Raw genomic sequence first — 55,445 nt, 5'->3', positions numbered from 1 at the left:
GCGGGAGCTGGACCCCGGACATCTGAGCCAGGTTCTGGCCGCTGTCGCCTTCGGTCTGTCCTATCTGATCGCCAAGCAACTCTCGGATCGCGTGCCCGCGGCGGTGGTCGTGGCGATGATGTCGCTGACGGTATCGGTCGGTCTGGCGCCGCTGGCCATCGCGCAGTGGGTGCCGCCGACGATGGGTCAGCTGGGCTGGCTGGCGCTGGTCGCGGTCTTTGCGACGCTTGGCCATTACACGATGACGCGGGCCTTTGCGGCGGCGCCGCTGACGGTCACGCAGCCGGTGACGTTCCTGCAGCTGATCTGGGCCAGCCTGGTCGGCGTGCTGGTCTTTCATGAGCCGCTGGACCCGTGGGTGATCCTGGGCGGCGGTCTGATGATCGGGGCGATCAGCTATATCACCTGGCGCGAGGCGCGCATCCGCGCCCGCACCGTCACGCCACCGGTCAGCGCCACCAAGGTTTGAGCTAGGCCGCGCGCAGTCGGCCCATCCCCCATAGCAGCCGTTCGGCCAGCCAGTCGGCGGGCCGCCTGAGCCGCGTCAGCGTGGTCGCCACCATCGTCGAGCGGCGCGCGGCGCGGTCGAAACCAAGGCTCATCACGCAAAGCGCGACCAGCAGGGCGGCGGTCCATGCCAGTGCCCCGGTCACGTTGGTGGGCTGCGGGGCGACCAGATACAGCAGGACATTGCCCCATGCGAAGGTGAACATGCTGGTGCGGCCAAAGAAGGTGGCGCGGGACCATGCCCCGATGCTTCCGACCTTGCGGATGTCGATCAGCCAGACGAAGGACAGCGTCATCAGCGTCGCCGACAGGATGCCAGTTGCAAAATACAGCGGATTGCTGTCCCGGCGCAGGCTGCCATCCGCCAGGCCGTCGATCACGTCGACGCTGACGAACAGCCCACCGATCAGCGCGACCCCCGCGCCCCCGACCAGCAGCGCACGCACCCGGCGGCCAAAGCTTGGATCGGCCAAGGGGTCTGTCGATCCCGCCGGCGACCGGCCGGTCAGATAGCGGCCCAGGCATTGTCCGGCGATGACCAGCGTCAGTCCGTGCAGCACGGACGGACCTGCAAGCGGCAGGTCGCCGAGACCGGTCAGAAACTGCACGAGGCTGGCCACGGGGGTGGGCGCGCCCAGATCGTTCTGGACGTCCGGAAGGCCGCTGAGCAGGGGCCACGCCGCGTGACAGGCCAGCGCGGCGACCGCCAGCGGCAGCAGCCCGGTCCGCGCCCGGATCCACAACAGGATCGGCGCGATGGCGAGGACGATGGCATAGAACTTCAGGATTTCCGTATAGGGTGAATTTCCCATGAACAGGATCGTCGCGGTGCTGTAGGGCACCGAGTAGCCGTCATCGGTCAAGGTCAGGGTCAGGATGGTCAGCGCATAGAGAACCCAGCACTGGAACGCCCGTGACAAAAGCCGCATGGCAACCCCATGGCGCGCCTGACGCGTGGTCCAGCGTGGGCGATAGACCACCTCCAGCATCGTGCCGAACAGCAGGATGAAGGTCGGTGTGGCGATCTGGAAGGCAAATCCCGCAACGCGGGTCAGCGGTTCGGACATGTGGGCGTAAAGGCCCACATCCGCAAAGACATGCGACGACATCGCCAGCACGATCGCCAGGCTTCGCGCCGCATCAAGGCCAATGATCCGCATCTGTTTACCACGTTATTAATTTGCATTCTGTGCAACGCGGGGTCATAGCAGAATGCCGCCCGATTGGAACCGCGCATTGGCGCCAGGAGTTTTTCCGCCGATCGCAGGAGGATTCAATGGCATCGCATGAACAGGTTTGGGACGACTGGCAGAAGCTGGTGAACATGACGCCGTCCCAGCTGAAGGATTGGCTGGACACTGACGACAGCAAGTCGGTGGGCGACACCGGCGGGCAGGGCGAAAGCACCGGCCACAAGTCAGGCCGCCACATCCTGCGCATCAAGGACAAGAAGAAGGCCGACCTGACCGACGACGACTGGTCGCACATGGCCAAGGTCGCGGGCTACATCAAGCGCCACTTGGCACAGGGTGGCCCCGAAAAGGACAAGGAACACAGCGACTGGCGCTATTCCCTGATGAACTGGGGCCACGATCCGCTGAAGTGATCGCGGCCCCGGCGAATTAGCGGTTCGGCCACAGCGTCGCGTGGCGGTTGACGTCCTTGTACAGCAGATAACGGAACGGCCCCGGACCGCCGGCGTAGCAGGCTTGTGGGCAGAAGGCGCGCAGCCACATGTAATCGCCCGGACCGACCTCGACCCAGTCCCGGTTCAGGCGATAGACAGCCTTTCCTTCCAGCACGAACAGGCCGTGTTCCATCACGTGCGTTTCCGCGAAGGGGATCGAGCCGCCGGGTTTGAACGTCACGACGGTGATGTGCATGTCATGGCGCAGATCGGCCGGGTCCATGAAGCGCGTCGTGCCCCATGCCCCGTCCGTGTCGGGCATCATGGACGGGGCGATGTCTTGTTCCTGCACCACGATGGGGTCGGGCTTGTCCGTGCCGGCAAAGGGCTGCCAGCGCTTGCGCCACCAGTGAAAGCCTGCGGGGCCAGCGGTGCGGTTCCTGACCCGCCACGGCGTACCCGCCGGAATATAGGCAAAGCCGCCAGGTGACAGCAGATGCTCGGTCCCGTCGATCACCACCTGCATGTCGCCACCGGTGACGAAAATCGCGTGCTGGACCTCGGGGTCGTCGTCAGGCGTGTCGCTGCCGCCGCCTTCGGCCAGTTCGACGATGTACTGGCTGAAGGTTTCGGCGAATCCGGTCAGCGGGCGGGCCAGCATCCAGAACCGCATCCCCTGCCAGCCGGGCAGATAGCTGGTGACGATGTCGCGCATCACGGTGCGGGGGATGACGGCATAGGCCTCGGTGAAGATCGCCGTGTCGGTGGTCATCCCCGTCTGGGGCGGCAGGCCCGCCACTGGCCCGGCATAGCGGATGCGCGGCGCGGTGGCATCATCGGTGGGAAGCTGGGCTATGTCGCCGGTGGGGGCGCCCGCGGGGCCGGTCTGGGTCATTTCAGGATCTCTTTCAGGCGAAGGGTGGCGATGCGGGTGACCTGCGCCTCGGCTGTGGCGCGTTCGGTGGCGGTGTCGTTGTCGACGCGGGCCTGCATGGCGGACAGGATGCCCGCCTTGTCGTGGTCACGGACCGCGATGATGAACGGAAAGCCGTGCTTGGCGACATAGGCGTCGTTCAGGCGCGTGAATTCGGCCCGTTCCGCATCGGTCAGCGCGTCCAGCCCGGCGCTGGCCTGTTCGGCGGTGCTGTCGGCGGTCAGACGCTTTGCCAGCGCCAGCTTGCCCGCCAGATCGGGGTGGGCCTGCAGCACGCCAAGTCGTTCGTCGTCGCCTGACGCGCGGAACATCTGTGCCATGCGTCCGGCAAGGCCGCCAGGCGTGTCGTGGACGGCACCCATCTCGGCATCCCAGACGCGTTCGGCGATGAAGGGCGAATGTTCATAGACGCCGCCGAACCGTGCGACAAAGGCGTCGCGGTCCATCTGCGACGGGCGCGTGCGGGGCTGGAACGGATGTTCGGCCGCCCAATGGCGGGCGATGTCCAGGCGGCTGGCGAACCAGACGCCCTCGTGGCTGCGGGCGTGGTCCAGGAACCGCTGGATCGCCATGGCCCGACCGGGGCGCCCGGCCAAGCGGCAATGCAGGCCGATGGACATCATCTTGGGCGCGCCGGCGGCCCCTTCGGCATAGAGGATGTCGAAGCTGTCGCGCAGATAGTCGAAGAAGTCGGTCCCCGTTCCGAACCCTTGTCCGCTGGAAAATCGCATGTCGTTGGCGTCCATCGTATAGGGCACCATCAGCTGCGGCCGGCCGTTGTGGACGTGCCAATAGGGCAGTTCGTCCGCGATGGTGTCGGCCAGATAGGCGAACCCGCCTTCCTCGCAGCCCAAGGCCACCGTGTTCATCGACGTGCGCCCCTGATAAAAACCGTGCGGGCGTTCGCCGGTGATGGCGGTGTGCAGGGCCACGGCCTGGGCGATGTGGTCGGCCTCGACCTCGCGCGGGACGTTGCGATAGTCGATCCATTTCAGGCCATGGGTCGCGATCTCCCACCCGGCCTCCTGCATGGCGGCAACCTGTTCCGGGCTGCGCTCTAGCGCGGTGGCGACGCCATAGACGGTGATCGGCAGGTCGCAAAGCATGCGGTGCATCCGCCAGAAGCCCGACCGCGCGCCATAGTCATAGATCGATTCCATGTTCCAGTGCCGCTGGCCGGGCCAGGGCTGGGCGCCGATGATCTCGGACAGGAACGCCTCCGAGGCGGGATCGCCATGCTCGATGCTGTTCTCTCCGCCTTCCTCATAGTTGAGGACGATCTGGACCGCGATGCGGGCACCGCCCGGCCAGCGGGGATTGGGGGTGGTCCGGCCATATCCGGTCAGGTCTCGGCTGTAGCGCATCTCTCTCCCCTTGTGCCTGTCGTTGCGTCAGCAAAGCGCGGCGGCCGCGTAAGGACAAGCGGTCAGGGGCGGAATTCTGTATCAAGGAATGCGCGACAATGGTCGGGTCTTTCAAAATCGCGTTGAAAGACTTACGCGCCGGGGACAATTGCGGCATGAGGCCGCGCCGCCCACTGTCCGGCCCAACGGCGGACGGGGGGTCCGCCAAGGGGGGACGCATGGAACGCTATTTTGGACTTGCCGAAAAAGGCAGCAGCGCCAGGACGGAGGTGATCGCCGGGATCACCACCTTCCTGACGATGGCATATATCATCTTCGTCAATCCGGACATCCTGTCCACAACCGGCATGGACCGCGACGCGGTCTTCGTCGCGACCTGCCTTGCCGCGGCGCTGGGCTCGCTGATCATGGGGATGTGGGCCAACTGGCCCATCGGCATGGCGCCGGGCATGGGGCTGAACGCCTTCTTCGCCTTCACCGTCGTGGGCGTCATGGGCTTTACCTGGCAGCAAGCGCTGGGCGCGGTGTTCATCAGCGGGATGATCTTCCTGTTCCTGTCGCTGACGGGCATCCGGCGCTGGCTGATCGCGGGCATCCCCGCATCGATGCGCAGCGCCATCGCGGCGGGCATCGGGCTGTTCCTGGCGATCATCGCGCTGCAGTCGTCGGGCATCGTGGTGGGCAACCCCGCGACGCTGGTCGCGCTGGGCGATCTGACAGCCACCGGCACCCTGCTGACGATCTGCGGGTTCTTCCTGATCGTGACGCTGGATGCGCTGCGCGTCACGGGGGCGATCCTGATCGGCATTCTGGTGGTGACGGTCGCGGCGATCGTTCTTGGCGTCAGCCAGTTTTCGGGCGTCATGTCCATGCCGCCGTCGATCGCGCCGACCTTCCTGCAGATGGACCTGATGGGCGCGCTGACCTTCGGCATCTTCCAGGTTGTTCTGGTCATGGTCCTGGTCGAGGTCTTCGACGCCACCGGCACGCTGATCGGCGTGGCCAAGCGCGCGGGCCTGCTGACCGAGGGGCCGACCCACAAGAACAAGAACTTGGGCCGCGCGCTGATGGCGGATTCGACCGCGATCACGGCCGGTGCGCTGCTGGGCACGTCCTCGACGACCGCCTATGTGGAAAGCGCGTCAGGCGTGCAGGCGGGGGGCCGGACCGGCCTGACCGCCGTGGTCGTGGGCCTGCTGTTCCTGGCCGCGATGTTCTTCGCGCCGCTGGCCGGGTCGGTGCCCGCCTATGCGACCGCGCCCGCGCTCCTGTATGTCGCGACGCTGATGGTGCGCGAGCTGGCCGAGGTCAGCTGGGACGACGTGACCGAGGCCGCGCCTTCGGTGCTGACCGCCATCGCCATGCCGCTGACTTATTCCATCGCCAACGGCCTGGCCTTCGGCTTCATCAGCTATGCCGTGATCAAGCTGCTGACCGGCCGCGCGCGCGAGGTGCATGCCGCGACCTGGATCATCGCGGCCCTGTTCGTGGCAAAGTTCGCGCTGTTCGGCGCGCACTGACCCCCGGTCAGCGGGTCGGGCCACCCAGGGCATCGGACAGGTTGGCCGCCGCGGCGGCCACCACCGCGCCCAGGGTCTTGACGTGTTCGGCCCCGATGCGGTGCGTGGGGCCGCTGACGCTTATCCCGGCGATCGCCTCTCCGGACAGATCGAAGACGGGGGCCGCGATGCAGCGCATGCCCCGGCTGCGTTCCTCGTCGTCGAAGGAAAAGCCGCGGTGCCGGATGCGGGCCAGGTCCGCCTCCAGCGCCGCGGGGTCGGTCAGCGTTGTGTCGGTGAACCGCGCCAGGGGACCCAGTGCCGCGACGCTGTCGGGCCGGAACGCCAGCAGCGCCTTGCCGATCCCCGATGCGTGCAGGGGCGACCGGGTGCCGGGGGGAAAGAACGCGCGGATCGTCTCGGAGGTCTCGACCTGGGACAGGAACAGCACGCTGTCGCCCTGCAGGATGCCCAGGTTCGCGGTTTCGCCGGTATGTTCCATCAGCGCGCGCATGATCGGACGGGCGCGTTCCACAAGGCCCGACCGGCGCATGAAGGCCGACCCCAGGCGGAACGCCTGCGGCCCGATGTTCCAGGCCTGCGTCGCGGGGTCGCTTTCGGCCATGCCGCGCGCGGCCAGCGTGTGCAGCACCCGGTGCACGGTCGAGGGCGGCTGTGCCGACCGGTCCGCCACCTCGGACAGGGTCAGGCCGGGATGGGCCGCCAGCAGGTCCAGAAGGTCCAGCGCCCGGTCCAGCGACTGCACGGTGCCCGGCGCGTCGGGCAGGGTCTTGCGGGGGCGCCCCCGCTTGCGGGTCGGGTCGGCCATTATGCGTCCCTTGTTAATGCTGCCTTTAGATGCGGGCGAAAATGACGCCTCGCAAGCCAAAAAGCCAACGCTCAGAAAACATTTCCATTTTCGGCCGCCACGGGTTCCTGGCACGGGCTGGGCAGGGGCGGATTTGGTGCCGGGATTTCGGGCAGCCGGGGGGACGGTCCCGACGTCGCCCTGAAAATCCGTTTCGGGAAAATGACGGGCCAAGCTAGGTCTGGGTCAGTCGCGCAACCACGACGCGACATCAGAAGGGGAGCCCGCCATGACAGACAGCCTTTCCCGGACCCAGGTCCATCCCGTCGACCAGATGCTGCCCACGGGGCGATTGATCACGTTGGGGTTCCAGCACGTGCTGGTCATGTATGCGGGCGCCATCGCGGTGCCGCTGATCGTGGGCCGCGCCCTGCAGCTGCCGCCCGAGGAGGTGGCCTTCCTGATCTCGGCCGACCTGTTCGTCTGCGGACTGGCGACCCTGATCCAAAGCCTGGGCATGACCCAGTATTTCGGCATCCGCCTGCCGGTGATGATGGGCGTGACCTTTGCGGCCGTGGGGCCGATGGTCGCCATCGCGGGCCAGACGCCGGGCACCGACGGGGCGCGCGCGCTGTTCGGGGCGATCATCGCGGCGGGCCTGATCGCCATCCTGCTGGCGCCGTTGATCGGGCGGGTCCTGCGGTTCTTTCCGCCCGTCGTCACCGGCACGGTTATCCTGGCCATCGGCATCAGCCTGATGCCCATCGGGATCAACTGGATCTTCGGCCTGCCGGTCGGTCCGACCGCGCCGATGCTGGTCGATCCCGTGCAGCAGGCCTGGCTGGACGGCGCCATCGCCGCGGGCGGCGTGCCCGAGGGGCTGCGCCTGGCGCCCGCCATGCCGAACCCCGCCTATGCTTCGGGGACGAACATCCTGATCGCGGTGCTGGTGCTGGGCACGATCCTGCTGGTGTCGCGCTTTGCCCGCGGCTTCATGGCCAACATCGCCGTGCTGCTGGGCATCGCCGTGGGCGGCGTCGCCGCGGCGGCGATGGGGCTGATGCAGTTCGACAAGGTCGGAGAGGCCGCCTGGTTCGCCGTCATCAAGCCGTTCCATTTCGGTCTGCCGACCTTTGACCCGGTGATGATCGTCACGATGGTCCTGGTGATGATCGTGGTGATGATCGAATCGACGGGCATGTTCCTGGCGCTGTCGGATATGTGCCGCCGTCCGATCAATTCGCGCGGCCTGGCCGCGGGCCTGCGTGCCGACGGTCTGGGCACGATGCTGGGCGGCATCTTCAACACCTTCCCCTATACCTCGTTCTCGCAGAACGTCGGGCTGGTGGGGGTCACGGGCATCCGGTCGCGGTTCGTCTGCGTGGCGGGCGGCATCATCATGATCGTGCTGGGCCTGATCCCCAAGATGGGCGCCCTGGTCGAAAGCCTGCCGACCACCGTGCTGGGCGGGGCCGGGCTGGTGATGTTCGGGATGGTCGCCGCCACCGGCATCCGCATCCTGAGCCGTGTCGACTTCACCGCCAACCGCCACAATCTGTTCGTCGTGGCCATCAGCATCGGCATGGCGATGATCCCGCTGGTCGCCCCGAACTTCAAGCAGTGGCTGCCCCATGCGATCCATCCGCTGATCCATTCGGGCATCCTTCTGGCCGCGGTCAGCGCGGTGGCGCTGAACTGGTTCTACAACGGTGCGGCCCCCGCGGACGAGGCTGAACTGGCCCAGGCCGGTCGGCTGGCCGATCACTGAGGATCGATTATGCACGGTTTCTTAAGACTGCCTTGTCCATCAAGCCCCTGCCGCCCTAGGGCAAATCGGGTATCACGGCGCAGGAACGATCAAGACGGGGGGGATTTCATGTCGGGTTTTCTGACAACGCATGTTCTGGACACGGCGCGCGGGCTGCCCGCGCGCGGGATGCAGGTGGTGCTGTTCCGGCTGTCGCCCGCGCGCGAGGAGATCGCGCGCATGGTGACCAATGACGACGGGCGCACCGATGCGCATATCCTGCCGGCGGGTGATTTCGCCACCGGCACCTACGAGCTGGAATTCCATGCCGGCGCCTGGATGGACGCGTCGGGCGTGGCGCCGGAAAGCCCCCGCTTTCTGGACGTGATCCCGATCCGCTTCGGCATGTCGCAGAACGACCATTACCACGTGCCGCTGCTGGTCTCTCCGTTCGGCTATTCCACCTATCGGGGCAGCTGAGATGATCCCGGAAATCGCCATCCTGTGGGAGTTCCTCTCCTTTGCCGTCCGCTGGCTGCACGTGATCACCGCCATCGCGTGGATCGGGTCGTCGTTCTACTTCATCGCGCTGGACCTGGGCCTGCAGAAGGCACCCGACCTTCCCAAGGGCGCGCATGGCGAGGAATGGCAGGTCCACGGCGGGGGATTCTATCACATCCGCAAGTACCTGGTCGCGCCCGAGCGCATGCCCGAGCATCTGACCTGGTTCAAATGGGAAAGCTATGCGACCTGGCTGTCTGGGGCCGCGCTGCTGATGGTCACCTATTGGGCCGGCGCCAACCTGTACCTGATCGAGCCCGCCAAGGCCGACCTGGCGATCTGGCAGGCGATCCTGATCTCGGGCGGGTCGCTGGCGGTGGGCTGGCTGATCTATGACGGGCTGTGCAAGTCGCCCCTGGGCAACCGTCCCACGGTGCTGATGCTGCTGCTGTTCGCGGCGCTGGTGGCGATGGGCTGGGCCTATGACCAGATCTTCACGGGCCGCGCGGCGCTGCTGCATCTGGGCGCCTTCACCGCGACGATCATGACCGCGAACGTGTTCCTGATCATCATGCCGAACCAGCGCATCGTGGTCGCCGACCTGAAGGCCGGGCGCCCCGCCGACCCGAAATACGGCAAGATCGCCAAGCTGCGGTCGACGCACAACAACTACCTGACGCTGCCGGTCATCTTCCTGATGCTGTCGAACCACTACCCGCTGGCATTCGCCAGCCAGTACAACTGGCTGATCGCTGCGCTGATCTTCCTGATGGGTGTGACCATCCGGCACTTCTTCAACACCATGCACGCCCGCAAGGGATACCAGTGGTGGACATGGGCGGTCACGACGATGCTGTTCATCGGGGTGATGTGGCTGGCGTCGATCGGCGTGAACCAGGACAGCTATGATGAGGCGATGGCCCGGCCCCTGACCCCGGTCGAGACGCGCTTCGCCGAGGCCGAGGGGTTCGAGGATGCCAGCCAGGCCGTCATCGGCCGCTGTTCGATGTGCCATGCGCGCGAACCGGTCTGGGACGGCATCCGCACCGCGCCCAAGGGCGTCCTGCTGGAGACGCCCGCCGACATCGCCCGCGCCGCGCATCAGGTCTATGTCCAGGCGGGACTGACCGATGCGATGCCCCCTGCGAACATTACCGGGATGGAGGACGCGGAACGTGACGCGATCCTGCGCTGGTTCCGCGAGGTCGGACCCCTGGGGGTCGCGGGCCTGTAGGGCCGTTCCCCACTGAGTGACAACGGCCCGCGCAACGGCGGGACACGGGGGCGCAGTCCCCCGGGCGCGGCGGTCCCCCTCGATGGGGGGCCGCCGCGCCTTTCTGCGCCCCCGGCAAGGTCCGGCCGCCGCTTGAAAGGGCTGCCAAAGATTATTGCAGATGGCGCGGCTTTCGCGCCCGACGCCATGTGACGGTGGCCCGCTTTCAACGGAACGTGTAAAGTCTTCTAGATCACAGCCGATTTCGAAACGCACCGCCAGGCCGTAGACTTGGACCAAGGCAAGGAAAGGCTATCATGACCCAGCTGCGGTTTCTTCTGAACGACACCGAGATCGCCCTGACAGAGGTCGGCGCTTCGGACACGCTGCTGGATCATCTGCGCCTTGCGCGCCGGATGACCGGCACCAAGGAGGGCTGCGCCGAGGGCGATTGCGGCGCCTGCACCGTGCTTGCGGGTCGCCTGACCGCCACGGGGCTGGTCTATGAGCCGGTGAACGCCTGCATCCGGCTGCTGGCCTCGTGCCATGCCACCCATATCGTCACGATCGAGCATCTGCGCGGCCCCGATGGCGGTCTGCATCCGGTCCAGGCCGCAATGGTCGACCATCACGGCAGCCAGTGCGGCTTCTGCACGCCGGGCATCGTGATGGCGCTCTACGGGCTGTGGATGACCAATCCCGATGCCGATGCCACCGAGATCGAGACCGCGCTGCAGGGCAACATCTGCCGCTGCACGGGCTATGCGCCGATCATCCGCGCGGCCCTGGCCGCGGGCGCGGCCGGAGGACAGGCCCAGGACGCGCTGTCCCGCGAACGCGACGCGGTGGCCGCGCGCCTGGCCGGGATGCGTGGCGCGCGGGTGTCGCTTGCGCGCGGCGCGGACCGGGCACTGGTCCCCGCCGATACCGACGATCTGGCCCAGCTGTTGCTGGACGAACCCAAGGCGACGCTGGTCGCGGGCGCGACCGATGTCGGGTTATGGGTCACCAAATTCATGCGCGACATCAGCCCGGCCATCTTTATCGGTCACCTGATGAAAGACATCACGGTCGAGGACGGCATGATCCGTCTGGGTGCCGGCGTGACCTACAGCGAGGCCGCCCCCCTGATCGCCCGCCATGTTCCGCAGGCCGCCGAATACTGGTCGCGCATCGGCGGCTGGCAGGTGCGCAATGCCGGCACCATCGGGGCGAACATCGCCAACGGCTCTCCGATCGGGGATACGCCGCCCTTGCTGATCGCGCTGGACGCGCGGATCGTCCTGCGTCGGGGCGACACGCGCCGCGAGCTGCCGCTGGAGGATTTCTTCATCGACTACGGCAAGCAGGACCGCCAGCAAGGCGAGTTCGTCGAGGAGGTCCTGATCCCCACGCAGCCCCAGGCGCGCATCGCCGCCTACAAGGTCAGCAAGCGGCGCGATAGCGATATCACCTCTGTCGCGGCGGGGTTCTGCATCGACGTGGCGGACGGCATGATCACCCGTGCGCGGCTGGCCTTCGGCGGCATGGCCGGAACGCCCAAGCGCGCCCGCCGTGCCGAGGCCGCGCTGCAGGGGCAGCCCTTCGCGGCGGCAAGCTTCGATGCCGCCGCCCGCGCGATCGCGGAGGATTTCCAGCCGCTGTCCGACATGCGCGCCAGCGCGGAATACCGCGCGACCGTCGCACGCAACCTGATCCGGCGGTTCTGGCTGGAGCAATCCGAACCCGGCCTGCCCGTGCGGCTGCGCCAGAGCGAAGGAGTCTAGGCCATGAAGGACGACACCGCGACCATCACGGGCCAGGCCCATCAGGACACCGCCCATGACAGCGCCGCCAAGCATGTCACCGGCCGTGCCGAATACACCGACGATCTGGTCGAGCCCACAGGCACGATCCACGCCTATCTGGGCCTGTCGACCTGCGCGCATGGCCGCATCACGGGCATGGATTTCACCGAAACGCTGGCGCAGCCGGGCGTGCTGGGCATCCTGACGGCGGCCGATTTGCCGGGCGTCAACGACGTGTCGCCCAACGGCAAGAACGACGACCCGATCTTTGCCGAAGGCGTGGTGCAGTTCTGGGGCCAGCCGGTCTTTGCGGTCATCGCCGAAACGCGCGATCAGGCGCGCCGCGCGGCGCACAAGGCGCGGATCGACTATGACGTGCTGCCCCATGCGCTGGACCCGATCGCGGCGCGCGACGCGGGCATGGGCTATGTGACCGACCCCCTGACACTCAAGCGCGGCGATGCGCCTGCGGCGATGGCCGCCGCGCCGCGCCGGATCGAGGGTCGTTTTGCCATCGGCGGGCAGGACCATTTCTATCTGGAGGGCCAGATCGCGATGGCCGTGCCGGGCGAGGATGACGAGGTCGTCCTGCACGTCTCGACCCAGCACCCGTCCGAGGTGCAGCACATGGTGGCCCACGTCCTGGGCGTGCCCAGCAACGCGGTCGTTGTGAACGTGCGGCGCATGGGCGGCGGTTTCGGCGGCAAGGAAACGCAGATGAACCTGTTCGCCTGCGTCGCGGCCGTCGCGGCCAAGCGCTGGAACCGGACGGTCAAGATCCGCCCAGACCGGGACGACGACATGATCGCCACGGGCAAGCGGCACGATTTCGTGGTGGATTACGCCGTGGGCTTTGACGATTACGGCCGCATCCGGTCGGTGGAGGGCGATTTCTATGCCCGTTGCGGCTTTTCGGCTGACCTGTCGGGGCCGGTGACCGACCGGGCGCTGTTTCACGCCGACAACGCCTATTTCTATCCCGACGTGCGCATCAGCAGCCACCCGATGAAGACGAACACCGTCAGCAACACCGCCTTTCGCGGCTTTGGCGGTCCCCAGGGTGCCATCGTGGCCGAACGCATGGTCGAGGAGATCGCCTATGCCTTGGGCATGGACCCGCTGGAGGTGCGCAAGCGCAACCTTTACCAGAACGGCCAGCTGACACCCTATCACCAGACGGTGCAGGACCAGATCCTGCCGCGCATCTTCGATGAGCTGGAGGCCAGCAGCGATTATCACGCACGCCGGCAGGCGGTGCTGGACTGGAACGCCAAGGGTGGGGTGATCCGCAAGGGCATCGCGCTGACCCCGGTCAAGTTCGGCATCAGCTTTACCGCGACCTGGTTCAACCAAGCAGGGGCGTTGATCCATGTCTATTCCGATGGCTCGATCCACCTGAATCACGGCGGGACCGAGATGGGGCAGGGTCTGAACACCAAGGTGGCCCAAGTGGTCGCCGAGGCGTTCCAGTGCGACCTGAGCCGCATCAAGATCACCAAGACCACCACGGAAAAGGTGCCGAACACCTCGGCCACGGCGGCATCGTCGGGGACCGACCTGAACGGCATGGCGGCGCTGGATGCGGCGGAACAGATCAAGGCGCGCCTGGTGACCTTCGTGGCCGAGAAATGGCAGGTCGCCCCCGACCAGGTGGCCTTCGTGCCGGGTCACGTGCGGGCGGGCGATCAGATGATCCCCTTTGCCCAGGTGATCCGCGCGGCCTACATGGCGCGCATCCAGCTGTCGGCGGCAGGCTTCTACAAGACGCCCAAGATCCACTGGGACCGGACGACAGGGCAGGGGCGGCCGTTCTACTATTTCGCCTATGGCGCTGCGGTGGCCGAGGTGTCGGTGGACACGCTGACCGGCGAATACGTCATCGACCGCGCCGACGTCCTGCACGACGTGGGCCGCAGCCTGAACCCGGTGCTGGATCGCGGTCAGGTCGAGGGCGCGTTCGTCCAGGGTGCCGGCTGGCTGACGACCGAGGAATTGTGGTGGGATGCCAAGGGCCGCCTGCGCACCCATGCGCCGTCGACCTACAAGGTGCCCCTTGCCAGCGACAGCCCGCGCATCTTCAACGTCGCGCTGGCCGACTGGTCCGAGGCCAGCGAGCGGACCATCAAGCGGTCCAAGGCCGTCGGAGAACCGCCCTTCGTCCTGGGCATCAGCGTGTTCGAGGCGATCAACATGGCCGTGGCCTCGGTCGCCGACTATCGCACGCCCGCGCGTCTTGATGCGCCCGCCACGCCCGAACGCGTGCTGATGGCGGTCGAGCGGCTGCGCGGATGATCCGCGTCCGCGTCACCCGGGCCATGGGCTCGAGCCCGCGAGAGGCGGGTGCCGAGATGTTCGTGACCCCCGACCGGGTCACCGGCACCATCGGCGGTGGACAGCTGGAATACATGGCGATCGACCGCGCGCGGCAGATGCTGGCGCGGGACGAGGCCGATGCCACCATGGACGTGCCGTTGGGCCCCCAGATCGGCCAGTGCTGCGGCGGGCGGGTGGTGCTGACGCTGGACCGGCACGGCCCCGCGCCACAGGAATACGCCGACGCGCTGATCTTTGGCGCGGGCCATGTCGGGCGCGCGCTGGCCCGGGCGCTGGAACCGCTGCCGGTCAACGCCCTGCTGATCGACAGCCGGGCAGAGGAGCTGGCGCAGGCCAGCGGCCCGACCCTGCTGACCCCCTTGCCCGAGGCGCAGATCCGCGCAGCCCGGCCCGGCACGTCCGTGGTGATCGTGACCCACGATCACGCGCTGGATTTCCTGCTGGCGACCGAGGCGCTTGCCCGCACCGACCTGGCCTATGTCGGGATGATCGGCAGCGCCACCAAGCGGGCCCAGTTCGAACGCTTCGCTGCCTGGCGCGGGGTCGACGCCGCCGGCCTGACCTGTCCCATCGGGGCGGGCTTCTCGCGCGACAAGCGCCCCGAAATCATCGCCGCCTTCACCGCCGCCGAACTGATGGCGCGCCTCACCTCTTCTTTTTTGAAAAAATACCCATGCAACAGCTGATCCGGGGCCGCGTCCTCGACTTTCATGCCGATCCCCAGGACACGGCCGACAATCATCGCTTCTGGGAAGACGGGGCCATCCTGGTCGATGACGGGCGCATCGTCGCCGTCGGCGATCATGCCGAACTGACCCGCGACGGGTTGGAGGAGATCGACCACCGCCCACATCTGATCCTGGCGGGCTTCATCGACCCGCATATCCATTTTCCCCAGTTGCAGGTCATTGCCAGCTGGGGTGCGCAGCTGCTGGACTGGCTGAACACCTATACCTTCCCGGCCGAGGCGGAATTCGCCGACCCCGCGCATGCCACCCGCATGGCGGGGCTGTTCCTGGACCAGCTGACCGCGCATGGCACGACGACCGCCGTTGCCTTCTGCTCCAGCCACAAGGCCAGCGCCGAGGCGCTGTTCTCTGCCGCCCATGATCGCGACATGGCCATGATCGCGGGCAAGGTGATGATGGACCGCAATGCTCCGGCCGCCGTGCTGGACACGCCGCAGCAGGGCCATGACGACAGCGCGGCACTTATCCAGGCGTGGCACGGCAAGGGCCGGCAGCGCTATGCGATCACGCCGCGCTTTGCGATCACGTCCTCCCCTGAACAGATGGAAGCGGCCGGCGCGCTGGCCCGCGCCCATCCCGACTGCCACGTCCAGACGCATCTGTCGGAAAACGTCGACGAAATCGAATACACCCTGTCGCTCTATCCTAAGGCGCGCGACTATCTGGACATCTACGAGGGCTACGGCCTGCTGTCCGACAAGCTGCTGCTGGGCCATTCTATCCATCTGGAACCCCGCGAAATCGCCCGGATGGCAGAGACCGGCAGCCATGCGGTGTTCTGCCCGACCTCGAACCTGTTCCTCGGGTCGGGGCTGTTCGACGCCGACGGGCTGCGCGCCGCGGGCATCGTCAGCGGCATCGCGACGGATGTGGGCGGCGGCACCAGCTGGTCGATGCTGCAGACCCTGGCTGAGGGCTACAAGATCCTGCAGATGCGCGGGCAGAAGCTGCATCCGCTGGCGGCATTCCACTGGGCCACGCGCGGCAATGCGCTGACCCTGGACATGGAGGCCGAGATCGGCACCCTGGCCCCCGGCAGCGCCGCCGACCTGGTGGTCCTCGACGCCCGTGCCACCCCCGCCATGGCGCTGCGGATGGAAAAGGCCGAGACCCTGGCGCAGGAGCTGTTCATCCTGCAGATCATGGGCGACGACCGCGCGGTGGCCCAGACCTATGTCGCCGGTCGCCCGCAGAAGGCGGGTTGATGCAGCTCTGGCAGCCGGGCGACGTCCGGCTCCGCCTGCACGCGTCGCGCCGGGGACAGGCGTGATTCGGCCCCTAACGATGTGACCCAACGACAGATCGAACCTGCCACCCGATCCGGCTTGGCAGAATCGTGCCGTTCTGATTGAACGATGGGCAGGCGGCACGCATGGTGCCGGTCTTGCCGGGCTAGGGTTTGACGTGATCGCCTTCGTGGATGTCAGATGAACGCGGGCCGTTCTTCTCAATGCGACGCGTGCCTGCTAGACGCGGCAGCGCCTGCAGGCCACGGCGCTGCCAAGAGAGTTGTCGACACATGAGCGATCACGTCACCCCCGACGGTCCGGCGCAACCTGCCACCGCATCGGCGCACCTGTCCGATCTTCCCACCGCGGGGCAGCATGGTTCCAGCAACCTGGGCGGGCTGGTCCTGGGGGCGATCGGGGTCGTCTATGGCGACATCGGAACCTCTCCGATCTATGCGATGCGCGAATCGCTGCATGCCGCGTCGCGCGACGGGCTCTCGCCCGATGACGTGGTGGGGGTGATCTCGCTGCTGATCTGGACGCTGATCTCGATCGTCAGCTTCAAATACGTGGCGCTGATCATGCGCGCCGACAACCGGGGCGAGGGCGGCACGCTGAGCCTAGTGACCCTGATCCAGCAGGCACTGGGCAAGCGGCCCGTCTGGCTAATGGTGCTGGGGATGATCGGCATATCGCTGTTCTTCGGGGACGCGATCATCACGCCGGCCATGTCGGTCCTGTCCGCGGTCGAGGGGCTGACCATCGTGGCCCCCGCCTTCGGCCCCTACGTGGTGCCCGTCACGCTGGCCATCATCACCGGGCTGTTCATCGTCCAGCGGTGGGGCACGGGGGCGGTGTCGATCCTGTTTGGGCCCATCATGGTCACCTGGTTCGTCGTCATGGCGGTGATGGGGCTGTCCCATATCGGCGACGACTGGTCGATCCTGCGCGCGCTCAGCCCCGTGCATGCCGGGGCGTTCCTGGTCACGAACAAGCTGGCCTCGTTGATCGTCTTGGGATCGGTCTTCTTGGCCGTCACCGGAGGAGAGGCGCTTTATGCCGACATGGGCCATTTCGGGCGTCGCCCGATCCGCATGGCCTGGGTGCTGCTGGTCTGGCCCGCCCTGACGCTCAGCTATCTGGGGCAGGGGGCGATGATCCTGGCCCATCCCGACCGGGTGACGAATCCATTCTTTCTGATGGCGCCGCCCTGGGCGCTGCTGCCCCTGGTGATCCTGGCGACGATGGCCACGGTCATCGCCAGCCAGGCGGTCATCTCGGGCGCGTTTTCGATGATCAAGCAGGCGGTGCGCATGAACCTGCTGCCCCGGCTAGAGATCCTGCACACCTCCGAGACCCAGGAAGGGCAGATCTACCTGCCCAAGATCAACGCGATCCTGGCCATCGGCGTGGTCGTGCTGGTGGTGGTGTTCGGGTCGTCCTCGGACCTGGCCGCGGCCTACGGCATCGCGGTGACGGGGGACATGGTCATCACCACCATCCTGGCCTCGGTCGTGTTCCTGCGGGTCTGGCGCTGGCCCCTGATGGTGGTCGCCGTGGTGGTCACGCCGCTGCTGGCGCTGGAACTGCTGTTCCTGGGATCGAACGCGATCAAGATCCCGAACGGGGGCTGGGTGCCGATCATGATGGCCGCCGTGATGATCGTGCTGATGTGGACCTGGATCCGCGGCACCCGCCACGTCCAGGCCCAGGCCCGGCGCAGTGCCACCCCGACGGCCGCGCTGATCGAGATGCTGGCCCGCTCTGACCGGCTGGTCGAGGTGCCCGGCACCGCCGTCTTTCTGACCGCGGAACCCGACATCGCGCCGGCCGCGCTGCTGCACAACCTCAAGCACAACCATGTCCTGCACGAGACGAACATCATCGTCTGCGTGACCATGGCGACGCGCCCCTATGTCGCCGACAACGATCGCCTGACGGTGACGCGCCTGTCCGACCGCTTCATCCGCATTGACATGTGTTTCGGCTACATGGAGGAGACGAACCTGCCCAAGGCGCTGACCCTGGCCCGCAAGGAAGGCGTGCGCTTCGACATCATGTCGACGTCCTTCTTTCTCAGCCGCCGCACGTTCCGCCCCGGCAAGACGCGCGAACTGCCCGCCTGGCAGGAGACGCTGTTCGTGTCCTTGTCCAAATCCGCTGCGAACGCCACCGACTTCTATCATCTGCCCAGCAGCCGCGTGATCGTCCTGGGTCAGCAACTGCTGATCTGACGCGGCGCCGGGTCTGGATCGCCCGGCATCGACATCGCGCGGAGGCTGGTGGATGGTGGGCCCCGGCAGGACGCGGAGCGTTTGAGGAGAGGACTGACATGATCGATTTCACCCTGGACCCCCGGTTGGAGGACATCCGGCGCCGTACCCGTGATTTCGTCGACACCCATATCCTGCCGGTCGAGGCCGACCGCGCCAACTGGGACGATCATGACAACATCGCCGATGCGCCCCTGCAGGCGCTGCGCGCGCGTGCGCGGGCGGCGGGGCTGTGGTGCCCGCAGGTGCCGCAGGCCCTGGGCGGCATGGGCCTGACCGTCACTGGCCGCGCGGTGATGTACGAGGAGGCGAACCGCTCGATCTTCGGCCCTGCGGTCTTCAACTGCGCGGCCCCCGATGACGGGAACATGGACATCCTGGCCCGCGTGGGCACCCCCGATCAGCAGGCGCGCTGGCTGGCGCCGCTGGTCGCGGGCGCGGTGCGATCATCCTTTGTGATGACCGAACCTGCGCCGGGTGGCGGGTCCGACCCCGGCATGATCGGCACGACCGCCGTGCGGCATGGCGATGTCTGGCGCGTCACGGGCCGCAAGTGGTTCATCACCGGGGCCGAGGGGGCGGCACATTTCATTCTGATCGCGCGCACCGACCCCAACCCCGACGAACGCCGCCGCCATCTGACGGCGTTCCTGTTCCATCGCGACCAGCCTGGCTGGAAGATCCTGCGCCGCATCGCCATCATGGGCCCCGAGGAGCATGGCGGCCATTGCGAACTGGAGTTCGACGGGCTGGAGATCCCCGACGAGAACCGCCTGATGGGCGTGGGCGACGGGCTGAAGGTCACGCAGATCCGGCTTGGCACCGCGCGGCTGACCCACTGCATGCGCTGGCTGGGCTTGGCCAAGCGCGCGATGGCCGAGGCGCAGGCCTATGTCGATGCGCGCGAGGGCTTCGGCATCCGGCTGGCCGACCGAGAATCGGTGCGGCTGATGCTGGGCGGCGTGGCGCTGAACATTCAGATCGGGCGGCTGCTGACGATGAATGCGGCTTGGGCGCTGGACCAGGGCAGCCATGCCCGCAAGGAGGTTTCGATGGCCAAGCTGCATGTCGCCGACACGCTGCATCAGGCCGCCGACGTGGCGATCCAGCTGAACGGCGCGCGGGGATACAGCCGCGACACGGTGCTGGAATGGATCTATCGCTATGCCCGGCAGGCGCGGCTGGTCGATGGCGCCTCCGAGGTGCACCGGATGGTGCTGGCCGATGCCTATGCACGCGAGGGGGACGACTTCTGGGGCTGGGGCGCATGAGCCTGACGGATAACGCCGCACTTGACGCCTGGCTGGCGACGACGCTGGACCTGCCCGGCGCGCGGGTCACCGCCGCGGACAAGCTGTCTGGCGGCGCGATCCAGGAGAATTGGGCGGTGACGGTCACGGCGGACGGGATGTCGCGCCGCCTGGTGATCCGGCGCGACGCCCCCGCGACCATCGCCGCCAGCCGGTCTCGGGCAGAGGAATATGCGATCATCGCCGCGGCCCACCGCGCGGGTGTGCGCGTGCCCGAACCCCTGGGCTTCTGCGATGACCCGACGGTCATCGGCGCGCCCTTCGCGGCGATGGCCTGGGTGGGCGGCACCGGCTATGGCCCCAAGGTCGTGCGCGACACGACGCTTGGCGGCGATCGCGAGGCCTTGGGCCGCGACCTGGGCCGCCAGCTGGCGCTGATCCACAGGATCGATCCGGACCAGGCGCTGGCAAGGGTCCTGGGGCCGCGCCCCGCCGATCCGGCCCTGCAGGCGGTGGCGGGGCTGCGCGGCTGGCTGGATGCGCGGCCCGCGCCGCGACCGGGCCTGGAATGGGCGCTGCGTTGGGCCGAACGCCACGCGCCGGCGCCCGACAGGGTGACCCTGACACATCAGGATTTCCGCACCGGCAATTTCCTGGTCGATGCCGATGGGCTGACGGCCGTTCTGGACTGGGAATTCGCCGCCTGGTCGGACCCGGCCTGCGATCTGGGGTGGTTCTGCGCGGAATGCTGGCGGTTTTCGCGCCCCGATCTGGAGGGTGGCGGCATCGCCAGCCGCGCGGCCGTCCTGTCGGGCTATGCCGCCGCCGGGGGCGTTGTTCCCGACCCCGGCCGCGTGCGGTGGTGGGAGGTCATGGCCCATATCCGATGGGCCGTGATCGCCCTGCAGCAGGGCGACCGCCACGACAGCGGGGCCGAACGCTCGCTGCATCTGGCGCTGACGGGGCGCATCGCCGACACGCTGGAATACCGCCTGCTGCAGATGACCGCGCCGGAGGCCGCATGAGCGACGCACTGGACCTGATCGTCGAGGCCGAGGCGACCCTGCGCCGGGACATCGCCCCTGGCGGGCCGGATGCCCGATACCACGCGCTGCTGGCCGCCAATGCGCTGGCCATGGCGCGGCGAGAGCTGGCCCGCCCGTCGCAGGACGTGACCGCCGATGTGGCCGCGATCCGGGCGGGGGCGCATGACCATGACGCCGACCTGCATGCCCGCCTGCTGGCGGCCGCCCGGCTGCGCGCCTGGATCGCCGACCCCACCACCGCCGAGGAGCCCGCATGAGCATGGATCGTTTCCGCCTGGACGGGCGCGTGGCGCTGGTGACCGGGGCATCGGGCGCGCTTGGCGCGGAATTCGCGCGAACGCTGGCCGGTGCGGGGGCGCGCGTCGTGCTGGCCGCGCGGCGCGTCGATGCGATGCGGGCCCTGGCCGACAGCCTGTCTGACGCCCATTCCATCGCGCTGGACGTAACCGACCCGGGCAACGTCGCCCGCGCCGTGGCCGATGCCGAGGCCTGGGCCGGCGCTCCGGTAGACCTGCTGGTCAACAACAGCGGCATCGCCATTCCCGGTGCGTCGCTGGAACAGTCCGACCAGGACTGGGCGCGGGTGATGGGCGTCAACCTGGACGGGGCACGGCGGATGTCGGTGGCGGTGGCCGCAAGGCTGGTCGAGGCGGGGCGGCCCGGCGCTATCGTCAATGTCGCCTCGATCCTGGGGCTGCGGCAGGGGGCGGGGGTCTCCGCCTATGCCACGTCCAAGGCCGCACTGATCCAGCTGACCAAACAGCACGCCCTGGAATGGGCGCGCCACGGCATCCGCGTGAACGCATTGGCCCCCGGCTATGTCGAGACCGACATCAACCGCGATTTCTTTGCCACCGACCATGGCCAGGCCCAGATCCGCCGCATTCCGCAGCGGCGATTGGGGCAGGCCGGCGATCTGGCCGGGCCGCTGCTGCTGCTTGCCTCTGACGCGGGAGCGTTCATGACCGGATCGGTCCTGGTGGCCGATGGCGGCCACCTGCTGTCCCCGCTGTAGACGCGATCCCCACGGCCACTGGCGCAAGAGGCGCGGGATGGGCTAGCGGCCAGTCGGGGGCACAAAGCCCGCCTCGGCCTCGATCCGTTCGGCGACCAGGTGCTGCAACGTCCAGATGTAATCGTCCTCGATGCCCCATTCGGCCAGTCCGCGCGCGGTGCGCAGCAGATACTCGGCGCCCGATCCCGCAGCGCCCGCAGCGGTCGCCAGCAGCCGCGCCTGCTCCTCGACCGGAAGGCGCGCGACGGGGGCGTCGACCGGATCGGCATAGAAGGTCAGCGCGGATTCGACCCCGCGATCGGTGCGCACCTGGATCCAGCAGGCATTCGCGGCCAGCTCGTGCGCGACCAGTTCGCGGCGCAGGATGGCGCGCATGGATTCGACCTCGGTCCCTTCGGCGATGTCCAGCACCAGCCCCTCGCAGGTTCCGCCCGATGCCAGCGCGAGCATCAGGCCAGGCCGTTCGGGCGTTCCGCGGAAATGGTCCAGCGTCAGCGAAAAATCGCGGTGCCAGCCGATCGCCGTGGCGCGGCGGCGATCCTGCACCGCAAAGCCCGGATTCCAGATCAACGACCCATAGGCGAAGATCGGTATCGGGCCCGTCCGCCCCTGCGTCAGCCGCAGGGCCAGCGCGTCCAGGTCGCCATCCTCCAGCATCCGCCAGGCGGGGTTGTAAAGCAGCCCCTCGGCGGGGGCGACGCTGGCGACGTGGTGATCGCTCAGCGACAGGGTGCGGGCCTTGGGCATCATCCCTCCGGTGTGGCGTGTCGGGCGCAGGTTTTGACCGTCATCCGCCGGGCGTCAACCGCCAAACCTGTCCGCGTCACGACGTCGCGCGCAAATCGGGCGGTTTCGCGGGCCGCCTGCCTGCACGGGCTTCACCCTGCGCGCGATGGCGGCTAGAACGGGGGCAAGGGGCATTCCGGTTGCCCAGACACGCAAATAACCCAAAGGCGCATCCCATGGCCGACGATCTGCTGAACAGCTTTACCTCCGGCCCCGACGATCAGGGGCGCTTTGGCATCTATGGCGGCCGCTTCGTGTCCGAGACGCTGATGCCGCTGATCCTGGACCTGGAGGCGGAATACGAACGCGCCAAGACCGACCCGTCCTTCTGGGCGCAGATGGACGACCTGTGGACGCATTACGTCGGCCGGCCCAGCCCGCTCTATTTCGCGGAACGCATGACCCAGCACCTGGGCGGCGCCAAGATCTACATGAAGCGCGACGAGCTGAACCACACCGGCGCGCACAAGATCAACAACGTGCTGGGCCAGATTCTGCTGGCGATCCGCATGGGCAAGACGCGCATCATCGCGGAAACCGGCGCGGGCCAGCACGGGGTCGCGACGGCCACCGTCTGCGCGCGGTTCGGCCTGAAATGCGTGGTCTACATGGGCGCGCATGACGTGGAACGCCAGTCACCCAACGTCTTCCGCATGCGCCTGCTGGGGGCCGAGGTGATCCCTGTCACGTCGGGGCGCGGCACGCTGAAGGACGCGATGAACGACGCGCTGCGCGATTGGGTGACCAACGTGCGGGACACGTTCTATTGCATCGGCACGGTCGCAGGGCCACACCCCTATCCGGCGATGGTGCGCGATTTCCAGTCGATCATCGGCAAGGAGGTCCGCGAGCAGATCATGCCGCGCGAGGGGCGCTTCCCCGACACGATCATCGCGGCCATCGGCGGCGGGTCGAACGCGATGGGCCTGTTCTATCCGTTCCTGAACGACAAGGACGTGCGCATCATCGGCGTCGAGGCCGGGGGCAAGGGCGTGGACGACCGGATGGAGCATTGCGCCAGCCTGTCGGGCGGCCGCGCCGGCGTCCTGCACGGGAACCGCACCTATCTGCTGCAGGACGATGACGGCCAGATCCTGGAGGGTCATTCGATCAGCGCGGGCTTGGACTATCCGGGCATCGGGCCGGAACACGCCTGGCTGAAGGATATCGGCCGCGCCGAATATGTCAGCATCACGGACGACGAGGCGCTTCGCGCGTTCCAGCTGTGCTGCGCGCTGGAAGGCATCATTCCCGCGCTGGAGCCCAGCCATGCGCTGGCGCATGTCATCAAGATCGCGCCGGACCTGCCCGCCGACCACATCATCGTGATGAACATGTGCGGCCGCGGCGACAAGGACATCTTCACCGTCGCCAAGCATCTGGGCCAGGACCTGAAGACCTGATCAGCGCTTCAGCAGCAGGATGTTCAGGTCCGCTTCCAGCATCGGCAGGGGCATCAGGATGCGCGCCTGCGTCGGGCTGACGACCTCGACCATGCCGACCTCGGGGACGCGCTGCGGCGTGGCCGCGGGGTCGATGCTGTCGGGCAGGTTGGCATAGGGCGGGGCGGTATCGCCGGCGATGTAGCCTGTGCCCAGATAGGCCTGTGCCCCGTCCAGATCGCCGATCATGCCCTGCATCCGCTGTGAGCCGGTCAGTTTCACGAACCCGCCGTCGGTGTCGATGCGACAGCGGAACGGCTGATAGACGACCAGAGGCAACCCGCCGCCCAGCTTCAGCATCCGGCACGACCAGTCGCCGGGCAGCAGGGCCGCGGCCTGATCGGCGGGCAGGGGGCGGCCTGCCAGACCCTGCATCAGCACGGCCAGATCGTCCGGCGTTCCCTGCGCAAGGGCGCCCCTCAGCGTGCGTCCGGCCACCGTATCGACGTGTTCCAGCCGGATGCGGTCTTCGGCGCGGATGATGGGTGCAAGGTCGGGGCCGAAGGCCGCGGCGGGTGTCGCGGCCAGCGCCGCGATCAGGATCGCCGTCCTAGTCCGCATCGGTCCCGGCATGGCGCTTCAACAACTCCAGCGGCACGATCTCCAGCGCGCGTTTGTGCGTGGATTCCAGCACCACGGTCGGCGCGGCGAATTCCTGCGCCGCCTGCAGAAAGCGGCTGGCGCACAGGCACCAGCGCTGACCGGCCTTCAGCCCCGCAAAGCCGTATTCCGGCCGCGGGGTCGTCAGGTCATTGCCCAGATAGCGCGACATCGCCAGGAATTCGTCGGTCAGGATCACGCAGACCGTGTGACTGCCCTGGTCCTCGGGCCCGGTGTCGCAGCAGCCGTTGCGAAAAAATCCGGTCATCGGCTTGGTCGAACAGGGCTGCAAGACGCCGCCCAGCACGTTGATCGAAGCGTCCATGGGGTCTCCTTTGCGCCCAGCCTAGGCGCAGCCGGGCGCCGGGGAAAGTCACAACTGTTTCGGCTGCCAGTCGATCCAGCGCCCGTGAAAATCCGCGCGGCCAAGCGACCAGTCGCGCCGGGTGCCGTCCCACAGCGTCAGGTCCAGCGCCGCGCCCTCGCCACCATCGGCCTCCATCCGCAGATGGGCCACGGGGGCCGACGGGGTCGCGGTCCGGCCTGCTTGGGACAGTGCGTCAGTGCAGGCCTGCGCCGTCGCGGGCGGAAAATACTGGGCCGCGACGGTGTGATAGACCAGCGTCAGCCGGTCCGGCACCGGCTTGGCCAACCGGTCGGCCAGCCAAGCACCCGCATCGCCACGGTCGACCTGCGGCGGGTCCCGCCGGGCCAGGTCCAGCGCCGCCCGCAGGCGCGCCATGCGGTCATGCTGATCGGCCCAGCAATAGGCCATCAGTCGCAGCCCGTCGCGATCCGGGTCCAGCGGGTTCAGGTCGACCCCGCGACGGCTGGCAACCGTTACCGACCCCTGCGGCATCGCGCCCCGCCATTCGGGTGTCAGCACCACGCCGGTTTCCCCCGTACCCAGGTGATAGCGGTCGAAATTCAGGTTCAATCCGGCCGACGCCCCCAGCTCCAGCAGCCGCAGCGGCAGGGGTGACAGCGCACTGAGGAACCGTGCCGCGGCGATCAGGGCCGCGGACCGGGCGACCTCGTTCGTCTGCGGGGGGCTGTCCAGCCATGACAGGATGGTTTCCGCATGATCGTCCAGCACGCGGCGCAGCAGGGCCGGGTCCACAACGCCGCCGTCATAGGCGCGTGCAAGGTCAGGGGCCTGCCCGGTCAACACCAGCGCATGCAGCGCCCCGCACAGGCGCAGGGGCAGCGAATCCGCCGCGGTGGACGGATCGCCCGTCCAGCCCAGCACGCGGTCAGCGACGGGTCCGTCGGCCAGAACCTGGGGCAGGGTCCGGCACAGCTGTGCCGTCAGCGGTGAGCCAAGCGCGGCACAGGCGCGGGCCTGATGGGCAAAGGCCGCGGCGACCGTCACTTGAACCGGTCGCTCAGCGCGCGCAGGCGGTCGGTCAGGGTGACGGGCTGGAGCGCGGGGTCCGGTTTCGGCGCGGGCGGTCGTGCGGGTTTCGGGGCCGGGGCCGGGGCCTCGGTCCCGCTGTTGCGTGCCGGGGCGGTGCGGTTCGCCACCGCGTTCTGGAACCGGCCGCCATCGCCGGCCGCCAGCGCCGGGGCGCCGTCCGAGATGCCACGCAACAGGTCGTCCAGCCAATCCTGCTCTGCCTTGGCAAAGTCGGACAGCACATAGGACGCGACCTTGTCCTTGTGCCCCGGATGCCCGATGCCAAGCCGCACCCGTCCGTACTCCGTGCCGATATGCTGGTGGATCGAGCGAAGACCGTTATGGCCCGCATGCCCGCCGCCCTGCTTAACGCGGCACTTGCCGGGCGCCAGGTCCAGTTCGTCATGCAGCACGATGACGTCGGCGGGCGTCAGCTTCAGATAGCGCGCGGCCTCTCCGACGGACTGGCCGGACAGGTTCATGAAGGTCTGCGGTTTCAGCAGCGTGACGCGCATGTCGCCAAGGCGGCCATCGGCGGCCATGCCCTGAAACCGGGCGCGCCACGGGGTGAAATCGTGGTCCGCGGCGATCCGGTCCAAGGCCAGAAACCCGATGTTGTGACGATTGGCCGCATATTTCGCGCCGGGATTGCCCAGCCCCACGATCAGCTTCACGGCTGCCTCCTGCCCGCCCGCCGGGGGCGATTTGCGTTCCATCCCTTGCGGCTGTCCTTGCCCGTTACTAAGACTCTGTCAACACTTCGCGGGTAAGACAGGGACAAGTGCCCGGTCGAATCGCGGGGACAGGGGCGAACAGGCAAGGACAGAAGATGAGCGATCCGGCAGAATTCTACATGAACACCCTGGTGCCGATGGTGGTCGAACAGACCTCGCGCGGGGAACGGGCCTATGACATCTTCTCGCGTCTGCTGAAGGAGCGCATCATCTTCGTCTCGGGTCCCGTCCATGACGGGATGTCGACGCTGATCTGCGCGCAGTTGCTGTTCCTCGAGGCGGAGAACCCGTCCAAGGATATCAGCATGTATATCAACAGTCCCGGCGGTGTCGTGACCTCGGGTCTGTCGATCTATGACACCATGCAGTACATCAAGCCGCGCGTCTCGACGCTGGTGGTGGGGCAGGCGGCGAGCATGGGCTCGCTGCTTCTGGCGGCCGGAGAGCCGGGGCTGCGCTATTCGCTGCCGAACAGCCGCGTGATGGTCCACCAGCCGTCGGGCGGATACCAGGGCCAGGCCACCGACATCCTGATCCACGCGCGCGAAACCGAAAAGCTGAAGCGTCGCCTGAACGAGATCTATGTCCATCACACCGGCAAATCCCTGACCGAGGTGGAGGAAGCGCTGGAGCGCGACCGCTTCATGACCGCGGACGAGGCGAAGGACTGGGGCCTGATCGACGAGGTAGTGGCTCCGCGCGGCAAGGCCGTCCCGGAGAAGAAATAGCTTTGATGGGGATTGTGACGGGCCGGACTGGCCCGTAACATAGCGTGAATGACCCGCGGCGGCCGATCCGCCGCGGAAACCCGAAGATGCGGCGCGCGGAAACCCGATCCCGCCGTCGCCCGCCCCGCGTCCTTGCGGGACGGCAGTCAAGGAAATGGACGATGGCGAACCAGTCCGGCAGCGACAGCAAGAACACGCTCTATTGCAGCTTCTGCGGCAAGAGCCAGCACGAGGTCCGCAAGCTGATTGCGGGACCGACCGTGTTCATCTGCGACGAATGCGTCGAACTGTGCATGGACATCATCCGCGAAGAGACCAAGACCAGCGGTCTGAAGTCCGGCGACGGCGTGCCCACCCCGCGGGAGATTTGCGGTGTGCTGGATGATTACGTCATCGGGCAGGAGCATGCCAAGCGCGTGCTGTCCGTGGCCGTGCACAACCATTACAAGCGTCTGAACCACGGCTCCAAGACCGACATCGAGCTGGCCAAGTCGAACATCCTGCTGATCGGGCCGACCGGCTGCGGCAAGACGCTGCTGGCGCAGACCTTGGCGCGCATTCTGGACGTGCCCTTCACGATGGCGGACGCGACCACGCTGACCGAGGCGGGCTATGTCGGCGAGGATGTCGAGAACATCATCCTGAAGCTGCTGCAGTCGTCCGAATACAACGTCGAACGGGCACAGCGCGGCATCGTCTATATCGACGAGGTCGACAAGATCACCCGCAAGTCGGACAACCCGTCCATCACTCGTGACGTGTCCGGCGAGGGCGTGCAGCAGGCCTTGCTGAAGATCATGGAGGGTACGGTCGCCTCGGTTCCCCCGCAGGGCGGGCGCAAGCATCCCCAGCAGGAGTTCCTGCAGGTCGACACGACCAACATCCTGTTCATCTGCGGCGGCGCCTTTGCCGGTCTGGACCGCATCATCGCACAGCGCAACAAGGGCACGGCGATGGGCTTTGGCGCCTCGGTCAAGGAAACGGGTGATCAGGGCGTCGGCGAGCTGTTCAAGGAACTGGAGCCCGAGGATCTGCTGAAGTTCGGCCTGATCCCGGAATTCGTCGGCCGTCTGCCGGTCATCGCGACCCTGACCGACCTGGACGAAGAGGCGCTGATCATCATCCTGACCAAGCCGAAGAACGCCCTGGTCAAGCAGTACCAGCGCCTGTTCGACCTGGAGGGCGTCCAGCTGACCTTCACCGACGACGCGTTGACCGCCATCGCCAAGCGCGCGATCAAGCGCAAGACCGGTGCCCGCGGCCTGCGGTCGATCATGGAGGAGATCCTGCTGGACACCATGTTCGAACTGCCCGGACTGGACAGCGTTCAGGAGGTCGTGGTCAACGACGAGGCCGTAGACAACCCCACCGCCAAGCCCCTGCTGATCCATGTCGATCCCAAGAAGGAAACCGCCTCGGCCGGGTAATCGGGGCATCCGCGCAAGGCTGGACCTTGCGCGGAAACTGGGGCATATCCCAAGGGCAAAACTGATCGTTGAGGGTCCTGCCGATGTCGTTCCTGCTGCGCTTTCTGACCTGGTGGAACAGCCAGACGCTGAACACTCAGTTCTGGACCTGGCGCAACGGCGTCAAGGTTGGTGAGGATGCGGCCGGAAACATCTTCTACAAGACCAAGGACGGCAAGCGCCGTTGGGTCATCTATAAATCCGAATCCGAGGCCAGTCAGATTTCGCCCGAATGGCACGGCTGGCTGCACCACACCTGGAACGAGGCGCCGACCGAACTGGCCGTCCCGCGCAAGGCGTGGGAACAGCCGCACCAGGCCAACCTGACCGGCACGCCTGGCGCCTATGTGCCGGCCGGGTCGCTGTATCGCGCGGCACCCGCGGTGCGCAGCGATTATGACGCGTGGCGCCCGGAATAGGATGTCGACCGACATCGCCCATGGGACCGAGGCGCGGGCCGAACTGATCGCCGGTGGCATCGTCCTTGCGGTCGCCGCGGGCTTTCTTGCTTGGGCGGCGCAGGGCCAATGGGGCGGCGGATCGGGTTATCCGCTGATCGCATCTTTTCCGGATGTCGACGGGGTCGCGGTCGGGACAGAGGTCCGTTTGGCCGGTGTTCGTATCGGCCGCGTCAGTGAGGTTCGGTTGAACCCGCAGACCTATCTGGCCGATGCGGTCCTGACGATCCCAGACGACATTGCGCTGCCCACGGACAGCGCGGCACTTATCCAGTCCGACGGCCTGTTGGGCGGCGCGTACATCCAGCTGCAGCCTGGCGGAGCGATGGACAATCTTGCCCCAGGGGACGAGATCGAGGATGTGCAGGGCGCGGTCAGTTTACTGCAGCTGATGCTGAAATTCGTCGACAGCCAATCGGCCGATGAGGCTGTGCCATGATTCGCGCCGCGCTTTGCCTGATGCTGATGGCAACACCCTTGGCCGCGCAGGACACCGTGCGCGCACAGGGCGCGATGCTGCGGGGTCTGGACAAGGTGTCGGGGCGGACGACGGACCTGCCGCTTCAGATCGGTCAGGCCGTCCGTTACGGGCGGTTGGAGATCAGGCTGGGCGAATGCCGCTATCCTGCAGGCGATCCCAGCTCTGACGCCTTCGCGCAGCTGACCATCACCGACCTGCGGCAGAACGCGACGGTCTTCAGCGGCTGGATGATCGCCAGCTCGCCCGCGCTGTCGGCGCTGGATGACGCGCGCTACGATGTCTGGGTCATGTCCTGTCAGGGCTGAGCGGCCAGCATCTCGGCTGAGGGCAGTGGCGCCGCACGGATGTCGGCCTTGCGGCGGAGGGCCGCGGTCAGCCGAGTGTGATAGGTCTTGCGCGGAATTTCGATCCCACCCATCCGGGCGAGATGCGGCGTCAGGAACTGCGTGTCGAACAAGGTGAAGCCGCATCGCTTCAGGTGCGTCGACAGCCACCACAGCGCCATCCGCGATCCGTTCTCGCGGGCCGAAACCATGGATTCGCCGAAAAACGCCCCCCCAAGGGTCACGCCGAACAGACCGCCCGCGAAGGCCCCGTCATGGCGGATCTCGATGGCGTGCGCGTGGCCCGCGCCGTGCAGCGCCTGGTACAGGTCGGCCAGCGGAGCGTTGATCCACGTCGTTTCGCGGTCGGCACAGGCGGCGACCACGGTTGCGAAATCGCCGTCCAGATGCGCGGACCATCCACCACGCCGCAGGTCTCGCCGCAAAGAGCGCGCGACATGGACGCCCCCCACCGGCAGGACCCCCCGCATCGGGGGGTCGAACCAGTACAGGCGGTCGTCATCCGCGCTTTCGGCCATCGGAAAGACGCCGCGCGCATAACCGGTCAGCAGCTGCGCAGGCGTCAGCATCGGGCCCTTACGCGTAATGCCGGGCCAGCCAGCGTTCCAGCCAGTGGATCGAATAGTTCCCCGACTGGATGTCCGGTTCCGCCAGCAGATCACGGAACAGCGGCACTGTCGTGTCGACCCCGTCCACGATCAGTTCGCCCAAGGCGCGCGACAGACGGGCCAGCGCCTCGTCCCGGTCCCGACCGTGAACGATCAGCTTGCCGATCAGGCTGTCGTAATAGGGCGGGATCGAATAGCCCTGATACAGCGCCGAATCCATCCGCACGCCCAGACCGCCAGGGGCGTGATACTGGGTGATCTTGCCGGGGCAGGGAGAGAAGCTGGGCACCTTCTCGGCGTTGATCCGCACCTCGATCGAATGGCCGTTGATCACCAGGTCCTCCTGGTGGAACTCCATCGGCAGGCCGGCGGCGACGCGGATCTGCTGGCGCACCAGATCGACCCCGAAGATCGCCTCGGTCACCGGATGTTCCACCTGCAGGCGGGTGTTCATCTCGATGAAGTAGAACTCTCCGTCCTCGAACAGGAATTCGATCGTGCCGGCGCCGGAATAGCCGATCTTTGCGACGGCATCGGCGCAGACCTTTCCGATCCGGGCGCGCTGTTCGGCGGTGATGGCGGGGCCGGGGGCCTCCTCCAGCACCTTCTGGTGGCGGCGCTGCAGCGAGCAGTCGCGTTCGCCCAGATGCACGGCGCGGCCCTTGCCGTCGCCGAAGACCTGGATCTCGATGTGGCGCGGGCGCTGGAGGTATTTCTCCAGATAGACGTCGGGGTTGCCGAAGGCTGCCTTGGCCTCGGACCGCGCGGTGCGGAAGGCGACCTCAAGGCCCGCCTCGTTCTCGGCGACCTTCATGCCGCGACCGCCGCCGCCTGCCGTGGCCTTGATGATGACCGGATAGCCGATCTGGGCCGCGACCGCCTTGGCCTGTTCCACGTCGTTCACGCCACCGTCGCTGCCGGGCACGCAGGGCACGCCAAGCGCCTTCATCGTGTCCTTGGCGGTGATCTTGTCGCCCATGATGCGGATGTGTTCGGCACGCGGACCGATGAAGGTGATGCCGTGATCTTCCAGCATCTGCACGAAACCCGCATTCTCGGACAGGAAGCCGTAGCCCGGGTGGATCGCCTGCGCGCCCGTGATCTCGCAGGCCGAAATCAGGGCTGGCATCGACAGATAGGATTGCGCCGAGGACGGCGGACCGATGCAGACCGATTCGTCTGCCATGCGGACATGCATCGCGTCGGCGTCGGCGGTCGAATGGACCGCGACCGATGCGATGCCCATCTCGCGGCAGGCGCGGATCACGCGCAGCGCGATCTCGCCCCGGTTGGCGATGAGGATCTTGTCGAACATGGGCTTACTCGACGATCATCAGGGGGGTGCCGAATTCGACCGGGTTGCCGTCATCGACCAGGATGCGGCGCACCGTGCCCGCGCGGGGCGCGGGAATGTGGTTCATCGTCTTCATGGCCTCGACGATCATCAGCGTGTCGCCCTCGGCCACGGTCTGACCGACGGTGACGAAGGCCGCGGCGCCGGGTTCAGCCGACAGATAGGCGGTACCCACCATGGGCGATGTCACGGCGCCGGGCAGGCTGGCCGGATCGGCGCTGGCCGCGGCAGAGGCGGGCGCAGTGGCCGCGGCGGGCGCCGGGGCGGATGCCTGCGGTGCCGGGGCGGAGGGCGCCGCGGGGCTCTGGGCATAGACGACCTGCTTGCCCTGCTTGGTCAGGCTGACCGTCAGGCGGTCATGCTCGCCGTATTCGCGCTTGACCTGGATCTCGTTCAGCTCGCTGGAGTTCAGCAGCTCGGCCAGCGAGCGGATGAAGGCCACGTCGCCCTCGTGATGCTTGTCGTGGTGGGAATCGTTGCTCATGCCATCCTCTGACGTGTTCTGGTCGGGCCGCGTCCACGCGCGGCGATTGCAGGGCTTATAGCCCCTGTGCCTGCCCGAGGGGAAGGGTCCCGTCGCGCTTTGCGCGCTCAGGCGCCGGGGCGCGCGGCCTTTTCTGCCAAGCCAGAGGTGCCTTCGCGCCGCGTCAGCTCCGCCTCGACGTCCTCCAGCGTGATGTCGCGCGCGGCCAGCATGACCAGCAGGTGGAACATCACGTCGGCGGCCTCGGCGGTCAGGCGGGCGCGGTCGCCCTTGACCGCCTCGATGATCGCCTCGACGGCCTCCTCGCCGAACTTCTCGGCGCATTTCTCGGGGCCCTTGGCCAGCAGTCTGGCGGTCCAGCTGCTGTCGGGGTCGGCGGTCTTGCGGTCCTGGACGGTCGCGGCCAGGCGGTGCAGGGCAGTCATGTCAGCCTCATGGGAATGCCGGCGGCGGCCATGTGGGCCTTGGCCTCGGCGATGGTATGCATACCGAAATGGAAGATGCTGGCGGCCAGAACGGCGCTGGCATGACCTTCGGTCACGCCCTCGACCAGGTGGTCCAGCGTGCCGACGCCGCCGGATGCGATGACCGGAACGTTCACCGCATCGGCGATGGCCCGCGTCAGCGGCAGGTTGAACCCCGACCGCGTCCCGTCCCGGTCCATCGAGGTCAGCAGGATCTCTCCCGCGCCCTTGGCTTCGACCAGTCGCGCGAACTCCACCGCGTCGATACCGGTGGGCTTGCGGCCGCCATGGGTGAAGATCTCCCACCGGCCGTCTTCCACGGTCTTTGCGTCGATCGCCACGACGATGCACTGGCTGCCGAACCGGTCGGCGGCAGCGGCCACCACATCCGGGTCGGCCACGGCCGCGGAGTTGAAGCTGACCTTGTCGGCCCCAGCCAGCAGCAGCGCCCGTACGTCGTTGTGCGTGCGCACGCCACCGCCCACGGTCAGCGGGACAAAGCATTGTTCCGCCGTCCGGGTCACCAGATCGAACATGGTGCCGCGATTTTCATGGGTGGCATGAATGTCCAGAAAGCAGATCTCGTCCGCGCCGGCGGCGTCATAGGCGCGTGCGGCTTCGACCGGGTCGCCGGCATCGACCAGGTCGACGAAGTTCACGCCCTTGACCACGCGTCCGTCGGCGACGTCCAGGCAGGGAATGATCCGGGTCTTGAGCATCGTCGGGGCCTTTGGCTGGGGCTGGTAAGCCCTGGGTTCTAGCGCAGCGGCGGCGGCGGGACCAGTGGTCCGCGCCCGCCCGTGTCAGGCCAGCGCGGCCAGCGCCTGGCGCAGGTCCAGCGCGCCGTCGTAAAGCGCGCGCCCCGAGATCGCGCCCGCGATCACCTTGGTGTCGTCAAGCGCCTTCAGGTCGGCCAGCGACGAGACCCCGCCGGATGCGATCACAGGAATGGTGACGGCGCGGGCCAGCGCCTCGGTCGCGTGGATGTTGGGGCCGCCCATCGCGCCGTCGCGGTCGATGTCGGTATAGATAATCGCGGCGACGCCCACGTCCTGGAACCGGCGGGCCAGGTCGGTGGCGTTCACGTCGGTTTCCGTGGCCCAGCCACGCGTCGCGACCTTGCCTGCGCGGGCGTCGATACCGACCGCGATGCGGCCGGGAAACGCGTCGGCGGCCTCGCGCACCAGGTCGGGATTCTCGACCGCGACGGTGCCCAGGATCACGCGGGTCAGGCCGCGCTCCAGCCAGGATTCGATCGTCGCCATGTCACGGATGCCGCCGCCCAGCTGGGTCGGAATGTCGGTAGCCGCCAGGATCGCCTCGACCGCCGCGGCATTCACGGGCTTGCCCTCGAAGGCGCCGTTCAGGTCGACCAGGTGCAGCCATTCGGCACCCGCATCCTGGAACGCACGGGCCTGGGCCGCGGGATCGGTGCCGAAGACGGTCGCGGCCTCCATGTCGCCGCGCAGCAGGCGCACGCAGTTGCCGTCCTTCAGGTCGATGGCGGGATAGAGGATCATGGCGGCACGCTCCGGTCTCAAGGGTTGCGCCCCCTTTGCCACGGGGCGGGCGGGAACGGCAAGGGACCTGACGTCATGCTTGCCCGGACGGGGGCGGCCCGCGCAATCTGGTCGCACCCTGAGGAGGAGGGACCCATGCGTCACATCATTCTGGCCGCCACGTTCGCGCTGGCTGCAGGGGCGGCCAGCGCCGACCCGATCGAAGGGGTCTGGCAGACCCAGCCCGACGAGGGCGCGTTCGCCCATGTCACCGTCTCGCCCTGCGGCGGCGCATTCTGCGGCACGATCACCCGGACCTATCGCGACACGGCCGAATACCAGTCGCCCAACCTGGGCCGCCAGATCGTTATCGACATGGCACCCCAGGGCGGTGGCAACTACGCGGGTCGCGTCTGGCGGCCGTCCAACGACAAGATCTATGCCGGCAAGGCCTCGGTCGCGGGCGACCGGATGAGCCTGTCGGGCTGCATCGCCGGTGGCCTGCTGTGCAGCAGCCAGACCTGGGTGCGGGTGCCGTAGCACCGACAGAACAGTGATCGGGGCCGGGCGAACCTGCCGCGGCCCCGACGCGTTCCCTGGGCGAAACAGCAACCAAGGAACGCACCATGCCGATGATTTCCGCGAATGATGGCACGCAGCTTTACGTCAAGGACTGGGGGCAGGGCCGCCCGGTCGTCCTGATCCATGGCTGGCCGCTGACCGCAGACAGCTGGGAGACGCAGGCCCTGGGCCTGGCCGAGGCGGGCTATCGCGTCGTCAGCTATGACCGCCGCGGATTCGGCCGGTCCGAACAGCCTTGGAACGGCTATGATTACGACACGCTGTCGGACGATCTGGCCGCGGTGATCGACGAGTTGGAACTGACCGACGCGGCCATCATCGGATTTTCCATGGGCGGCGGAGAGGTCGCCCGCTATGTCTCGCGCCACGGCGCAAAGGGGGCCAGCCGGTTGGGGTTCATCTCGTCTGTCGCGCCGGGGCTGCTGAAATCCGACGCCAATCCCGACGGTGCCCCGGCCGACCTGTTCGAGGGGATGCGCGACGGGCTGCGCAAGGACCGTCCGGCCTTCCTGCAGGATTTCGCCAAGCAGTTCTATGGCCAAGGCCTTCTGGGCGGCGTCAGTCAGGCCGTTCTGGACTGGACGCAGGGCATGGCGATGATGGCCAGCCCGCGCGCCACGATCGAATGCGTGACAGCGTTCGGGATGACCGATTTCACCGCGGACGTGGCGCAGATCAACCTGCCCACGCTGATCGTGCATGGCACGGCAGACAAGATCGTGCCCATCGCCGCCACCGCGCACCGGATGGCCAAGATGGTCCCGAGCGCAAAACTGATCGAATACGACAACGCCCCGCACGGACTGGCCGCCACGCATGGCGAGCGGCTGCTGGACGAACTCAAGGCGTTTCTGGCCTGATCGGGGACAGGGGGCGGACCGTCCGCCCCCTGTCGCCTATTCTGCCGCCTGCGCCGCGCGCCACTGAGACACGCAGGGGATCTTGTCGCGGTCGCAGCGGTCGGAGTATTTGCGGGCGATGTCACGGACCTCTGACAGCAGACCCTCGGCCAGGGTAATCGGCTGCAGGCCCAACCCCAGAAAGCTGTCGTTGACGACATGCAGGTCGTTCTCGTCAGCCTCGTTGCGAGGATTCTTCTGGAACGCGACCTCGGTCCCCGTGCGGTCCGAGATCATCTGCGCCAGGTCGCGGACGCGGTGCGTCTCGGTCATCTGGTTCAGGATCTGCACCCGGTCGCCGCGTTTGGGCGGGTTTGCAATGGCCAGTTCGATGCAGCGGCAGGTGTCCTGAATGTGGATGAAGGCGCGCGTCTGGCCGCCCGTTCCGTGCACGGTCATCGGATAGCCGATGGCCGCCTGCATCAGGAACCGGTTCAGCACCGTCCCATAGTCGCCATCGTAATCGAAGCGATTGATCAACCGTTCGTCCATCTGCGTTTCGGCCGTCTGCGTGCCCCAGACGATGCCCTGATGCAGGTCGGTGATCCTCAGGCCGTCGTTCTTGTTGTAGTAGAAGAAGAACAGCGCATCCTGGGTCTTGGTCATGTGATAGATGCTGCCCGGATTGGCCGGGTACAGGATCTGCTGGTCATGGGGTCCCTGCGCGGTCTGCACTGTCACGTCCAGATAGCCCTCTGGGATCTTCATGCCGGCGGTGCCATAGCCATAGACGCCCATCGTGCCCAGGTGCACCAGATGGATGTCCTGACCCGATTCGACGATCGCGGCCAGCACGTCATGCGTCGCATTCAGGTTGTTGTTGACGGTGTAGCGCTTGTGGCGGGCCGATTTCATGGAATAGGGCGCCGCACGCTGTTCGGCGAAATGCACGATCGCATCGGGCCGTTCACGCTCCAACAGCGCCAGCAGCCGGTCGTAGTCCTGACCGACGGTCAGATCTTCGGTCCGGATGTGGTTGCCGGTCACCTCGGCCCAGGCACGGACGCGCTCGCCCAGGGGGCGGATCGGCGTCAGGGAGGCGACCTCCAACTCGACATCGATCTTGCGACGCGAGAGGTTGTCGACGATCACGACGTCGTGACCGCGGGCGGACAGGTGCAGGGCCGTGGGCCAGCCGCAGAAACCGTCTCCGCCCAGAACGATGATCTTCATGATATGCCTTGCCGAATGATGCGCTGAATTCATTCAAATCAATATCCATGCGCGCATGCAAGCGCCACCCCCGCAGGGGTTGCGTCATCCGGATGTCATGAAACCGGCGGCAATCAGCCTGTCTGGGCCTGCTGCATGTTGACCATATGCGCCGCGATGGCGTCTTCCAGGTCGGGATAGAAGGTCAGCTTGCCCTGTTCCAGGACCGCCCCTGCGTGGCAGGTCTCGCGCAGCATTCCCATCGAATGCGCGACCACGATGGCCCCGGCATTCGACATGCGTTCGTTGAAGACGCGGTTGGACTTGGTGCGGAAGGCCGCGTCGCCCACGGCCGAGACCTCGTCCACCAGGTAGGTGTCGAAGGGCACCGCCATCGACAGGCCGAAGGCCAGGCGTGACCGCATCCCCGAGGAATAGGTGCGGATCGGCAGCTTGAAGTGATCGCCCAGTTCGGCGAAATCCTGGACAAAGTACAGCAGCTCCTCGGTGTCCACGCCATAGATGCGCGCGACAAAGCGGCAGTTCTGCTCTCCCGTCAGTTCTCCGCTGAACGAACCGGCAAAACCCACCGGCCAGCTGATCGTCCCCGTGGACAGCACCTTGCCCGACGACGGCAGCATGGCCCCCGAGATCATCCGCAGCAGCGACGACTTGCCCGCGCCGTTGCGCCCCAGCAGCGCGACCGACACGCCGGACGGAAAGATCGCGGTGATGTCGTCGGCCACCACCTTGTGCTTGCCGTTCAGCGTGTAAGTCTTGCAGAGGTTCTGCAGATAGATCATCGCCGGTCGCGCAGGCTGTAGAAGATCAGGCTGCCGATCACCCACAGCACCGTCAGGAACCCTGCGATCATCAGCAGCAGCTTTGCGCGTTCGGGGAACTCGGCCTCCTGTGCAAGCGTCGGGCGGATATATGGTGCCAGGTAACGCGACTGGCGCACGGCCTCGGCCCGCGCGGTCTCGAAGCCGGCAAGGGCCGCGGTATAGGTGGCCTCGGCGAACTGCCGATCGACGGTCAGGATCTCGAACTGGCCCACGACGTCGGACAGGGCCTCCTCGCCGCCAGTCGACCCGAACTTCTGGCGCTCGGCCTCGATCTGGTCGCGGATGACTTGGATGCGCAGTTCGGCCTGGCCGATCCGCGGGTCCTCGGGCTGCGCGTTCGCCTGCAGCAGGCCCAGGCCGACCAGCTGTTCGGCCAGTTGTTGCTGCAGCGATGTGACGACGCCGATCTGACCTTGCACGTCGGCGACCGGGTCCACCAGCTGATAGCGGTTGCGGAACTCGGTCACCTCCTGGCGGGCCTCGCGCAGGCGATCCTGCGCCCGATCCAGCTCGTCGCGGGCATAGCGCAGGGCATCCTCGCGGGCGATGTCGTTCAGACGGTTGATCAGGATGCCGCCCTCTTCCAGGATCGCGTTGGCGATGGTCTGGGCGTCCACAGGGTCGAAGGCCAGGATGCGCAGGTCGATCATCCCGGAATCGTAATGGATGCGGACCTTCCGCTCCCATTCCTCGACCAGGTCCTCCAGCGACGGCCCGCCGTTGAAGCCGAAGATCGGATCGCCCGGCGCCTTGGACCAGACCTCGCGCAGGTCGATGCGGGCATTGACCCGTTCGACCAGGTCACGGCTCTGGATGAACTTGTAGAGGATGTCGGTGTCGCTGGTCGAACTGGACGTGACCCCCACCAGAGACCCCAGCCCACCCAGAACGTCCGCCGGGCTGGGCGCGGATTCGCTGCGGACCGAGAAGCCGACATAGGACGCGTACTGGTCCGATGCGCGCGTATAGATGTACAAGGCGCTGAGGAGGACAGGAATGATCACCATCAGGACAAAGCTGATGGCCATGCCGTAATGGCGCCGATGCAGGCGCGCCGGACCGGCCGGGGGCAGAACGGGCTGCTGCATCGCGGCCTGGATGCGGGCCTGCATCTGCGGATTGTGCTGGCCGGGGCGGATCACCTGCTGGCCTGCGCCCTGACCGGGGCGATGGACCATCTGGCCACCCTGCTGGCCCTGCGGACGGGGCTGACCTGCGCCCGGTCCTTGGGGCCGCAGCGGTTGACCCTGTCCTGCCTGCCCCTGGGTTGCCCCTTGGCCCTGTGCGGGGCCCTGGGGGCCTTCCTGCGGTGCGGTGGCACCGGGGGGCGTGTTCCTGTGGGGACCGGAGTTGGAATCCTGGGCGGACATGCGCTTACCCCGCCTGCCTTGTTGATCTTGCTGGCGCCGTCATACATAAGCGCGCAGAACAGTTCCAGCACCGATCCGTTGCCAGGATCGTGAGCAGCGCAAACGCGCCCCCGGCGCCATCCGTGATCCGCATGTCCCAGTCCACCACGCCCCGACACGGCCCGCCCGCCGCCCCCCTGCCGCAGCGCAAGACCGCCGCGCAGGGCCCGCGCGTCCTCAAGGAGGTGCGAAAGCACCGCAGCTTCGCCAGCCTGCGCGCCATCACGGCGTTGATCCTGCGCGAGGTCCAGACCAGCAACGGCCGCGCCTCGGGGGGATATTTCTGGGCGGTCGCGGAACCTGCGGGCGGGATCATGCTGCTGACGCTGATCTTTTCGGTCACCTTCGCGCTGCCGCCGATCGGGACAAGCTTTGCGATGTTCTATGCCACTGGGATGGTGCCGTTCCTGGGATACATGGACATCTCGAACAAGGTCGCGTCCTCTGTGCGCTATTCAATGGCGCTCCTCAGCTATCCGGCTGTGACCTTCATGGACGCGTTGCTGGCACGGATCGCCTTCAACGCGATCACCCAGGTGATGGTGGCCACGGTGATCTTCACGGCGATCATGATGACGTCGGAAACCCGGACCGACCCGCAGATGGACCTGATCGCGATCGGCCTGGCGATGATGATCCTGACGGGTGCTGCCATTGGCGTCATGAACTGCTTCCTGTTCGAGGCGGTCAGTTGGTGGCAGCCCCTGTGGGCGATCTTCATGAAGCCGTTCTTCCTGCTCTCGTGCATCTTCTTCATGTTCGACGATGTGCCCCAGCCCTATCAGGACTGGCTGTGGTGGAACCCGCTGATCCATGTCATTGGACAGATGCGGCGGTCGTTCTATCCGCAATATGCCGGCGAATACGTCAGCTATACCTATGTCTTCGGGCTTGGGCTGGGGCTGTTCGCCCTGGGGCTGGCGCTGCTGGTCCGGTACCACCGTGACCTTCAGAACAGCTAGCCTCGCGGGTCGATCAGGCGCGCCAGGACCGCGGCCTGCGTGATACGCCCGCCGCCCTGCACGGGCAGGGCCGTGCGATCCGCCAAGAGGCCCATGACCGCGCGCACCGGCATGTCGCGGGGCACGGGCTCTCCCTCGGCGGTGCCGGGTTCGGCGACGTCCTCGGCGGTCAGCACGCCAAGCGGGTTCATGTGCGCTACGAAATCGGCGACGTAGTCGCTGATCGGGTTGGCGATGATCTCTCTGGCCGTTCCGATCTGCACGATGCGTCCGCCCTCCATCAACGCGATGCGGTTGCCCAGCTTAAAGGCCTCGTCCAGGTCATGGCTGACGAAGATGATGGTCCGCCCGGTCTTGGCTTGCAGCTCCAGCAGTTCGTCCTGCAGCCGGGCGCGGATCAGCGGGTCCAGCGCACTGAACGGTTCGTCCATCAGCAGGATCGGCGCCTCGGTCGCAAAGGCGCGGGCCAGGCCGACCCGCTGCTGCATGCCGCCGGACAGCTCTCCGACCTTGCGGTCGGCCCATTCCGACAGGCCCACGGTCGCCAGATGGCCCTCTATCTTGCTGCGCCGTTCGGCCTGCGACATGCCCGCCAGTTCCAGCCCAAGGCCGACATTGTCGCGCACCGTGCGCCATGGCAGCAGGCCGAAGGCCTGGAACACCATCGCTACGTCGCGCAGGCGGATGTCGCGCAGCGCCCGGCTGCCGGCTGCGGTCACGCTGACCATCTGACCGCCGCGCTTGATGCGGACCTCGCCACGGCAGACGGGGTTCAACGCGTTCACCGCCCGCAGCAGCGTGGACTTGCCCGACCCCGACAGGCCCATCAGGACCAGGATCTCTCCATCGGCCACCGACAGGCTGCAATCGTGGACGCCCAGCACCTGCCCGGTTTCGGTCTTGATGGGGCCGCGGTCCAGACCCTCGTCCATCAGGGGCAGGGCGCGGTCGGGGTGGTCGCCGAAGACGATGCAGACCCGGTCGAATTCGACGGCGTTCATTTGCGGCCCTCCATGCGCAGCATCCGGTCCAGCAGGATGGCGACGACGACGATCACCATGCCCGATTCGAAGCCCAGTGCGGTGTTGACACTGTTCAGTGCCCGCACGACCGGCACCCCCAGGCCCGATGCACCGACCAGCGCGGCGATGACGACCATCGACAGCGACAGCATGATGGTCTGGTTCAGCCCGGCCATGATCTGGGGCAGGGCGCTTGGCAGTTCCACCTTCCACAGCAGCTGGCGGGGGGTGGCGCCGAACGCGGTCGCGGCCTCGACCAGTGCAGGCGGGGTCGTGGCGATGCCCAGTTGCGTCAGCCTGATCGGCGCGGGCAGCACGAAGATCACGGTGGCCAGCAGGCCCGGCACCATGCCGATGCCAAAGAACACGATGGCCGGGATCAGATAGACGAATGTCGGCAGCGTCTGCATCAAGTCCAGAACCGGGCGCATCCAGGCGTACAGCCGGGGCCGGTGCGCGCAGGCGATGCCGATGGGCACGCCCACCGCCATGCAGACGATGCAGGCCGACAGCACCAGCGTCAGCGACTGCAGCATTTCGGACCAGTAGCCCTGGTTCAGCACGAACAGCAGCCCGAACATCACCAGCAGGCAGGTGCCCAACCGCCGCTGCAGCGCCCAGGTCAGCGCCACGGCCAGCGCGATGAACAGGAACGGGTTCGGCGCCTCCAGCCCCGTCAGGATGGCGTCGATCAGCGCCTCCATCCCGGTCGAGATCGCATCAAACAGCCCGGCCGCATTGGCGTTCAGCCAGTCAAAGACCGTCTTTGCGGTCCGTCCCACGGGGATCTTGGTGTCGGTGACCCAATCGGTCAGCTGTTCCATGCCTGCACCCTCTATGACGTTGGGGGCCCCGGCGGCACAGCGCCGGGGCGGGGGGTCATTGCGCCAGCGCCTCGGTCAGCGCGGTCTGGGGGTCGTTGCCGTCGGCGGTGGTCACGTCGACCAGCCAGGGGGTGGCCGCGTCCGGGTTGGCCGCCAGCCAGTCGCGGGCGGCGTCCATCGGATCCTGACCGTCGTTCAGGATCGCGCCCATGACCTCGTTCTCCATGGTCAGGGTGAATTCCAGGTTGGTCAGGAACTTGCCCACGTTGGGGCATTCCGCGACATAGCCGGCGCGGGTGTTGGTGCGAACCTCGGCGCCGCCAAGATCGGGGCCGAAGATCTCATCCCCGCCGGTCAGATAGGTCATCTCGAACTGTGCGTTCATGGGGTGGGGCTCCCATCCCAGGAAGATCACCGGCTGATCGCTGTTGGTCGCGCGCTGGACCTGGGCCAGCATGCCCTGTTCGCTGGATTCGACGACCTCGAAGGTGCCCAGGTCGAACTTGTCCATCGCCACCATCTCAAGCAGCAGGCGGTTGCCGTCGTTGCCCGGCTCGATGCCATAGATCTTGCCGTCCAGCGCCTCGCTCTGCGCGGCGATGTCTGCGAAATCGGCGATCCCCAGGTCGGCACCGGCCTTGTTTGTGGCCAGCGTGTATTTCGCACCGGTCAGATTGGTGCGCACCGTGTCGACCGTGCCCGCATCGCGATAGGGGGCGATGTCGGCCTCCATCGTGGGCATCCAGTTGCCCAAGAACACGTCCACGTCGTCCGTGGACAGCGCCGTATAGGTCACCGGGACCGAGAGGATGCGTGTCTCGGTCTCGTATCCCAGGGCCTGCAGGACCGTCGACGCGATGGCCGTGGTCGCGGTGATGTCGGACCAGCCCACGTCGGAAAACACCACCTCTCGGCAGCTGTCGGGTTCCTGCGCGGCGGCGGGCAGCGCCAGCGCGGGCGTCATCGCAAGGACCGCGAGGATGCGGGAAAGGGTCATGATGGGCTCCCTGTTCTTGATTGTTCAGTCAATTAACGTTACATGGAAACGGCAACGCAACAGAAATCTTCCGCCGCAGGTGCAATCATGCCGAAACTCGGGGCCGAGCCTATCCGAAAAGCAGCGCTGATCAATGCCGCGATCTTCGAGGTGGGGCGCGCGGGGTCGCTGGACGTCACCGTCGCACAGATCGCCAAGCGTGCCGGCATGTCGCCGGCTCTGGCCCACCATTACTTCGGATCCAAGGACCAGATCTTCCTGGCGGCGATGCGGTATATCCTGCGCAGTTATGGGCAATCGGTCCATGACCGCCTGCCGGGGCGGGGTGCGCGGGGGCGGTTGGATGCGATCATCCACGCCAGCTTTGCGCCCCAGAACTTTCAGCGCGAGACGGTCAGTGCGTGGCTCAATTTTTACGCACTTGCGCTGAACTCTCCCGAGGCCGCGCGCCTGTTGCGGGTCTATCACCGCCGGCTGCATTCGAACCTGATCGTGGCGCTGCGCGGCCTGACCGACCACCCCGAGCGCACCGCCGAGACGTTGGGTGCGCTGATCGACGGCGTCTATCTGCGCGCGGTCCTGACCCCCGGTCCGACCGATGCCGATGTGGCGCTGAACACCATCATGACCTATCTGAAGGAGGCCCTTGCATGAGCCTTTCCGCACAACCCACCGCATCCCTGTTCATCGGCGGCAAGCCGGTCGAAGGGCAGGGTGCCGACCTGCCCGTCCGCTATGCGTTGACCGGCGAGACCATCGCGACGCTGAAGGAGGCGTCGACCGACCAAGTGGCCCAGGCCTGCGCCGCCGCCAAGACCGCCCAGCCCGCATGGGCCGCGATGGCGCCCGTCGAGCGGGGCCGCATCCTCGGCCGCGCCGCCGCGATCATCCTTGAGCGCAACGACGAACTGGCGCGCCTTGAGACCCTGGACACCGGCAAGCCGATCCAGGAGACGTTGGTGGCGGACTGGCCGTCGGGTGCCGCGGCACTGGAATATTTCGCGGGTCTGGCGGCGACGCTGACGGGCCAGATGATCCCCCTGGGGGCGGACTGGGCCTATACCCGCCGCGAGGCCCTGGGTGTCTGTGCAGGCATCGGGGCCTGGAACTATCCCAGCCAGATCGCCTGCTGGAAGGCCGCGCCGGCCTTGGTCATGGGCAACACCATAGTCTTCAAACCGTCCGAAGAAACGCCGCTAGGGGCCCTGAAACTGGCGGAAATCTTCATCGAGGCGGGTATGCCTCCGGGCGTGTTCAACGTGGTGCAGGGCCGGGGCGATGTCGGTGCCGCGCTGGTCACCGACCCCAACGTGGCCAAGGTGTCCCTGACCGGTTCGGTGCCCACCGGCCGCCGCGTCTATGCGGCCGCCGCCGAAGGAATGCGCCATGTCACGATGGAGCTGGGTGGCAAGTCGCCCCTGATCGTCTTCGATGACGCGAACCTTGAGGACGCGGTCAGTGCCGCGATCCTGGCGAACTTCTACAGCTCGGGGCAGATCTGCTCCAACGGGACGCGCGTCTTCCTGCAGGAGGGTATCAAGGAGGACTTCCTGGCCCGTTTGGCGGAGCGTGTGAAGGCCGTCCGCATGGGCGATCCGCTGGACCCGGACACCAATCACGGTCCGATCATCAATGCGGCCCAAGCCGACAAGATCCGCGCCGCCATCCGCGCCGGGCGTGACGCCGGTGCCCGGCTGGTCTGCGGCGGAGAGGGCCAGGGGCCGTTCATCCCGCCCACGGTCTTTGCCGATGCCACCGACGACATGACCATCGCGACGGACGAGATCTTCGGGCCCGTCCTGACCGCCCTCAGCTTTGCCGACGAGGACGAGGTGATCGCCCGTGCCAACGGCACCGGCTTTGGCCTGGCCGCGGGGGTCTTTACCCAGGACCTGTCTCGTGCCCATCGCGTGGTCGCCGCGCTGGAGGCCGGCACCTGCTGGATCAACACCTACAACCTGACGCCGGTCGAGATGCCCTTTGGCGGCGTCAAGCTGTCCGGTCTGGGCCGCGAGAATTCCGCCGCCGCGATCGAGCATTATAGCCAGCTGAAATCCGTCTATGTGGGCATGGGAGGCGTCGATGCACCCTACTGATCTTCCGAAAGCCGCCAAAGACGCGGACTACGTCATCATCGGCGCGGGCAGCGCCGGCTGTGCCCTGGCCTATCGCCTGACCGAGGCGGGACGCACCGTCACACTGATCGAGTTCGGCGGCAGCGATGTCGGCCCCTTCATCCAGATGCCGGGCGCGCTGTCCTATCCGATGAACATGAGCCGCTATGACTGGGGCTTTGCCAGCCAACCGGAACCGCATCTGGGCGGGCGCAAACTGGCGACCCCGCGCGGTAAGGTCATCGGCGGATCGTCGTCGATCAACGGCATGGTCTTCGTGCGCGGCAACCCCAAGGATTTCCAGCATTGGGCCGACAGCGGCGCCGAGGGCTGGGACTATGCGGGCGTCCTGCCGTATTTCAAGCGGATGGAGACCTGGCACGGCGGCACGTCGCCGGTGCGCGGCACCAGCGGCCCGCTGCACATCACCCGTGGCAAGCGCAAGAACCCGTTGTTCAACACCTTCATCGAGGCGGGTCACCAGGCAGGATGGCCACGCACGGACGACTACAACGGCACCCAGCAGGAGGGTTTCGGCCCGATGGAGGCCACCATCTGGAAGGGCCGCCGCTGGTCCGCCGCCAATGCCTATCTGCGTCCCGCGAAAAAGACCGGCCTGCTGACCGTCGTGCGCGGTCTGGCGAACCGCATCCTGTTTCAAGGTAAACGCGCCTATGGCGTTGAAATCGAACGCAACGGCAAGGTCGAGGCCGTTCTGGCGAACCGCGAGATCATCATCTCGGCCAGCACCATCAACACGCCCAAGCTGCTGATGCTGTCGGGCATCGGGCCTGCGGATCACCTGCGCCAGCATGGCATCACGCCGCTTGCGGATCGTCCCGGCGTCGGGGGCAACCTGCAGGACCATCTTGAGATCTACATGCAGTACAAGTCGCTGAAGCCGGTGACGCTGTATACCTATTACAACCTGCTGGGCAAAGGCCGCGTGGGTGTCGAATGGCTGCTGCAGAAGACCGGCCTTGGCGCATCGAACCAGTTCGAAAGCTGCGGTTTCATCCGGTCGTCGGATGCCAAGGACTATCCCGACATCCAGTATCACTTCCTGCCGCTGGCGGTCCGTTATGACGGGAAATCGGCGGCCAAGGGTCACGGGTTCCAGGCCCATGTGGGGCCGATGCGATCGAAATCGCGCGGCACGATCCGGCTGGCATCGGGTGACCCGTCCGTGGCGCCCGAGATCCGTTTCAACTACATGTCCCAACCCGAGGATTGGGAGGAGTTCCGGGCATGCGTCCGCCATACGCGCCGCATCTTTGACGCCCCCGCGTTCAAGGAATATCGCGGCGACGAGATCCAGCCGGGCGATGCCGTGCAGACCGATGAACAGATCGACGCGTTCATCCGCGAACATGCGGAATCGGCCTATCATCCCTGCGGCACCGCCCGCATGGGTGCGGCCAGCGATCCCGACGCGGTCGTGGACCCCGAACTGCGTGTGATCGGGGTCGAGGGCTTGCGCGTCGCAGACAGCTCGATCTTTCCGCGCATCACCAACGGCAACCTGAACGGCCCGTCGATCATGACCGGCGAAAAGGCCGCCGATCACATCCTGGGCCGCCAGATGCTGCGCGCCTGACAAAGAAAGGCCCGCAGCGATGCGGGCCTTTCCCTATGCCGCGTCGGCCTCCGCCTGACGCTTGGTGTAGTTGAGGACCGGGGCCAGCCAACGTTCGGCCTCGTTCAGGGTCCAGCCCTTGCGCGCGGCGTAATCGCGGGCCTGATCCTCTTCGATCTTGGCGACGCCGAAGTAATAGCTGTCGGGATGGCTGATATAGAGGCCCGAAACCGACGATCCCGGCCACATCGCCATGCTTTCCGTCAGCGTTACGCCGGTCGCAGCTTCCGCGTCCAGCAACTTGAAAAGCGTCAGCTTTTCGGTGTGGTCGGGTTGGGCCGGATAGCCCGGCGCGGGACGGATGCCGGTATAGGGTTCCGCCGCCAGTTCCTCCGGCGCAAAGCCCTCGTCCTTGGCATAGCCCCAATAGTCGCGCCGCACGCGTTCGTGCAGCATCTCGGCCATGGCCTCGGCGATACGGTCAGCCAGCGCCTTGACCATGATCGCGCCGTAGTCGTCATTGGCGCGTTCATAGCGTGCAGCGATCTCTGCCTCCTCGGGGCCTGCCGTCACGACGAAACCGCCGACATGGTCGGGGATGCCTTCGGGTGCCACGAAATCTGACAGGGCCACGTTGGGCCGGTCGCCACGCTTGGTGACCTGCTGGCGCAGCGTGTGAAGCATGGCCTGCGTCTCCGACCGATCGTCGCCGGTGAACAGGCGGATGTCGTCGCCGACCGCGTTCGCGGGCCAGAAACCGACCACGGCGCGCGGCTTGAACCATTGGCCGTCGATGATCCGGGCCAGCATCTCCTGCGCCTCGGCGAACAGCTGGCGGGCGGCCTCGCCCTGCTTTTCGTCGTCAAGGATGCGCGGATAGACGCCCTTCAGCTCCCAGGTCTGGAAGAACGGCGTCCAGTCGATATAACGCGCGATCTGGGCCAGGTCCCAATCCTCGATCACCCGCGCGCCGGTGAAGGTCGGTGCGGTGGGCACATAGCCGCTCCAGTCGATCTTCAGCGCATTGTCGCGCGCCTTGGCCAGCGGAAGGCGTGATTTCGATGCCTCGGACCGCTCGTGCCGCTCGGCGACGGCGGCATAGTCGGCCCGGATCTCGTCGACATAGGCGGCCTTGCGGTCGGTCGACAGCAGGTTGGAGGCGACGCCCACGGCCCGGCTGGCATCGGTTACATAGACCGCCTGACCGCGCGTGTAGCGGGGCGAGATCTTGACCGCCGTGTGGATCTTGGAGGTCGTAGCGCCCCCGATCAGCAGGGGAATGTCCATCCCCTCGCGCTCCATCTCGGAGGCCAAGTGCACCATCTCGTCCAGGGACGGGGTGATCAGGCCGGACAGGCCGATGATGTCCACGTTCTCGTCGCGGGCGACCTGCAGGATCTTCTGCGCCGGGACCATCACGCCCAGGTCGATGACCTCGAAGTTGTTGCAAGCCAGCACGACGCCGACGATGTTCTTGCCGATGTCATGGACGTCGCCCTTGACGGTCGCCATCAGGATCTTGCCCGCGGTCTCGCGTTCTGTCCCGCCGGACAGGCGCTTTTCCTCCTCCATGTAGGGCAGAAGGACGGCCACGGCCTGCTTCATCACGCGGGCGGATTTCACCACCTGCGGCAGGAACATCTTGCCCGCGCCGAACAGGTCGCCCACCACGTTCATCCCCGCCATCAGGGGGCCTTCAATCACGTGCAGCGGACGTTCGGCAGCCTGCCGGGCCTCTTCGGTGTCGGCCTCGATATATTCGGTGATGCCGTTGACCAGTGCATGTTCCAGCCGCTTGTCCAGCGGCCATTCGCGCCAGGACAGGTCCTTTTCGCGCTTGGCCCCCTGACCGTCGCCGCGGAACCGCTCGGCGATCTCCAGCAGGCGTTCGGTGCCGTCGGGGCGGCGGTTCAGGACGACATCCTCGCAGGCCTCGCGCAGATCCGGGTCGATCTGGTCATAGACGGCCAGCTGGCCCGCATTCACGATGCCCATATCCATCCCCGCCTTGATGGCATGATAGAGGAACACGGCATGCATCGCCTCACGCACCGGTTCGTTGCCGCGGAAGCTGAAGGACAGGTTCGACACGCCGCCCGACACATGCGCATGGGGCAGGTTCTGGCGAATCCAGCGCGTCGCCTCGATGAAGTCGACGCCGTAGTTGTTGTGCTCCTCGATGCCCGTGGCCACCGCGAAGATGTTGGGGTCGAAGATGATGTCCTCGGGCGGAAAGCCGACCTCGTTCACCAGGATGTCGTAGGCGCGCTGGCAGATCTCGATCTTGCGGGCGGCGGTGTCGGCCTGGCCCTGCTCGTCGAAGGCCATGACCACGACCGCCGCGCCATAGGCCAGGCACAGTCGCGCCTGATGGCGGAACTGCTCCTCGCCCTCCTTCATGCTGATCGAGTTGACGACCGGCTTGCCCTGCACGCATTGCAGGCCGGCCTCGATCACCTCCCATTTGGAGCTGTCGATCATGATCGGCACGCGCGCGATGTCGGGTTCGGCCGCCAGCAGGTTCAGGTATTCGACCATCGCGGCCTTTGAATCGATCAGGCCCTCATCCATGTTGATGTCGATGATCTGGGCGCCGTTCTCGACCTGATCGCGGGCGACCTCCAGGGCGGTGGCATAGTCGCGCTCCTTGATCAGCTTTCGGAAACGGGCGGAGCCGGTGACGTTGGTGCGTTCGCCCACGTTCACGAAGGGGATGTCGGGCGTCAGGACAAAGGGCTCCAGCCCCGACAAGCGCAAATAACGATCAGGCATAGGCGGGCACCTTTCTGGGGGCGAAGGGGGCCACGGCATCGGCGATGGCGCGGATATGATCGGGCGTGGTGCCGCAGCAGCCGCCAACCACGTTGACCAGCCCCGCGCGCGCGAATTCGGCGACCTGCGGGGCGGTGTCATGGGGGCCTTCGTCATACTGGCCGAAGGCGTTGGGCAGGCCGGCATTGGGATAGGCACAGATCAGCGTGTCGGCCACGCCCGACAGCTCGACCAGATGCGGCCGCATGGCCGAGGCACCAAGCGCGCAGTTCAGGCCGATGGTCCAGGGGTTCGCATGGCGGACCGAATGCCAGAACGCGGTCGGCGTCTGGCCCGACAGGGTGCGCCCCGACGCGTCGGTGATCGTGCCCGAGATCATCATGGGAAGACGCTGGCCGTGATCCTCCATCGCCTGGATGCAGGCAAAGATCGCCGCCTTGGCGTTCAGCGTATCGAAGATCGTCTCGATCAGCAAGATGTCGGCACCGCCGGCGATCAGACCCTTGGCCTGCTGCAGATAGGCGGCGCGCAGATCCTCGAACGTCACGGCGCGGTATCCGGGGTCGTTGACGTCCGGGCTCATCGAGGCTGTGCGGTTCGTCGGCCCGATGGCGCCTGCGACGAAACGGGCCCGCCCGTCCTGGGCCGTCGCGCGGTCCAGTGCACGGCGGACGACGCGGGCACCCTCGACGTTCAGGTCGTGGACCGCCTCGCCCAGACCATAATCGGCCTGCGCAATGGTGGTCGCGGAAAATGTATTGGTCTCGACGATGTCGGCGCCGGCCATCGCATAGCGGTAATGGATCTCCTCGACCGCCTCGGGCTGGGTCAGGATCAGCAGGTCGTTGTTGCCCTGCTGGGGGTGGTCGGTGTGATGACGGCAGACATGACCGGATCCGTGGCCGGTATAGTCGTCCTCTCCCAGGCCAAGGGCCTGGATCTGCGTGCCCATCGCGCCGTCCAGGATCAGGATGCGTTCGGATGCGGCCTTGTTCAGGGCCGCAAAGGCGGGGGATGGGGGCAGGGACATGGGATCAGGCCTTTCGGTTTCAGCCTGTGATATAGGCGTTCCGCGTCCCATCGGCAAATTCATAGTATTCGACAAGATCATGAGTCAGGCGCATGGTCAGACCGGAACGCCGCCTTCGTCCTTGAGTGTCTTCAGAACGATCTCGGAGCGGACCTGCGCCACCTGCGGGTGTGGCAGCAGGTGGCGATGGACGAAATCGGCAAAGGCCTCCAGGTCGCGGGCGCGCACGTCCAGAACGTAATCGGCATCGCCGGATACCGAGAACGCCTGCCGGATCATCGGCTGTGCCGTCACGAAGCGGGCGAATTCGTCCTCGCGCCCTTGGCCATGGCCGCGCAGGTTGACGCGGATCACCGCCCGGAACCCGTGCCCCAGCTTGGCGGCCGAAAGCCGCGCGGCATAGCCCTCGATCACGCCGGCCTCCTCCAGGGCCGCGCGCCTGCGCGAGATCTGGCTGGCAGACAGCCCCACGACCTGTGCCAAAGCGGCGTTGCTGAGGGCCCCGGCGCGCTGCAGGGCAGCCAGGATTGCACTGTCGAACCGATCCATGCATCACCCGTGCATCATTTGCGCCATCGATGCGCGTTTCGTGCAATTTTGACCGCTTGGCGATCCTCTTTGCAAGCACATTGCAGCGGCCCGCGCGCATCATGGTGGCAACAAGCAGGAGGAATGCCATGGGACCCTTTCCCCACGATGCCCCCAAGGCCAAGATCAGTGCCGCCAACCCCGCGGGAACGGACGGGTTCGAGTTTGTCGAATACGCCCATCCGGACCCGGCCGTGCTGGACCGCATCTTCCGGCAGATGGGGTTCGCCCCCGTGGCGACCCACAAGACCAAGGCGATCACGCTCTATCGCCAGGGCGACATCAACTATCTGCTGAATGCCGAGGCGGACAGCCATGCAGCCGGCTTTGTCGCGGAACACGGCCCCTGCGCGCCGGCCATGGCGTGGCGGGTGGTGGACGCGCAGGTCGCCCTGAAGCGCGCGCTGGAACTTGGCACCACCGAATATACCGGCCCTGGCAAGTCGATCGAGGCGCCGGCTGTCCTGGGGATCGGCGGGTCGCTTTTGTATTTCATCGACCGCTATGGGGACGCGGGCAGTGCCTATGACGCGGATTACGACTGGATCGGCGAGGCCGACCCGCGTCCCGAAGGGTTCGGCTTCTTATATTTGGATCACCTGACCCACAACGTGATCCGCGGCAACATGGACACGTGGTACAAATTCTATCACGACACGTTCAACTTCCGCGAGATCCGCTTCTTCGACATCAAGGGCAAGCAGACCGGTCTGGTCAGCCGCGCCCTGACATCGCCCTGCGGCAAGATACGCATCCCGATCAACGAGAGCACCGACGATCACAGCCAGATCGAGGAATACCTGCGCGAATACAAGGGTGAGGGCATCCAGCACATCGCCATCGCATCGAACGACATCTATGCCGGGACCGACCGCATTGCCGAGGCCGGGATGGAGTTCATGCCCGGCCCCCCCGACACCTATTACGAGATGTCGCACCGCCGCGTGAAGGACCATGACGAACCGCTGGACCGCATGAAGGCGCGCGGCATCCTGATCGACGGCGAAGGCGTCGTGGGTGGCGGAGAGACACGCATCCTGCTGCAGATCTTCTCGAAGACGGTGATCGGGCCGATCTTCTTCGAGTTCATCCAGCGCAAGGGCGACGATGGGTTCGGAGAGGGCAATTTCCGCGCCCTGTTCGAATCCATCGAGGAAGACCAGATCCGGCGCGGCGTTCTCGACGCCACCCCGGCCCAGTAGGGAGGAGCGGCGCGGCGGCGGGGAGGCCGCCGCGCCGATGATCATGGCGTGGACCGATTACAGCAGCGCCCCGGCGCCCGGCACGCGCGTCTGCGCGGCGACCGGGATCACCGGCGTCCATCCGCTGACCGTCACGACCGACCGAGGGTCGTTCCCGATGATCGTGCTGCGCGACGGCGACGTGCTGCGTGCCTATGTGAACGCCTGTCCCCATCAGTACCTGCCGCTGGATTACCGCGGCGATACGCTGCTTTCGGCGGATGGATTGCGGCTGCTGTGCACCGCACATGGCGCAAGCTTCGACAAGTCGACCGGCAGCGTCGTGGCCGGTGCGGAATGCGGGCTGGATGCGGTCCCGATCATGCAGCAGGGCGACCACATCGTGATCGCCCCCTGACAGGTTTCATGCGCGGTCCCTGACCGGGATCAGAAGCCAGCCTTGATCTTCTCGAACTCGGCCAACTGGCGCTGACGCAGTTCGGGGTCATTCGGGGTCTGGGCCAGGACGGGTGCGTCGATCTCGGCCAGACCTTCGGCGACGGCGGGTTCGTCGGCAATGGTCGCCATGGCCGCGGCCGAGGTATGGCCATAACCGATCGTGTCCAGCAGCGCCTTGGCAGCCGACGGCTCCAGCCAGGCATTGATGAAGTCATAGGCCTTGTCTTCGCTGCCCGGACCGTCCTTGACGTTCACGTAGCCGCAGAAGAAGGTCGACGACCCTTCCGCCGGCTCACGCTGAAAGCCCACCGGATAGTTGTCGGCCTGCAGATAGACGACACCGTCGTTCCACGACCAGGCCACGTCCACCGCACCCGACGCCATCAGCTGTGCCTGCTCGGACGGGTCGGCCCAGTAGGCCGCGACATTGACATGCGCCTCGCGCAGCCAGGCGGCGGCGGCCTGGAACTGTTCGTCGGTCACCTCGGACCAGTCGGTCACGCCGGTCGCCAGATAGGCCAGCGCCCAGACATCATCCGAACTGTCGGGCAGCGAGGTGCGGCCCTGGTATTTCGGGTTGGTGAAGACGCCAAGGCTGGCCACGTCCTCGGCCGGGACGGTCTCGGTGTTGTAGGCGATGGCGGTCGCGCCCCAGTCGGTCGGGATGAACCACACGCCCTGATCGTCGCGGAAGACCTCGCTGTCCAAGAATCGCTCCTCGATCTGCTCGAAGTTCGGGATGCGCGACGTGTCCCAAGGCTCGATCAAACCGGCATCGCGGTACTTGCCGACCATCTGGCTGCAGGGGTGGATCACGTCCGCCTTGAAACCCGACGCGACCTTCTGGAACGCTTCGTCGTCATCGCCGTAGAAGGCATAGGTCGGGCTGTCGCCGTGCTTGTCTACATAGGCCTGGAAGATCGAGGGCTCCTCGAACCCGGCCCAATCGAAAACCGTCAGTTCGCGGTCGGCGGCATAGGCGGGCAGGGCCGCCGCGGCCAGGATGGTGGTGGTCAGCAAGCGCATGAAAACTGGCCTCTCTGTTGTCGGATTTGCGACAACGCTAAGGCGGGCTGCGGGCGCACGCAAGGGTTTCGCGCGCCCGTGATGGGCCTGTGTGCCTAGCGCATCCGCAACGCGCCGTCGACGCGGATCGTCTCTCCGTTCAGATAGTCGTTCTGGACGATGAAGGCGCAGGTCCGCGCGAATTCGGTCGGATCGCCAAGCCGCTTGGGATAGGTCACCTCGGCCGCCAGGCTGTCCTGCACGTCCGCGGGCAGGCCCTTTAGCATGGGCGTGCCAAAGATGCCGGGTGCGATGGCGCAGACGCGGATGCCCTGTCCCGCCAGATCGCGCGCCAGCGGCAGCGTCATGCCCGCGATCCCGGCCTTGGAGGCGGCATAGGCGGCCTGGCCCTTCTGCCCGTCAAAGGCGGCGATGGACGCCGTGTTCACGATCACGCCGTTCTGGGTACGCCCCTTCGCGGCCATGCGTTCGGCGGCCAGGCGCAGCACGTTGAAGCTGCCGATCAGGTTGACCTCGATCGTGCGGCGAAAGCTGTCCAGACGGTGCGGACCGTCGCGGCCCAAGGTCTTTTCGCCCACCACCACGCCCGCGCAGTTCACGCAGACATCAATGCCCCCCATCCGCGCCACGGCATGATCCAGCGCCGCCGTCACGCTGGCCTCGTCGGTGACGTCGGTCACGGCATAATGCGCGCCGATGGCGGATGCGGCTTCGGCCCCCGCCGGGTCGCGGTCCAGCACGGTGACCTGCGCCCCCATGTCGCGGAAATGCGCCGCGGTGGCGGCGCCCAGGCCGGATGCGCCCCCGGTCACGACGGCGCGGCAGTTCGACAGATCCATGATCCCCTCCCAGGATGTTCCGGTCGGGTTTTGGCACGTGGGCGCGCGCGCGCCAAGATCAGTCGCGCAGCAGTTCCGGCCCGCCGGCGATCAGGGGGTCGCGCGTTCCGATGGCGGTCGGATCCTTGCCTGCGTAATCGACCGCGCCCAGAATGGTCTGGATCGCGGCGATCCGGGCGCGGCGCTTGTCGTCCGACCGGATCACGGTCCAGGGCGCGATCGGCGAATGGGACGCCGCCAGCGTGTCGCGGATCGCCACGGTATAGTCGTCCCACCGGGCCAGACCGTCCACGTCGATGCCGCTCAGCTTCCACTGCTTCAGCGGGTCCTTTTCGCGGTCCAGAAAGCGACGCAGCTGTTCGGCGCGGCCCACGTTCAGCCACAGTTTGACCAGGATGATCCCGTCGTCGACCAGCATCTGTTCGAACCCCGGCAGCTGGC

56 protein-coding genes (2 of these 56 cut by a window edge) are annotated in these 55,445 nt (G+C 66.8%); 29 read left to right on the top strand and 27 right to left on the bottom strand.

Annotated elements, in window-relative coordinates; all coding sequences use genetic code 11:
* Nucleotides 1-469, top strand: partial view of a DMT family transporter gene (locus tag TW83_RS03035; protein WP_232303269.1) — the 3' portion only. It extends 440 nt beyond the left edge of the window; 469 of the gene's 909 nt are visible here — the last part of the coding sequence; the start codon falls outside the window, past its left edge; its stop codon occupies nucleotides 467-469.
* A gap of 1 nt (nucleotide 470) precedes the next feature.
* On the opposite strand, the gene opgC is transcribed toward TW83_RS03035, so the two are convergent.
* Nucleotides 471-1,667 carry an OpgC domain-containing protein gene (gene opgC / locus TW83_RS03030; protein WP_045981285.1) on the bottom strand — a complete coding sequence of 399 codons (1,197 nt, stop codon included), beginning with the start codon at nucleotides 1,665-1,667 and terminating at the stop codon, nucleotides 471-473.
* A gap of 116 nt (nucleotides 1,668-1,783) precedes the next feature.
* On the opposite strand from opgC, the gene TW83_RS03025 reads away from it, so the two are divergent.
* A complete protein-coding gene (locus TW83_RS03025) occupies nucleotides 1,784-2,113 on the top strand; it encodes a DUF3140 domain-containing protein (RefSeq protein ID WP_045981284.1) in 330 nt (109 codons plus the stop codon).
* A 16-nt stretch (nucleotides 2,114-2,129) separates the two neighbouring features.
* Here TW83_RS03025 and TW83_RS03020 read toward each other — a convergent pair whose 3' ends face one another.
* Both TW83_RS03020 and puuE read right to left on the bottom strand, forming a co-directional pair.
* A complete protein-coding gene (locus TW83_RS03020; protein ID WP_084697227.1) occupies nucleotides 2,130-3,029 on the bottom strand; it encodes a bifunctional allantoicase/(S)-ureidoglycine aminohydrolase in 900 nt (299 codons plus the stop codon).
* Entirely contained in the window at nucleotides 3,026-4,432 is a 1,407-nt protein-coding gene (puuE, locus tag TW83_RS03015) for an allantoinase PuuE (RefSeq protein WP_045981283.1), read from the bottom strand. The genes TW83_RS03020 and puuE overlap by 4 nt, the downstream gene beginning before the upstream one ends.
* Nucleotides 4,433-4,650: 218 nt before the next feature.
* On the opposite strand from puuE, the gene TW83_RS03010 reads away from it, so the two are divergent.
* Nucleotides 4,651-5,952 carry an NCS2 family permease gene (locus TW83_RS03010; protein ID WP_045981282.1) on the top strand — a complete coding sequence of 434 codons (1,302 nt, stop codon included), beginning with the start codon at nucleotides 4,651-4,653 and terminating at the stop codon, nucleotides 5,950-5,952.
* A gap of 7 nt (nucleotides 5,953-5,959) precedes the next feature.
* On the opposite strand, the gene bhcR is transcribed toward TW83_RS03010, so the two are convergent.
* Nucleotides 5,960-6,760, bottom strand: coding sequence for an HTH-type transcriptional regulator BhcR (gene bhcR, locus TW83_RS03005; RefSeq protein WP_045981281.1), 801 nt, complete (start codon nucleotides 6,758-6,760; stop codon nucleotides 5,960-5,962).
* Nucleotides 6,761-7,028: 268 nt separating this feature from the next.
* On the opposite strand from bhcR, the gene TW83_RS03000 reads away from it, so the two are divergent.
* The 12 genes from TW83_RS03000 (at nucleotide 7,029) to TW83_RS02945 (ending at nucleotide 21,883) form a co-directional block, all read left to right on the top strand.
* Nucleotides 7,029-8,507, top strand: a complete 1,479-nt coding sequence (locus tag TW83_RS03000; RefSeq protein WP_045981280.1) for a nucleobase:cation symporter-2 family protein — start codon at nucleotides 7,029-7,031, stop codon at nucleotides 8,505-8,507.
* A gap of 108 nt (nucleotides 8,508-8,615) precedes the next feature.
* Nucleotides 8,616-8,966, top strand: coding sequence for a hydroxyisourate hydrolase (gene uraH, locus TW83_RS02995; RefSeq protein ID WP_045981279.1), 351 nt, complete (start codon nucleotides 8,616-8,618; stop codon nucleotides 8,964-8,966).
* Nucleotides 8,967-8,970: 4 nt separating this feature from the next.
* A complete protein-coding gene (locus TW83_RS02990) occupies nucleotides 8,971-10,221 on the top strand; it encodes a urate hydroxylase PuuD (protein WP_045981346.1) in 1,251 nt (416 codons plus the stop codon).
* Between the two features lie 296 nt (nucleotides 10,222-10,517).
* Nucleotides 10,518-11,966, top strand: a complete 1,449-nt coding sequence (xdhA, locus tag TW83_RS02985; RefSeq protein ID WP_045981278.1) for a xanthine dehydrogenase small subunit — start codon at nucleotides 10,518-10,520, stop codon at nucleotides 11,964-11,966.
* Nucleotides 11,967-11,969: 3 nt separating this feature from the next.
* Entirely contained in the window at nucleotides 11,970-14,279 is a 2,310-nt protein-coding gene (gene xdhB, locus TW83_RS02980; RefSeq protein WP_045981277.1) for a xanthine dehydrogenase molybdopterin binding subunit, read from the top strand.
* Nucleotides 14,276-15,007, top strand: a complete 732-nt coding sequence (xdhC, locus tag TW83_RS02975; RefSeq protein ID WP_045981276.1) for a xanthine dehydrogenase accessory protein XdhC — start codon at nucleotides 14,276-14,278, stop codon at nucleotides 15,005-15,007. The genes xdhB and xdhC overlap by 4 nt, the downstream gene beginning before the upstream one ends.
* Nucleotides 14,995-16,275 (top strand): guanine deaminase, encoded by a 1,281-nt coding sequence (guaD, locus tag TW83_RS02970; protein WP_045981275.1) that lies wholly within the window; start codon nucleotides 14,995-14,997, stop codon nucleotides 16,273-16,275. The genes xdhC and guaD overlap by 13 nt, the downstream gene beginning before the upstream one ends.
* 314 nt (nucleotides 16,276-16,589) lie before the next feature.
* Nucleotides 16,590-18,533 carry a potassium transporter Kup gene (locus tag TW83_RS02965; RefSeq protein ID WP_084697225.1) on the top strand — a complete coding sequence of 648 codons (1,944 nt, stop codon included), beginning with the start codon at nucleotides 16,590-16,592 and terminating at the stop codon, nucleotides 18,531-18,533.
* A 98-nt stretch (nucleotides 18,534-18,631) separates the two neighbouring features.
* Nucleotides 18,632-19,843, top strand: coding sequence for an acyl-CoA dehydrogenase family protein (locus tag TW83_RS02960; RefSeq protein WP_239441271.1), 1,212 nt, complete (start codon nucleotides 18,632-18,634; stop codon nucleotides 19,841-19,843).
* Entirely contained in the window at nucleotides 19,840-20,847 is a 1,008-nt protein-coding gene (locus tag TW83_RS02955; protein ID WP_045981274.1) for a phosphotransferase family protein, read from the top strand. The genes TW83_RS02960 and TW83_RS02955 overlap by 4 nt, the downstream gene beginning before the upstream one ends.
* Entirely contained in the window at nucleotides 20,844-21,125 is a 282-nt protein-coding gene (locus tag TW83_RS02950) for a hypothetical protein (RefSeq protein WP_045981273.1), read from the top strand. The genes TW83_RS02955 and TW83_RS02950 overlap by 4 nt, the downstream gene beginning before the upstream one ends.
* Entirely contained in the window at nucleotides 21,122-21,883 is a 762-nt protein-coding gene (locus tag TW83_RS02945; protein WP_045981272.1) for an SDR family NAD(P)-dependent oxidoreductase, read from the top strand. Before TW83_RS02950 ends, TW83_RS02945 begins: the two co-directional genes overlap by 4 nt.
* A gap of 42 nt (nucleotides 21,884-21,925) precedes the next feature.
* Here TW83_RS02945 and TW83_RS02940 read toward each other — a convergent pair whose 3' ends face one another.
* On the bottom strand, nucleotides 21,926-22,630 hold the full coding sequence (locus TW83_RS02940) for a gamma-glutamylcyclotransferase (RefSeq protein ID WP_052715079.1): 705 nt from the start codon (nucleotides 22,628-22,630) through the stop codon (nucleotides 21,926-21,928).
* Between the two features lie 215 nt (nucleotides 22,631-22,845).
* Here TW83_RS02940 and trpB point away from each other — a divergent pair, with 215 nt between their 5' ends.
* Nucleotides 22,846-24,072 (top strand): tryptophan synthase subunit beta, encoded by a 1,227-nt coding sequence (trpB, locus tag TW83_RS02935; protein WP_045981271.1) that lies wholly within the window; start codon nucleotides 22,846-22,848, stop codon nucleotides 24,070-24,072.
* Here the strand turns inward: trpB and TW83_RS02930 are convergent, their stop codons facing one another.
* Genes TW83_RS02930 through pth form a run of 4 tightly spaced genes read right to left on the bottom strand, consistent with a single transcriptional unit; the run spans nucleotide 24,073 to nucleotide 26,781 of the window.
* Nucleotides 24,073-24,672 (bottom strand): DUF4893 domain-containing protein, encoded by a 600-nt coding sequence (locus TW83_RS02930; RefSeq protein ID WP_045981270.1) that lies wholly within the window; start codon nucleotides 24,670-24,672, stop codon nucleotides 24,073-24,075.
* Complete coding sequence (locus TW83_RS02925; RefSeq protein ID WP_045981269.1) at nucleotides 24,662-25,036, bottom strand: DUF2237 domain-containing protein; 375 nt, start codon at nucleotides 25,034-25,036, stop codon at nucleotides 24,662-24,664. The genes TW83_RS02930 and TW83_RS02925 overlap by 11 nt, the downstream gene beginning before the upstream one ends.
* A gap of 48 nt (nucleotides 25,037-25,084) precedes the next feature.
* A complete protein-coding gene (locus TW83_RS02920; protein ID WP_045981268.1) occupies nucleotides 25,085-26,083 on the bottom strand; it encodes a DUF2332 domain-containing protein in 999 nt (332 codons plus the stop codon).
* Entirely contained in the window at nucleotides 26,080-26,781 is a 702-nt protein-coding gene (gene pth, locus TW83_RS02915) for an aminoacyl-tRNA hydrolase (RefSeq protein WP_045981342.1), read from the bottom strand. Before pth ends, TW83_RS02920 begins: the two co-directional genes overlap by 4 nt.
* A gap of 155 nt (nucleotides 26,782-26,936) precedes the next feature.
* Between pth and TW83_RS02910 the strand changes: the two genes are divergently transcribed.
* From TW83_RS02910 to TW83_RS02890, 5 genes are all read left to right on the top strand, one after another.
* The gene (locus TW83_RS02910) at nucleotides 26,937-27,569 is read left to right on the top strand and encodes an ATP-dependent Clp protease proteolytic subunit (protein ID WP_045981267.1); all 633 of its coding nucleotides are present in this window, start codon (nucleotides 26,937-26,939) and stop codon (nucleotides 27,567-27,569) included.
* Between the two features lie 161 nt (nucleotides 27,570-27,730).
* Nucleotides 27,731-28,996, top strand: coding sequence for an ATP-dependent Clp protease ATP-binding subunit ClpX (gene clpX / locus TW83_RS02905; protein WP_045981266.1), 1,266 nt, complete (start codon nucleotides 27,731-27,733; stop codon nucleotides 28,994-28,996).
* Nucleotides 28,997-29,079: 83 nt separating this feature from the next.
* Nucleotides 29,080-29,454, top strand: a complete 375-nt coding sequence (locus TW83_RS02900; protein ID WP_045981265.1) for an NADH:ubiquinone oxidoreductase subunit NDUFA12 — start codon at nucleotides 29,080-29,082, stop codon at nucleotides 29,452-29,454.
* A gap of 1 nt (nucleotide 29,455) precedes the next feature.
* Nucleotides 29,456-29,932: an outer membrane lipid asymmetry maintenance protein MlaD gene (locus TW83_RS02895; RefSeq protein WP_045981264.1), complete on the top strand. Its 477-nt coding sequence runs from the start codon at nucleotides 29,456-29,458 to the stop codon at nucleotides 29,930-29,932.
* Entirely contained in the window at nucleotides 29,929-30,279 is a 351-nt protein-coding gene (locus tag TW83_RS02890; RefSeq protein WP_045981263.1) for a DUF2155 domain-containing protein, read from the top strand. Before TW83_RS02895 ends, TW83_RS02890 begins: the two co-directional genes overlap by 4 nt.
* Here the strand turns inward: TW83_RS02890 and aat are convergent.
* From aat to hisA, 6 genes are all read right to left on the bottom strand, one after another.
* Nucleotides 30,270-30,887 carry a leucyl/phenylalanyl-tRNA--protein transferase gene (gene aat, locus TW83_RS02885; protein ID WP_045981262.1) on the bottom strand — a complete coding sequence of 206 codons (618 nt, stop codon included), beginning with the start codon at nucleotides 30,885-30,887 and terminating at the stop codon, nucleotides 30,270-30,272. The genes TW83_RS02890 and aat overlap by 10 nt on opposite strands.
* A gap of 7 nt (nucleotides 30,888-30,894) precedes the next feature.
* Complete coding sequence (gene accC, locus TW83_RS02880) at nucleotides 30,895-32,241, bottom strand: acetyl-CoA carboxylase biotin carboxylase subunit (RefSeq protein WP_045981261.1); 1,347 nt, start codon at nucleotides 32,239-32,241, stop codon at nucleotides 30,895-30,897.
* 4 nt (nucleotides 32,242-32,245) lie between these two features.
* Nucleotides 32,246-32,764 (bottom strand): acetyl-CoA carboxylase biotin carboxyl carrier protein, encoded by a 519-nt coding sequence (gene accB / locus TW83_RS02875; RefSeq protein WP_045981260.1) that lies wholly within the window; start codon nucleotides 32,762-32,764, stop codon nucleotides 32,246-32,248.
* A 107-nt stretch (nucleotides 32,765-32,871) separates the two neighbouring features.
* Nucleotides 32,872-33,189: a phosphoribosyl-ATP diphosphatase gene (locus tag TW83_RS02870; protein ID WP_045981259.1), complete on the bottom strand. Its 318-nt coding sequence runs from the start codon at nucleotides 33,187-33,189 to the stop codon at nucleotides 32,872-32,874.
* Entirely contained in the window at nucleotides 33,186-33,947 is a 762-nt protein-coding gene (hisF, locus tag TW83_RS02865) for an imidazole glycerol phosphate synthase subunit HisF (RefSeq protein ID WP_045981258.1), read from the bottom strand. The genes TW83_RS02870 and hisF overlap by 4 nt, the downstream gene beginning before the upstream one ends.
* A gap of 84 nt (nucleotides 33,948-34,031) precedes the next feature.
* Nucleotides 34,032-34,748, bottom strand: coding sequence for a 1-(5-phosphoribosyl)-5-[(5-phosphoribosylamino)methylideneamino]imidazole-4-carboxamide isomerase (gene hisA / locus TW83_RS02860; RefSeq protein WP_045981257.1), 717 nt, complete (start codon nucleotides 34,746-34,748; stop codon nucleotides 34,032-34,034).
* A gap of 135 nt (nucleotides 34,749-34,883) precedes the next feature.
* Here hisA and TW83_RS02855 point away from each other — a divergent pair, with 135 nt between their 5' ends.
* Both TW83_RS02855 and TW83_RS02850 read left to right on the top strand, forming a co-directional pair.
* On the top strand, nucleotides 34,884-35,267 hold the full coding sequence (locus TW83_RS02855; protein WP_045981256.1) for a DUF2147 domain-containing protein: 384 nt from the start codon (nucleotides 34,884-34,886) through the stop codon (nucleotides 35,265-35,267).
* Nucleotides 35,268-35,353: 86 nt separating this feature from the next.
* Nucleotides 35,354-36,169, top strand: a complete 816-nt coding sequence (locus TW83_RS02850) for an alpha/beta hydrolase (RefSeq protein WP_045981255.1) — start codon at nucleotides 35,354-35,356, stop codon at nucleotides 36,167-36,169.
* Nucleotides 36,170-36,205: 36 nt separating this feature from the next.
* Here TW83_RS02850 and TW83_RS02845 read toward each other — a convergent pair whose 3' ends face one another.
* The 3 genes from TW83_RS02845 to TW83_RS02835 form a co-directional block, all read right to left on the bottom strand.
* On the bottom strand, nucleotides 36,206-37,381 hold the full coding sequence (locus TW83_RS02845) for an NAD-dependent epimerase/dehydratase family protein (RefSeq protein ID WP_045981254.1): 1,176 nt from the start codon (nucleotides 37,379-37,381) through the stop codon (nucleotides 36,206-36,208).
* Between the two features lie 113 nt (nucleotides 37,382-37,494).
* A complete protein-coding gene (locus tag TW83_RS02840) occupies nucleotides 37,495-38,163 on the bottom strand; it encodes an ABC transporter ATP-binding protein (RefSeq protein WP_045981253.1) in 669 nt (222 codons plus the stop codon).
* Nucleotides 38,160-39,383: a sugar transporter gene (locus TW83_RS02835; protein ID WP_239441270.1), complete on the bottom strand. Its 1,224-nt coding sequence runs from the start codon at nucleotides 39,381-39,383 to the stop codon at nucleotides 38,160-38,162. The genes TW83_RS02840 and TW83_RS02835 overlap by 4 nt, the downstream gene beginning before the upstream one ends.
* Before the next feature lie 323 nt (nucleotides 39,384-39,706).
* Here TW83_RS02835 and TW83_RS02825 point away from each other — a divergent pair, with 323 nt between their 5' ends.
* Entirely contained in the window at nucleotides 39,707-40,576 is an 870-nt protein-coding gene (locus tag TW83_RS02825; protein ID WP_157020380.1) for an ABC transporter permease, read from the top strand.
* Here the strand turns inward: TW83_RS02825 and choV are convergent.
* The 3 genes from choV to choX are packed head-to-tail and all read right to left on the bottom strand — an operon-like array spanning nucleotide 40,573 to nucleotide 43,419.
* Nucleotides 40,573-41,577, bottom strand: coding sequence for a choline ABC transporter ATP-binding protein (gene choV, locus TW83_RS02820; protein ID WP_045981251.1), 1,005 nt, complete (start codon nucleotides 41,575-41,577; stop codon nucleotides 40,573-40,575). The genes TW83_RS02825 and choV overlap by 4 nt on opposite strands.
* A complete protein-coding gene (gene choW / locus TW83_RS02815; RefSeq protein WP_045981250.1) occupies nucleotides 41,574-42,422 on the bottom strand; it encodes a choline ABC transporter permease subunit in 849 nt (282 codons plus the stop codon). The genes choV and choW overlap by 4 nt, the downstream gene beginning before the upstream one ends.
* A gap of 55 nt (nucleotides 42,423-42,477) precedes the next feature.
* The gene (choX, locus tag TW83_RS02810; RefSeq protein WP_045981249.1) at nucleotides 42,478-43,419 is read right to left on the bottom strand and encodes a choline ABC transporter substrate-binding protein; all 942 of its coding nucleotides are present in this window, start codon (nucleotides 43,417-43,419) and stop codon (nucleotides 42,478-42,480) included.
* A gap of 87 nt (nucleotides 43,420-43,506) precedes the next feature.
* Here choX and betI point away from each other — a divergent pair, with 87 nt between their 5' ends.
* The 3 genes from betI to betA are packed head-to-tail and all read left to right on the top strand — an operon-like array spanning nucleotide 43,507 to nucleotide 47,130.
* Nucleotides 43,507-44,073: a transcriptional regulator BetI gene (gene betI / locus TW83_RS02805; RefSeq protein WP_045981248.1), complete on the top strand. Its 567-nt coding sequence runs from the start codon at nucleotides 43,507-43,509 to the stop codon at nucleotides 44,071-44,073.
* Nucleotides 44,070-45,515 carry a betaine-aldehyde dehydrogenase gene (gene betB / locus TW83_RS02800; RefSeq protein WP_045981247.1) on the top strand — a complete coding sequence of 482 codons (1,446 nt, stop codon included), beginning with the start codon at nucleotides 44,070-44,072 and terminating at the stop codon, nucleotides 45,513-45,515. The genes betI and betB overlap by 4 nt, the downstream gene beginning before the upstream one ends.
* Nucleotides 45,502-47,130, top strand: coding sequence for a choline dehydrogenase (gene betA, locus TW83_RS02795; RefSeq protein ID WP_045981339.1), 1,629 nt, complete (start codon nucleotides 45,502-45,504; stop codon nucleotides 47,128-47,130). Before betB ends, betA begins: the two co-directional genes overlap by 14 nt.
* Before the next feature lie 33 nt (nucleotides 47,131-47,163).
* On the opposite strand, the gene metH is transcribed toward betA, so the two are convergent.
* From metH to TW83_RS02780, 3 genes are all read right to left on the bottom strand, one after another.
* Nucleotides 47,164-49,881, bottom strand: a complete 2,718-nt coding sequence (gene metH / locus TW83_RS02790) for a methionine synthase (protein ID WP_045981246.1) — start codon at nucleotides 49,879-49,881, stop codon at nucleotides 47,164-47,166.
* Nucleotides 49,874-50,911 carry a homocysteine S-methyltransferase family protein gene (locus tag TW83_RS02785; RefSeq protein WP_045981245.1) on the bottom strand — a complete coding sequence of 346 codons (1,038 nt, stop codon included), beginning with the start codon at nucleotides 50,909-50,911 and terminating at the stop codon, nucleotides 49,874-49,876. Before TW83_RS02785 ends, metH begins: the two co-directional genes overlap by 8 nt.
* 96 nt (nucleotides 50,912-51,007) lie before the next feature.
* Nucleotides 51,008-51,460, bottom strand: coding sequence for an Lrp/AsnC family transcriptional regulator (locus TW83_RS02780; RefSeq protein WP_045981244.1), 453 nt, complete (start codon nucleotides 51,458-51,460; stop codon nucleotides 51,008-51,010).
* A gap of 128 nt (nucleotides 51,461-51,588) precedes the next feature.
* Between TW83_RS02780 and hppD the strand changes: the two genes are divergently transcribed.
* Both hppD and TW83_RS02770 read left to right on the top strand, forming a co-directional pair.
* On the top strand, nucleotides 51,589-52,701 hold the full coding sequence (gene hppD / locus TW83_RS02775) for a 4-hydroxyphenylpyruvate dioxygenase (RefSeq protein ID WP_045981243.1): 1,113 nt from the start codon (nucleotides 51,589-51,591) through the stop codon (nucleotides 52,699-52,701).
* 37 nt (nucleotides 52,702-52,738) lie between these two features.
* The gene (locus TW83_RS02770; RefSeq protein ID WP_045981242.1) at nucleotides 52,739-53,098 is read left to right on the top strand and encodes a Rieske 2Fe-2S domain-containing protein; all 360 of its coding nucleotides are present in this window, start codon (nucleotides 52,739-52,741) and stop codon (nucleotides 53,096-53,098) included.
* A gap of 29 nt (nucleotides 53,099-53,127) precedes the next feature.
* Here the strand turns inward: TW83_RS02770 and TW83_RS02765 are convergent, their stop codons facing one another.
* From TW83_RS02765 to ppk2, 3 genes are all read right to left on the bottom strand, one after another.
* Nucleotides 53,128-54,165 carry an extracellular solute-binding protein gene (locus tag TW83_RS02765; protein WP_045981241.1) on the bottom strand — a complete coding sequence of 346 codons (1,038 nt, stop codon included), beginning with the start codon at nucleotides 54,163-54,165 and terminating at the stop codon, nucleotides 53,128-53,130.
* Between the two features lie 95 nt (nucleotides 54,166-54,260).
* Entirely contained in the window at nucleotides 54,261-55,004 is a 744-nt protein-coding gene (locus TW83_RS02760) for an SDR family NAD(P)-dependent oxidoreductase (protein WP_045981240.1), read from the bottom strand.
* A 58-nt stretch (nucleotides 55,005-55,062) separates the two neighbouring features.
* On the bottom strand, nucleotides 55,063-55,445 hold the end of the coding sequence (gene ppk2, locus TW83_RS02755) for a polyphosphate kinase 2 (RefSeq protein WP_045981239.1). Its footprint extends 502 nt past the window's final position; the window shows 383 of its 885 coding nt (coding positions 503-885); the start codon falls outside the window, past its right edge — the gene reads right to left on this strand; it ends in the stop codon at nucleotides 55,063-55,065.

The organism is Paracoccus sp. S4493, assembly GCF_000967735.1.
Lineage (GTDB): Bacteria > Pseudomonadota > Alphaproteobacteria > Rhodobacterales > Rhodobacteraceae > Paracoccus > Paracoccus marcusii.
Note: the sequence above shows the minus strand (reverse complement) of the source record. Positions and strands in the feature narration are given on the sequence as shown.

Coding starts and splice junctions, on each gene's coding strand:
- opgC (WP_045981285.1), bottom strand. CDS start 1,667: ATGCGGATCATTGGCCTTGATGCGGCGCGAAGCCTGGCGATCGTGCTG.
- TW83_RS03025 (WP_045981284.1), top strand. CDS start 1,784: ATGGCATCGCATGAACAGGTTTGGGACGACTGGCAGAAGCTGGTGAAC.
- TW83_RS03020 (WP_084697227.1), bottom strand. CDS start 3,029: ATGACCCAGACCGGCCCCGCGGGCGCCCCCACCGGCGACATAGCCCAG.
- puuE (WP_045981283.1), bottom strand. CDS start 4,432: ATGCGCTACAGCCGAGACCTGACCGGATATGGCCGGACCACCCCCAAT.
- TW83_RS03010 (WP_045981282.1), top strand. CDS start 4,651: ATGGAACGCTATTTTGGACTTGCCGAAAAAGGCAGCAGCGCCAGGACG.
- bhcR (WP_045981281.1), bottom strand. CDS start 6,760: ATGGCCGACCCGACCCGCAAGCGGGGGCGCCCCCGCAAGACCCTGCCC.
- TW83_RS03000 (WP_045981280.1), top strand. CDS start 7,029: ATGACAGACAGCCTTTCCCGGACCCAGGTCCATCCCGTCGACCAGATG.
- uraH (WP_045981279.1), top strand. CDS start 8,616: ATGTCGGGTTTTCTGACAACGCATGTTCTGGACACGGCGCGCGGGCTG.
- xdhA (WP_045981278.1), top strand. CDS start 10,518: ATGACCCAGCTGCGGTTTCTTCTGAACGACACCGAGATCGCCCTGACA.
- xdhB (WP_045981277.1), top strand. CDS start 11,970: ATGAAGGACGACACCGCGACCATCACGGGCCAGGCCCATCAGGACACC.
- xdhC (WP_045981276.1), top strand. CDS start 14,276: ATGATCCGCGTCCGCGTCACCCGGGCCATGGGCTCGAGCCCGCGAGAG.
- guaD (WP_045981275.1), top strand. CDS start 14,995: ATGCAACAGCTGATCCGGGGCCGCGTCCTCGACTTTCATGCCGATCCC.
- TW83_RS02965 (WP_084697225.1), top strand. CDS start 16,590: ATGAGCGATCACGTCACCCCCGACGGTCCGGCGCAACCTGCCACCGCA.
- TW83_RS02960 (WP_239441271.1), top strand. CDS start 18,632: ATGATCGATTTCACCCTGGACCCCCGGTTGGAGGACATCCGGCGCCGT.
- TW83_RS02955 (WP_045981274.1), top strand. CDS start 19,840: ATGAGCCTGACGGATAACGCCGCACTTGACGCCTGGCTGGCGACGACG.
- TW83_RS02950 (WP_045981273.1), top strand. CDS start 20,844: ATGAGCGACGCACTGGACCTGATCGTCGAGGCCGAGGCGACCCTGCGC.
- TW83_RS02945 (WP_045981272.1), top strand. CDS start 21,122: ATGAGCATGGATCGTTTCCGCCTGGACGGGCGCGTGGCGCTGGTGACC.
- TW83_RS02940 (WP_052715079.1), bottom strand. CDS start 22,630: ATGCCCAAGGCCCGCACCCTGTCGCTGAGCGATCACCACGTCGCCAGC.
- trpB (WP_045981271.1), top strand. CDS start 22,846: ATGGCCGACGATCTGCTGAACAGCTTTACCTCCGGCCCCGACGATCAG.
- TW83_RS02930 (WP_045981270.1), bottom strand. CDS start 24,672: ATGCGGACTAGGACGGCGATCCTGATCGCGGCGCTGGCCGCGACACCC.
- TW83_RS02925 (WP_045981269.1), bottom strand. CDS start 25,036: ATGGACGCTTCGATCAACGTGCTGGGCGGCGTCTTGCAGCCCTGTTCG.
- TW83_RS02910 (WP_045981267.1), top strand. CDS start 26,937: ATGAGCGATCCGGCAGAATTCTACATGAACACCCTGGTGCCGATGGTG.
- clpX (WP_045981266.1), top strand. CDS start 27,731: ATGGCGAACCAGTCCGGCAGCGACAGCAAGAACACGCTCTATTGCAGC.
- TW83_RS02900 (WP_045981265.1), top strand. CDS start 29,080: ATGTCGTTCCTGCTGCGCTTTCTGACCTGGTGGAACAGCCAGACGCTG.
- TW83_RS02895 (WP_045981264.1), top strand. CDS start 29,456: ATGTCGACCGACATCGCCCATGGGACCGAGGCGCGGGCCGAACTGATC.
- TW83_RS02890 (WP_045981263.1), top strand. CDS start 29,929: ATGATTCGCGCCGCGCTTTGCCTGATGCTGATGGCAACACCCTTGGCC.
- aat (WP_045981262.1), bottom strand. CDS start 30,887: ATGCTGACGCCTGCGCAGCTGCTGACCGGTTATGCGCGCGGCGTCTTT.
- accC (WP_045981261.1), bottom strand. CDS start 32,241: ATGTTCGACAAGATCCTCATCGCCAACCGGGGCGAGATCGCGCTGCGC.
- accB (WP_045981260.1), bottom strand. CDS start 32,764: ATGAGCAACGATTCCCACCACGACAAGCATCACGAGGGCGACGTGGCC.
- TW83_RS02870 (WP_045981259.1), bottom strand. CDS start 33,189: ATGACTGCCCTGCACCGCCTGGCCGCGACCGTCCAGGACCGCAAGACC.
- hisF (WP_045981258.1), bottom strand. CDS start 33,947: ATGCTCAAGACCCGGATCATTCCCTGCCTGGACGTCGCCGACGGACGC.
- hisA (WP_045981257.1), bottom strand. CDS start 34,748: ATGATCCTCTATCCCGCCATCGACCTGAAGGACGGCAACTGCGTGCGC.
- TW83_RS02855 (WP_045981256.1), top strand. CDS start 34,884: ATGCGTCACATCATTCTGGCCGCCACGTTCGCGCTGGCTGCAGGGGCG.
- TW83_RS02850 (WP_045981255.1), top strand. CDS start 35,354: ATGCCGATGATTTCCGCGAATGATGGCACGCAGCTTTACGTCAAGGAC.
- TW83_RS02845 (WP_045981254.1), bottom strand. CDS start 37,381: ATGAAGATCATCGTTCTGGGCGGAGACGGTTTCTGCGGCTGGCCCACG.
- TW83_RS02840 (WP_045981253.1), bottom strand. CDS start 38,163: ATGATCTATCTGCAGAACCTCTGCAAGACTTACACGCTGAACGGCAAG.
- TW83_RS02835 (WP_239441270.1), bottom strand. CDS start 39,383: ATGGTCCATCGCCCCGGTCAGGGCGCAGGCCAGCAGGTGATCCGCCCC.
- TW83_RS02825 (WP_157020380.1), top strand. CDS start 39,707: ATGTCCCAGTCCACCACGCCCCGACACGGCCCGCCCGCCGCCCCCCTG.
- choV (WP_045981251.1), bottom strand. CDS start 41,577: ATGAACGCCGTCGAATTCGACCGGGTCTGCATCGTCTTCGGCGACCAC.
- choW (WP_045981250.1), bottom strand. CDS start 42,422: ATGGAACAGCTGACCGATTGGGTCACCGACACCAAGATCCCCGTGGGA.
- choX (WP_045981249.1), bottom strand. CDS start 43,419: ATGACCCTTTCCCGCATCCTCGCGGTCCTTGCGATGACGCCCGCGCTG.
- betI (WP_045981248.1), top strand. CDS start 43,507: ATGCCGAAACTCGGGGCCGAGCCTATCCGAAAAGCAGCGCTGATCAAT.
- betB (WP_045981247.1), top strand. CDS start 44,070: ATGAGCCTTTCCGCACAACCCACCGCATCCCTGTTCATCGGCGGCAAG.
- betA (WP_045981339.1), top strand. CDS start 45,502: ATGCACCCTACTGATCTTCCGAAAGCCGCCAAAGACGCGGACTACGTC.
- metH (WP_045981246.1), bottom strand. CDS start 49,881: ATGCCTGATCGTTATTTGCGCTTGTCGGGGCTGGAGCCCTTTGTCCTG.
- TW83_RS02785 (WP_045981245.1), bottom strand. CDS start 50,911: ATGTCCCTGCCCCCATCCCCCGCCTTTGCGGCCCTGAACAAGGCCGCA.
- TW83_RS02780 (WP_045981244.1), bottom strand. CDS start 51,460: ATGGATCGGTTCGACAGTGCAATCCTGGCTGCCCTGCAGCGCGCCGGG.
- hppD (WP_045981243.1), top strand. CDS start 51,589: ATGGGACCCTTTCCCCACGATGCCCCCAAGGCCAAGATCAGTGCCGCC.
- TW83_RS02770 (WP_045981242.1), top strand. CDS start 52,739: ATGATCATGGCGTGGACCGATTACAGCAGCGCCCCGGCGCCCGGCACG.
- TW83_RS02765 (WP_045981241.1), bottom strand. CDS start 54,165: ATGCGCTTGCTGACCACCACCATCCTGGCCGCGGCGGCCCTGCCCGCC.
- TW83_RS02760 (WP_045981240.1), bottom strand. CDS start 55,004: ATGGATCTGTCGAACTGCCGCGCCGTCGTGACCGGGGGCGCATCCGGC.